Annotated in this window: 55 protein-coding genes (2 of these 55 running past the window's edge); 23 read left to right on the top strand and 32 right to left on the bottom strand. The window is 73.0% G+C overall.

Annotated features, from left to right (window positions below; all coding sequences use genetic code 11):
* Positions 1-691, top strand: partial view of a low specificity L-threonine aldolase gene (locus tag KV205_RS17695; protein WP_265865339.1) — the 3' portion only. It extends 479 nt beyond the left edge of the window; the window shows 691 of its 1170 coding nt (coding positions 480-1170); its start codon lies off the left edge, out of view; its stop codon occupies positions 689-691.
* A 665-nt stretch (positions 692-1356) separates the two neighbouring features.
* Entirely contained in the window at positions 1357-2451 is a 1095-nt protein-coding gene (locus tag KV205_RS17690) for a DUF5937 family protein (RefSeq protein ID WP_265865338.1), read from the top strand.
* 6 nt (positions 2452-2457) lie between these two features.
* Here the strand turns inward: KV205_RS17690 and KV205_RS17685 are convergent, their stop codons facing one another.
* The 3 genes from KV205_RS17685 to KV205_RS17675 are packed head-to-tail and all read right to left on the bottom strand — an operon-like array spanning position 2458 to position 4987.
* Entirely contained in the window at positions 2458-3069 is a 612-nt protein-coding gene (locus KV205_RS17685; protein ID WP_265865337.1) for an AAA family ATPase, read from the bottom strand.
* Between the two features lies 1 nt (position 3070).
* Complete coding sequence (locus KV205_RS17680; RefSeq protein ID WP_265865336.1) at positions 3071-3757, bottom strand: response regulator transcription factor; 687 nt, start codon at positions 3755-3757, stop codon at positions 3071-3073.
* Positions 3758-3778: 21 nt separating this feature from the next.
* Positions 3779-4987, bottom strand: a complete 1209-nt coding sequence (locus KV205_RS17675; RefSeq protein WP_265865335.1) for a sensor histidine kinase — start codon at positions 4985-4987, stop codon at positions 3779-3781.
* 172 nt (positions 4988-5159) lie between these two features.
* Here KV205_RS17675 and KV205_RS17670 point away from each other — a divergent pair, with 172 nt between their 5' ends.
* Both KV205_RS17670 and KV205_RS17665 read left to right on the top strand, forming a co-directional pair.
* Positions 5160-6245 carry an SAM-dependent methyltransferase gene (locus tag KV205_RS17670; RefSeq protein ID WP_265865396.1) on the top strand — a complete coding sequence of 362 codons (1086 nt, stop codon included), beginning with the start codon at positions 5160-5162 and terminating at the stop codon, positions 6243-6245.
* A gap of 4 nt (positions 6246-6249) precedes the next feature.
* The gene (locus KV205_RS17665) at positions 6250-7392 is read left to right on the top strand and encodes an NADH-quinone oxidoreductase subunit D (RefSeq protein ID WP_265865334.1); all 1143 of its coding nucleotides are present in this window, start codon (positions 6250-6252) and stop codon (positions 7390-7392) included.
* Between the two features lie 76 nt (positions 7393-7468).
* On the opposite strand, the gene KV205_RS17660 is transcribed toward KV205_RS17665, so the two are convergent.
* The 4 genes from KV205_RS17660 to KV205_RS17645 all read right to left on the bottom strand — a co-directional run bounded on the left by KV205_RS17660 (position 7469) and on the right by KV205_RS17645 (position 11019).
* Positions 7469-8479: a hypothetical protein gene (locus KV205_RS17660; protein WP_265865333.1), complete on the bottom strand. Its 1011-nt coding sequence runs from the start codon at positions 8477-8479 to the stop codon at positions 7469-7471.
* Between the two features lie 131 nt (positions 8480-8610).
* Entirely contained in the window at positions 8611-9609 is a 999-nt protein-coding gene (locus KV205_RS17655; RefSeq protein ID WP_265865332.1) for an ABC transporter substrate-binding protein, read from the bottom strand.
* Entirely contained in the window at positions 9606-10325 is a 720-nt protein-coding gene (locus KV205_RS17650; RefSeq protein ID WP_265865331.1) for an ABC transporter permease, read from the bottom strand. The genes KV205_RS17655 and KV205_RS17650 overlap by 4 nt, the downstream gene beginning before the upstream one ends.
* Position 10326: 1 nt before the next feature.
* Positions 10327-11019: an ABC transporter permease gene (locus KV205_RS17645; RefSeq protein WP_265865330.1), complete on the bottom strand. Its 693-nt coding sequence runs from the start codon at positions 11017-11019 to the stop codon at positions 10327-10329.
* A 164-nt stretch (positions 11020-11183) separates the two neighbouring features.
* Between KV205_RS17645 and KV205_RS17640 the strand changes: the two genes are divergently transcribed.
* Positions 11184-12200 carry an ABC transporter ATP-binding protein gene (locus KV205_RS17640; protein WP_265865329.1) on the top strand — a complete coding sequence of 339 codons (1017 nt, stop codon included), beginning with the start codon at positions 11184-11186 and terminating at the stop codon, positions 12198-12200.
* On the opposite strand, the gene KV205_RS17635 is transcribed toward KV205_RS17640, so the two are convergent.
* A complete protein-coding gene (locus KV205_RS17635) occupies positions 12187-13299 on the bottom strand; it encodes an esterase family protein (RefSeq protein ID WP_265865328.1) in 1113 nt (370 codons plus the stop codon). The two genes, KV205_RS17640 and KV205_RS17635, sit on opposite strands and share 14 nt — an antisense overlap.
* A 180-nt stretch (positions 13300-13479) precedes the next feature.
* On the opposite strand from KV205_RS17635, the gene KV205_RS17630 reads away from it, so the two are divergent.
* From KV205_RS17630 to KV205_RS17605, 6 genes are all read left to right on the top strand, one after another.
* Positions 13480-15324 carry a phosphatidylglycerol lysyltransferase domain-containing protein gene (locus tag KV205_RS17630; protein ID WP_265865327.1) on the top strand — a complete coding sequence of 615 codons (1845 nt, stop codon included), beginning with the start codon at positions 13480-13482 and terminating at the stop codon, positions 15322-15324.
* Positions 15325-15390: 66 nt separating this feature from the next.
* Complete coding sequence (gene folP / locus KV205_RS17625) at positions 15391-16254, top strand: dihydropteroate synthase (RefSeq protein WP_265865326.1); 864 nt, start codon at positions 15391-15393, stop codon at positions 16252-16254.
* Positions 16255-16346: 92 nt separating this feature from the next.
* Entirely contained in the window at positions 16347-16745 is a 399-nt protein-coding gene (locus KV205_RS17620) for a nuclear transport factor 2 family protein (protein WP_374214685.1), read from the top strand.
* 157 nt (positions 16746-16902) lie between these two features.
* The gene (folB, locus tag KV205_RS17615; RefSeq protein WP_265865324.1) at positions 16903-17262 is read left to right on the top strand and encodes a dihydroneopterin aldolase; all 360 of its coding nucleotides are present in this window, start codon (positions 16903-16905) and stop codon (positions 17260-17262) included.
* Complete coding sequence (gene folK / locus KV205_RS17610; protein ID WP_265865323.1) at positions 17259-17858, top strand: 2-amino-4-hydroxy-6-hydroxymethyldihydropteridine diphosphokinase; 600 nt, start codon at positions 17259-17261, stop codon at positions 17856-17858. The genes folB and folK overlap by 4 nt, the downstream gene beginning before the upstream one ends.
* Positions 17859-17900: 42 nt before the next feature.
* Positions 17901-18389: a DUF3180 domain-containing protein gene (locus KV205_RS17605; protein WP_265865322.1), complete on the top strand. Its 489-nt coding sequence runs from the start codon at positions 17901-17903 to the stop codon at positions 18387-18389.
* On the opposite strand, the gene KV205_RS17600 is transcribed toward KV205_RS17605, so the two are convergent.
* From KV205_RS17600 to dacB, 8 genes are all read right to left on the bottom strand, one after another.
* Positions 18386-18871, bottom strand: coding sequence for a hypothetical protein (locus tag KV205_RS17600; RefSeq protein WP_274710572.1), 486 nt, complete (start codon positions 18869-18871; stop codon positions 18386-18388). The genes KV205_RS17605 and KV205_RS17600 overlap by 4 nt on opposite strands.
* Before the next feature lie 94 nt (positions 18872-18965).
* On the bottom strand, positions 18966-19934 hold the full coding sequence (locus tag KV205_RS17595; protein ID WP_265865320.1) for a hypothetical protein: 969 nt from the start codon (positions 19932-19934) through the stop codon (positions 18966-18968).
* A 94-nt stretch (positions 19935-20028) separates the two neighbouring features.
* On the bottom strand, positions 20029-20634 hold the full coding sequence (gene folE / locus KV205_RS17590) for a GTP cyclohydrolase I FolE (protein ID WP_265865319.1): 606 nt from the start codon (positions 20632-20634) through the stop codon (positions 20029-20031).
* A 114-nt stretch (positions 20635-20748) separates the two neighbouring features.
* On the bottom strand, positions 20749-22773 hold the full coding sequence (ftsH, locus tag KV205_RS17585) for an ATP-dependent zinc metalloprotease FtsH (protein ID WP_265865318.1): 2025 nt from the start codon (positions 22771-22773) through the stop codon (positions 20749-20751).
* Positions 22774-22948: 175 nt separating this feature from the next.
* The gene (gene hpt / locus KV205_RS17580) at positions 22949-23488 is read right to left on the bottom strand and encodes a hypoxanthine phosphoribosyltransferase (protein WP_265865395.1); all 540 of its coding nucleotides are present in this window, start codon (positions 23486-23488) and stop codon (positions 22949-22951) included.
* Positions 23489-23538: 50 nt separating this feature from the next.
* Positions 23539-24558, bottom strand: a complete 1020-nt coding sequence (gene tilS / locus KV205_RS17575; protein ID WP_265865317.1) for a tRNA lysidine(34) synthetase TilS — start codon at positions 24556-24558, stop codon at positions 23539-23541.
* A 238-nt stretch (positions 24559-24796) separates the two neighbouring features.
* Positions 24797-25936 (bottom strand): zinc-dependent metalloprotease, encoded by a 1140-nt coding sequence (locus KV205_RS17570; protein ID WP_265865316.1) that lies wholly within the window; start codon positions 25934-25936, stop codon positions 24797-24799.
* A 101-nt stretch (positions 25937-26037) separates the two neighbouring features.
* Positions 26038-27501 carry a D-alanyl-D-alanine carboxypeptidase/D-alanyl-D-alanine-endopeptidase gene (dacB, locus tag KV205_RS17565; protein WP_265865315.1) on the bottom strand — a complete coding sequence of 488 codons (1464 nt, stop codon included), beginning with the start codon at positions 27499-27501 and terminating at the stop codon, positions 26038-26040.
* Positions 27502-27606: 105 nt separating this feature from the next.
* On the opposite strand from dacB, the gene KV205_RS17560 reads away from it, so the two are divergent.
* On the top strand, positions 27607-28098 hold the full coding sequence (locus tag KV205_RS17560; protein ID WP_265865314.1) for an inorganic diphosphatase: 492 nt from the start codon (positions 27607-27609) through the stop codon (positions 28096-28098).
* A gap of 121 nt (positions 28099-28219) precedes the next feature.
* Positions 28220-29914 (top strand): threonine/serine exporter ThrE family protein, encoded by a 1695-nt coding sequence (locus tag KV205_RS17555; protein ID WP_265865313.1) that lies wholly within the window; start codon positions 28220-28222, stop codon positions 29912-29914.
* 52 nt (positions 29915-29966) lie between these two features.
* Here the strand turns inward: KV205_RS17555 and KV205_RS17550 are convergent, their stop codons facing one another.
* Positions 29967-30680 (bottom strand): DedA family protein, encoded by a 714-nt coding sequence (locus KV205_RS17550; RefSeq protein ID WP_265865312.1) that lies wholly within the window; start codon positions 30678-30680, stop codon positions 29967-29969.
* Positions 30681-30842: 162 nt separating this feature from the next.
* Between KV205_RS17550 and KV205_RS17545 the strand changes: the two genes are divergently transcribed.
* From KV205_RS17545 to KV205_RS17535, 3 genes are all read left to right on the top strand, one after another.
* Complete coding sequence (locus tag KV205_RS17545) at positions 30843-31211, top strand: YbjQ family protein (protein WP_265865311.1); 369 nt, start codon at positions 30843-30845, stop codon at positions 31209-31211.
* Between the two features lie 113 nt (positions 31212-31324).
* Positions 31325-32620, top strand: a complete 1296-nt coding sequence (locus KV205_RS17540) for an ion channel protein (protein ID WP_265865310.1) — start codon at positions 31325-31327, stop codon at positions 32618-32620.
* Between the two features lie 58 nt (positions 32621-32678).
* Complete coding sequence (locus KV205_RS17535; protein WP_265865309.1) at positions 32679-34100, top strand: glutamate decarboxylase; 1422 nt, start codon at positions 32679-32681, stop codon at positions 34098-34100.
* Between the two features lie 34 nt (positions 34101-34134).
* Here KV205_RS17535 and KV205_RS17530 read toward each other — a convergent pair whose 3' ends face one another.
* From KV205_RS17530 to KV205_RS17505, 6 genes are all read right to left on the bottom strand, one after another.
* Positions 34135-34899: an ABC transporter permease gene (locus KV205_RS17530; RefSeq protein ID WP_265865308.1), complete on the bottom strand. Its 765-nt coding sequence runs from the start codon at positions 34897-34899 to the stop codon at positions 34135-34137.
* Positions 34896-35876 carry an ATP-binding cassette domain-containing protein gene (locus KV205_RS17525; protein ID WP_265865307.1) on the bottom strand — a complete coding sequence of 327 codons (981 nt, stop codon included), beginning with the start codon at positions 35874-35876 and terminating at the stop codon, positions 34896-34898. Before KV205_RS17525 ends, KV205_RS17530 begins: the two co-directional genes overlap by 4 nt.
* Positions 35877-35974: 98 nt before the next feature.
* On the bottom strand, positions 35975-36586 hold the full coding sequence (locus KV205_RS17520) for a PadR family transcriptional regulator (protein ID WP_265865306.1): 612 nt from the start codon (positions 36584-36586) through the stop codon (positions 35975-35977).
* 53 nt (positions 36587-36639) lie between these two features.
* A complete protein-coding gene (locus KV205_RS17515; protein ID WP_265865305.1) occupies positions 36640-37179 on the bottom strand; it encodes a DinB family protein in 540 nt (179 codons plus the stop codon).
* Between the two features lie 127 nt (positions 37180-37306).
* Positions 37307-38791, bottom strand: a complete 1485-nt coding sequence (locus KV205_RS17510; RefSeq protein ID WP_265865304.1) for an aldehyde dehydrogenase family protein — start codon at positions 38789-38791, stop codon at positions 37307-37309.
* 94 nt (positions 38792-38885) lie between these two features.
* Positions 38886-39758, bottom strand: coding sequence for a helix-turn-helix transcriptional regulator (locus tag KV205_RS17505; RefSeq protein ID WP_265865303.1), 873 nt, complete (start codon positions 39756-39758; stop codon positions 38886-38888).
* 326 nt (positions 39759-40084) lie between these two features.
* On the opposite strand from KV205_RS17505, the gene KV205_RS17500 reads away from it, so the two are divergent.
* Positions 40085-40600: an ATP-binding protein gene (locus KV205_RS17500; protein ID WP_265865302.1), complete on the top strand. Its 516-nt coding sequence runs from the start codon at positions 40085-40087 to the stop codon at positions 40598-40600.
* Between the two features lie 69 nt (positions 40601-40669).
* Here KV205_RS17500 and KV205_RS17495 read toward each other — a convergent pair whose 3' ends face one another.
* From KV205_RS17495 to KV205_RS17470, 6 genes are all read right to left on the bottom strand, one after another.
* Positions 40670-40882, bottom strand: a complete 213-nt coding sequence (locus KV205_RS17495; protein WP_265865394.1) for a DUF397 domain-containing protein — start codon at positions 40880-40882, stop codon at positions 40670-40672.
* 188 nt (positions 40883-41070) lie between these two features.
* Entirely contained in the window at positions 41071-41856 is a 786-nt protein-coding gene (locus KV205_RS17490; protein ID WP_265865301.1) for a hypothetical protein, read from the bottom strand.
* On the bottom strand, positions 41853-42416 hold the full coding sequence (locus KV205_RS17485; RefSeq protein WP_265865300.1) for a SigE family RNA polymerase sigma factor: 564 nt from the start codon (positions 42414-42416) through the stop codon (positions 41853-41855). The genes KV205_RS17490 and KV205_RS17485 overlap by 4 nt, the downstream gene beginning before the upstream one ends.
* Before the next feature lie 119 nt (positions 42417-42535).
* Complete coding sequence (locus KV205_RS17480) at positions 42536-43078, bottom strand: hypothetical protein (protein WP_265865299.1); 543 nt, start codon at positions 43076-43078, stop codon at positions 42536-42538.
* 68 nt (positions 43079-43146) lie between these two features.
* Positions 43147-45243 carry an FUSC family protein gene (locus tag KV205_RS17475; protein WP_265865298.1) on the bottom strand — a complete coding sequence of 699 codons (2097 nt, stop codon included), beginning with the start codon at positions 45241-45243 and terminating at the stop codon, positions 43147-43149.
* Positions 45244-45289: 46 nt separating this feature from the next.
* A complete protein-coding gene (locus KV205_RS17470; RefSeq protein WP_265865297.1) occupies positions 45290-46432 on the bottom strand; it encodes a DUF2786 domain-containing protein in 1143 nt (380 codons plus the stop codon).
* A 212-nt stretch (positions 46433-46644) separates the two neighbouring features.
* Here KV205_RS17470 and KV205_RS17465 point away from each other — a divergent pair, with 212 nt between their 5' ends.
* The 4 genes from KV205_RS17465 to KV205_RS17450 all read left to right on the top strand — a co-directional run bounded on the left by KV205_RS17465 (position 46645) and on the right by KV205_RS17450 (position 50759).
* Entirely contained in the window at positions 46645-47427 is a 783-nt protein-coding gene (locus KV205_RS17465; RefSeq protein WP_265865296.1) for an ABC transporter ATP-binding protein, read from the top strand.
* Entirely contained in the window at positions 47421-49397 is a 1977-nt protein-coding gene (locus KV205_RS17460) for an ABC transporter permease (protein ID WP_265865295.1), read from the top strand. Before KV205_RS17465 ends, KV205_RS17460 begins: the two co-directional genes overlap by 7 nt.
* A gap of 176 nt (positions 49398-49573) precedes the next feature.
* A complete protein-coding gene (locus KV205_RS17455; protein WP_265865294.1) occupies positions 49574-50188 on the top strand; it encodes a hypothetical protein in 615 nt (204 codons plus the stop codon).
* A 49-nt stretch (positions 50189-50237) separates the two neighbouring features.
* Entirely contained in the window at positions 50238-50759 is a 522-nt protein-coding gene (locus tag KV205_RS17450) for a DUF1877 family protein (RefSeq protein ID WP_265865293.1), read from the top strand.
* A gap of 70 nt (positions 50760-50829) precedes the next feature.
* Here the strand turns inward: KV205_RS17450 and KV205_RS17445 are convergent, their stop codons facing one another.
* Both KV205_RS17445 and KV205_RS17440 read right to left on the bottom strand, forming a co-directional pair.
* Complete coding sequence (locus KV205_RS17445) at positions 50830-51321, bottom strand: DUF4265 domain-containing protein (protein WP_265865292.1); 492 nt, start codon at positions 51319-51321, stop codon at positions 50830-50832.
* Positions 51322-51444: 123 nt separating this feature from the next.
* A complete protein-coding gene (locus KV205_RS17440; RefSeq protein ID WP_265865291.1) occupies positions 51445-52383 on the bottom strand; it encodes an NADP-dependent oxidoreductase in 939 nt (312 codons plus the stop codon).
* A 176-nt stretch (positions 52384-52559) separates the two neighbouring features.
* Between KV205_RS17440 and KV205_RS17435 the strand changes: the two genes are divergently transcribed.
* Positions 52560-53825 (top strand): LuxR C-terminal-related transcriptional regulator, encoded by a 1266-nt coding sequence (locus tag KV205_RS17435; protein WP_265865290.1) that lies wholly within the window; start codon positions 52560-52562, stop codon positions 53823-53825.
* A 56-nt stretch (positions 53826-53881) separates the two neighbouring features.
* On the top strand, positions 53882-55636 hold the full coding sequence (locus KV205_RS17430; protein WP_265865289.1) for a bifunctional 3'-5' exonuclease/DNA polymerase: 1755 nt from the start codon (positions 53882-53884) through the stop codon (positions 55634-55636).
* A gap of 90 nt (positions 55637-55726) precedes the next feature.
* Here the strand turns inward: KV205_RS17430 and KV205_RS17425 are convergent, their stop codons facing one another.
* A protein-coding gene (locus KV205_RS17425; RefSeq protein WP_265865288.1) for a hypothetical protein crosses the window boundary here: on the bottom strand, positions 55727-56001 show its end. Its footprint extends 1006 nt past the window's final position; the window shows 275 of its 1281 coding nt (coding positions 1007-1281); the start codon falls outside the window, past its right edge — the gene reads right to left on this strand; the stop codon is at positions 55727-55729.

The following is a 56001-nucleotide window of genomic DNA, read 5'->3' as shown; positions in this document are numbered from 1 at the left end:
GATGCTGGAGCTGCCGCTGCGGGACGCCGGCTTCGTGCTGCCCAGCTGGGACGAGCTGGTCGCCGTCGTCGACGCGGCGCGCGAGCGGGACGCGGTCGTCCACTTCGACGGCGCGCGGCTGTGGGACTGCCCGACGCACTTCGGGCGCCCGCTCGCGGAGATCGCCGGGCTCGCCGACAGCGTGTACGTGTCCTTCTACAAGTCCCTCGGCGGCCTGTCCGGCGCCGCCCTCGCCGGACCCGACGAGCTGATCGAGGAGGCGCGGATCTGGCGGCACCGGTACGGGGGCCAGGTCTTCCAGCAGTACCCGGCCGCGCTTTCCGCGCTGCGGGGCCTGTCCGAGGAGCTGCCCCGCCTGCCCTCGTACGTCGCCCACGCGCGCGTGGTGGCCGCCGCCGTCCGCGACGCCCTCGCGGAGCCGGGCGGCCCCGGCTGGTTCCGGGTCCACCCGGAGGCCCCGCACACCCACCAGTTCCAGGTCTGGCTCCCGTACGACGCCGACGCCCTCACCGCCGCGGCCCTCGCCCAGGCGGAGGAGACGGGCACGACCCTCTTCCGCCGCTGGTTCCCCGCCCCCGCGGGCGGCCCGCCGGGGGTCGCGGCGACGGAACTGACGGTGGGCGGGCCGGGCCTCGCGTGGACGGCGGCCGATGTGCGCGCGGCGGTACGCGACTTCCTGGCGCGGCTGTAGCGGCGCGACTTGCGGGGCCTGGGCCTCTTGGGCCTGGGCGCCCAGCCCGAGGGCGAGGCGCGGGCGGGCCCAACGAACGGCGCCCCGTGCCGGGGCCTGCGCTTCCCCGCCTTGTGCCGGCACCGCGAGGGCACCGCGCGGGCATCGCCCCCGCCTCACTCCGTGTGGGCATTCGTCCCGCTGGGGCGTGGGGGTCCCCCCGGCGAAGCCAGGGGGAGGGTGGGCACACGGGACGGCGCCTATGCGGGCGCGTTCCGCACCCGGGCCTGGACCCGCACCACGAGCACGGCGCCCTCGTGCTGGGCGTTCAGGCGCGGAAGCCTAGGCCCGGCAACGGGCGCCGTCCGTTGTGCCCACCCTCCCCCTAGGGCTTCGCCCTGGGGGGACCCCCAGCCCCTGCGGAACGTATGCCCACAACGGCGGGGCGGCCGGAGCACCCCCCACGCCACCACCGCACCACCGCCCGCACCACCGCAAGCTCACCCGCTCCCGGCACCGGCGGCGCGGGGCTCCCGTGCTGCGCGGCGCGGTACGTGTCCAGGGCGTGTTGCTGAAGAGCGTTCATGGAGTCACCGTGCGGCCGGGGACGACCGCGGCGCGCGCCGATTGACGCGGGTCGTCAAACGGCGCGACAGCACCCGCCGTGGACCCCGCACCATAGGGGGGTGAGCGTGAGCATCGACATCACCGGACTGCCGCCCGAGCGGATCACCTTCTGCCCGTCGCCCCTGGCCGAACTCGCCAACGCACTGCACGCGCTGGCCGAGCCGGCCCACCACGCCCGGCTGCACGCGTGGACGACGGCGACCTCGGCCGCGCTGAAGCCGGAGCTGGCGGACCGGCTCCTGGAGGCCGACTTCATGTGGCGGTCGACGCGCTCCGACTTCCTGATGCCGGCGCAGCCCCGGGAGACCCTGGCGGAGGAGCTGGACGACCTCGACCGGATGGACGACGAGACCTTCGTGGGCGCGGCCCTGGAGATCTCGTGCAGCACCAACCACTACCCGAAGGGCCTGCCGTCGCCCCTCACCGACGCGTGGTCGCGGCGCCGGGCGCTGGATCTGGCGGCGGCGCGCGGCCCGCGCCAGGCCGCGTTCGTGGAGCGGATGCTCGCGGATCCGACCGCCACGCGCGCGTGGATCCGGCGCCTGATGGAGGACTGCGAGGACGCGTTCTTCGGCGACACCTGGCGCCGGGTCCGCGTCCAGCTCGCCGCCGACGCCCGGCACAAGACGGAGCTGCTCCGCCGCAAGGGCCTCGCGGAGGCGCTGACGGCGGCGTCGCCGGCGCTGAGCGTGGAGGAGGACGAGCACGGCGGCCGCCGGATCGTCGTGGACAAGCTGGTGCACGGCCGCACCGAGGCCCACGGCAGCGCGGTGACGCTGCTGCCGAGCGTCTTCGGCTGGCCGCACCTGTTCGCGCTGTACGCGCCCGGCTGGCAGCCGGTGATCCAGTACCCGGTGGCCACCCAGGAGATCGGCGGCACCGAGTCCGTGGAGACGGTGCGGCTGCGCCTGGAGGCGCTGGCGCACCCCATGCGGATGAGCCTGTGCCGGAACCTGTCGCGCAGTGCGTACTCGACGAGCGAGCTGGCGGACGCGTACGGCATCACGGCCCCGGAGGTGTCCCGGCACCTCTCGCTCCTGAAGAAGGCGGGGCTGCTGACCACGCAGCGGCGCGGCCGGTACGTGCTGCACCAGCTGGACTTCTCGGCGGTCGCCCGCCTGGGCAGCGACTTCCTGGAGTCCGTACTCCGCTGACCGCAGCTAGTCGAAGCGGATGTGGGCCAGACCCACCCGCATCCGCCGCAGCCGGTGCCGCACCCGCCCGTCCCTGTTCGGCGCGATCGGCAGTCCGGCCAGCCCCGCCACCCGCTCGGCGACCTGCGGCACGGTCAGCTCGTCCGTACGGATGTGGTCGGCGAACTCCGGGCCGGCGAGCCGCTCCAGGCAGCCGTCCAGCTTCCGTACGGCGAAGCTCTCGCGCTTGAGCCCGCGCCCGAGGCCCCGCTCGCTGAGCCGCTTCAGAACCCGCTCCCGCTCCGCGAGCAGCGCGAAGTGCCGGACCCGGTCCGCGCCGTGAGCGTCCCGCAGCCGCCCGACGACCTCCGCGAAGTACGCGGGCTCGACGAGCGTCATGGGCACGATCACCGGCCCGTCGTGGTGGCGGCGCAGCGCCAGGTCGAGGACGTCGTATACGCCCTGCCGCCAGGCCGGCAGGTCCTGGAAGTCCCCGCGCAGCGCCTCCGGCAGCGTGCGGTGCAGGCCGAAGCCGATGTGCTCGGGGTCGCAGACAACGCTGCCGGGCAGCCGGCGGCGCAGCTCGTACGCCGTCTGCGTCTTGCCGCCGCCGAACGGCCCGTTGATCCACAGCAGCATGTCAGCGGCCCCCCGCACCCCCGGCACCCCCGGCCCGCACCAGCCCCGTCTCGTACGCGAGCACCACCACCTGCACCCGGTCGCGCAGGCCCAGCTTGGTGAGGATGCGGCCGACGTGGGTCTTGACGGTGGCCTCGGAGAGCACGAGGCGGGCGGCGATCTCGCCGTTGGACAGGCCCTGCGCGACGAGCAGCATGACCTCGCGCTCGCGGTCGGTGAGCTTGTCCAGGTCCTTGTGGCCGGTGTCCTGGCCGCTCGACGGCAGCATCGGCGAGAAGCGGTCGAGGAGCCGGCGGGTGGTGGACGGGGCGACGACGGCGTCGCCGCTGTGCACGGAGCGGATCGCGCCGAGCAGCTCGGCCGGCGGCACGTCCTTCAGCATGAAGCCGCTGGCGCCCGCCTTGAGCCCGGAGAAGGCGTACTCGTCGAGGTCGAAGGTGGTGAGGATCAGCACCTTCGGGGCGTCGGGCGCGGAGCAGATCCGGCGGGTGGTCTCCACGCCGTCCAGCTTCGGCATGCGCACGTCCATCAGGACGACGTCGACCTCGGTGCCGCGCAGCGCCTCCAGGGCCTCGACGCCGTCACCGGCCTCCGCCACGACCTCCATGTCCGGCTGGGCGGCGAGCACCATGCGGAAACCGGTGCGCAGCAGCACCTGGTCGTCGACGAGCATCACGCGGATGGACATGCAATGACTCCTTAAGAGTCGTCAGTGGGCGGGCTTGAGGGGGAGCAGGGCGCTGATGCGGAAGCCGCCGCCGGGGCGCGGGCCCGCGTCGAGCGTGCCGCCGACCATGCCGACGCGCTCGCGCATGCCGATCAGGCCGTGGCCGCGGCCGTCGGCGCCGCCGTCCTCGTACATCTCCTGCGGCGCCCCGCGCCCGTCGTCCTCGACGAGCAGGCCGAGGCCGTCGTCGAAGTAGACGAGCCGGACGCTGGCGCCGACGTCGGGGCCGCCGTGCTTACGGCTGTTGGTGAGGGCTTCCTGGACGATCCGGTACGCGGTGAGCTCGACGCCGCTGGGCAGCGGGCGCGGGGTGCCCTCGACCTTGAAGTCGACGGCGAGGCCGGCGCCGCGGACCTGCTCGACGAGGTCCTCGATCTGCTGGACGTCGGGCTGCGGCACGTACTCCCCGGCCTCCTGGTGCTCGCCGGTGCGCAGGATGCCGAGCAGCCGGCGCATCTCGGCGAGGGCCTGCCGGCCGGTGGAGGAGATGGTCTCCAGGGCCTGCTTGGCGGTCTCGGGCGAGGAGTCCATGACGTAGGCGGCGCCGTCGGCCTGCACCACCATCACGGAGACGTTGTGGGCGACGACGTCGTGCAGCTCGCGGGCGATCCGGGCGCGCTCGGCGGCGACGGCGACCTTGGCCTGCGCCTCGCGCTCCTTCTCCAGGCGGGAGGCACGTTCCTCCAGCTGCGCGAAGTAGGCGCGGCGGGTGCGCAGGGAGTCGCCGAGGACCCAGGCGAGGGCGAAGGGCACGGTCATGATGACCGTGAAGAAGATCTTGGCGGCGGAGGACTCCGCGCCGTCCTCCAGCGGCCAGCGCAGCTGGGAGAGGGTCGCGGCGCTCAGCCCGCCGGCCAGGGCGAGCCGGGAGGCCCAGCGCGGGCCGTCGTGCGCGGCGACGGTGTAGATGATCACGAGCATGGCGAAGTCGGCCATGAACGGCACGAGGCCGAAGGCGAGCTGCGCGAGGCCGAGCAGCACCGTGAGCACCAGCATCTTCTCCGGCATGCGCCGGCGCAGCGCCACGACCAGGGAGAGCAGCGCCGCGACGACGGCGTACACCGCGGGTGCCCCCTCGGCCCCCGTGGGCTTCGAGGCCACCCACAGCAGGGAGAACCCGAAGAGGACGACGGCCCAGAAGGTGTCGACGCCCGTCGGGTGTCTGCGGAGGAAGTCGTAGAGGCGCTGCACGTGACCCAGCGTAGGGAAAGCGGATAGGTGCAGGGGTCAACCGTGGGGGCGATCCTTCCGCTCCGGCCCCTACTCCCCAAGGTGGAGACTGGGGCACGTGACGGACGAGGTGACAGACGAGACGGGTGAATCGCAGCGGCGGTGGCCGGGGTGGCTCGGCTGGCGGGAGGCCATGGAACGGGCCCTGTACGGCCCCGGAGGCTTCTTCCTGCGGCCCGAGGGACCGGCCGGGCACTTCCGGACCTCGGTGCACGCCTCCCCGTTGTTCGCGGGCGCCGTGGCCCGCCTCCTCGTCCGGGTGGCGGAGGAGCTGGACACCGACGAGCCGGCGTTCGTGGACATGGGCGCGGGCCGCGGCGAGCTGCTCACCGGGGTCCTCGCCGCGCTGCCGGCCGATCTGCGCGGCGGGGTCCGGGCGTACGGGGTGGAGCGCGCGTCCCGCCCGGCCGGTCTGGACCCGCGGATCAGCTGGACCGACCGGATCCCGGAGGGCGAGCGCGGGCTTCTTTTCGCGAACGAGTGGCTGGACAACGTGCCGGTGGACGTGGCGCAGGCCGACGAGGACGGCACGGTGCGGTACGTGGAGGTCGACGCGGGCGGTACGGAGCGGCTGGGCGCGGTCGTGACCGGCGCCGACGCTCGGTGGCTGGCGCGCTGGTGGCCGCTGCGGGAGCCGGGCGAGCGGGCGGAGATCGGCCGGACCCGCGACGAGGCCTGGGCGGCGGCGGTCGGCGCGCTCGCGCCGGGCAGCACGGCGGTCGCGGTCGACTACGCGCACCTGGCCCCCGCCCGGCCGCCCTTCGGCACCCTCACCGGCTTCCGCGGCGGGCGCGAGGTCCCGCCGGTACCGGACGGCAGCCGGGACCTGACCGCGCATGTGGCCCTGGACGCGTGCGCGGCGGCGGTGCCGTACGCCATACCGCCCGGCTCCGGCACGGGCGCGGGCACGGGCACCACCGGCTCCGGCCTCGGCACCGGCTCCCGCTCCGGCCCCGGCCTCGGCCCCGCCACCGGCACCGGCACCGGCACCGGCACCGGCACCGGCACCAGGCTGCTCACCCAGCGCGAGGCGCTGCACGAGCTCGGGGTGATCGGGACCCGGCCGCCGCTCGCCCTCGCCACCACCGACCCCGCCGGCTACGTCCGCGCGCTGGCCGCGGCGGGCGAGGCCGCCGAGCTGACGGCCACCGGCGGCCTCGGCGACTTCCGGTGGCTGGTCCAGCGGGTCCCGGGTGCTTCGGGGCACGGGGGATACTGACCGCATGACGGAGACCACGGTCGGCATCGGCGGCGCGGCGGAGAGCACCGACATGGTGCTGAACATCGGGCCGCAGCATCCCTCCACGCACGGCGTGCTCCGGCTGCGCCTGGTCCTCGACGGCGAGGTGATCCGGGAGGCCGAGCCGGTCGTCGGGTACATGCACCGCGGCGCGGAGAAGCTGTTCGAGGCCCGGGACTACCGGCAGATCGTGATGCTGGCCAACCGGCACGACTGGCTGTCGGCGTTCTCCAACGAGCTCGGGGTCGTCATGGCCGTCGAGCGGATGCTCGGCATGGAGGTGCCGGAGCGGGCGGTGTGGACGCGGACGCTGCTCGCCGAGCTGAACCGGGTGCTCAACCATCTGATGTTCCTCGGCTCGTACCCGCTCGAACTGGGCGGCATCACGCCCGTCTTCCACGCCTTCCGCGAGCGCGAGGAGCTCCAGACCGTCATGGAGGAGGTCTCCGGCGGCCGGATGCACTACATGTTCAACCGGGTCGGCGGCCTGAAGGAGGACCTGCCGGCGGGCTGGCTCGGCCGGGCCCGGCAGGCGGTCGCGGACGTGCGCTCCCGGATGGACGTGTACGACAAGCTGGTCCTCGGCAACGAGATCTTCCGCGGCCGGACCCGCGGGGTCGGCGTGCTGCGGCCCGAGACGGTGCACGCGTACGGGGTGTCCGGGCCGATCGCCCGCGCCTCGGGGGTCGACTTCGACCTGCGCCGGGACGAGCCGTACCTCGCGTACGGGGAACTCCAGGACGTGCTGCGGGTGGTGACCCGGACCGAGGGCGACTGCCTGGCCCGCTTCGAGTGCCTGCTCGACCAGACCCACAACGCCCTCGAACTCGCCGACGCCTGTCTGGACCGGCTCGACGCGCTGCCGCAGGGGCCGATCAACCAGCGGCTGCCGAAGGTCCTGAAGGCGCCGGAGGGCCACACCTACGCCTGGACCGAGAACCCGCTCGGCATCAACGGCTACTACCTGGTCTCCAAGGGCGAGAAGACGCCGTACCGGCTGAAGCTGCGCTCGGCCTCGTACAACAACATCCAGGCGCTGGTGGAGCTGCTGCCGGGGACGCTGGTCGCGGACATGGTGGCGATCCTCGGCTCGCTGTTCTTCGTGGTCGGCGACATCGACAAGTAACCGCAGACTCATGCGGAAGGCGCCGGTGGAATCGTCCACCGGCGCCTTCTGCGCTCTCTTTACGGCGTTACGGCCGTTACGAGCTGACCGCGCCGCGCAGCTCCGCCACGTCCAGCTGCTCGGTCTCGTCGTGCGCGGTCAGGTCGATGACCTGACCGACCGCGCGCTGCTCCGGGGGGCGCGGCGTGGCGGCCGCGAGGACCTCCTCGCCGACGACGTCGGCCAGGTCCGTGTCCTGGACGGCCTCGATCGCGGCGGCGGCCTTCTTGGCGCCGATCGCGGGCTGCGTGCTCTGGGTGCCGAAGTAGTCGAAGTTGCCGGTGGGGCGGGCCGCCCGGCGCGCGGCGTACGGGACGATCGCGGCCGCGGCGGGCACATGGCGCATCGCCGGGGCCTTGGTGTGGTCGGCCTCGTCCTGCGCGGGCGCGGGCGCCGGTACGGGAGCGGGCGCGGGTACGGGAGCGGCTTCCGCCTGCACTGCCGGCTCCGGCTCGGGGTCGGCCTGCTCCCCCGCCTCCTCGTCGGTCCCTCCCGCGAGCTTGCGCAGCGCCTCGGCGGCACGGCGGTAGGCCTCGGGCGTCGGCGTGGAGCCGGCGGCGGGGAGTTCCTTGACGGCGCCGGCGGCCGCGGCGGAGGACTCCAGGGCGAGCATGCGGCGCCCCTCCAGGGCGCTGGCGCGCTCGGTCTCGGCCGTGGCGTAGCGGCGCAGCAGGTCGGCGTGCTCGGTGCGCAGACCGGCCAGCTCGACGCGCTTGGCGCGCAGCTTGGCGTCCAGGCGGGTGCGCAGTTCGCGCGACTCGTCCAGGTCGGACTCCAGCTCGGCGATCCGCTCCTCGTGCTTCCACTGGTCGGCGGTGCGGGCCCGGTCGAGCTCGGCGACCTGGCGGCCGGCCTCGCGGTCCCAACTGCGCATGAGGACGGCGCCGGTGACGGCGGCGGCCGCCGCGGCCGCGACGAGCAGCCGCAGCACCACGGGATCACCGAGCAGCCAGGCGCCCGCGGCACAGACGACCGAAGCCCCGGCGACCGCGGAGGGCGGCAGGAGCTTGTGCAGGGGCGGGGAATGGCGGTGGCGTCCACGTGGCATGGCCTGAAATTTACCGTGCGTAGGCGCTGTATGGGGGGTCGCCCCGGCAATCTCTTGGCGAGTTCTCGCCGTCGCCGCCCCGGCCCGTCGCCTTTACCCGACGGGCCGGGCCGACTCCGCTTCTCCCGGGCCTACTTCTTGAGCAGCCCCTTCGACTCCAGATAGTCCTTCGCGACGTCCTCGGGCTTCGCCCGCTCGGCGTCGACCCTGCGGTTGAGTTCGGCGAGATCCGCCGTGCTCAGGACCTGGGTGATCTTGAAGAGGGCGGCGGCTATCTCCGGCGATCCGGCGTCCTTGGCATTGACGACCGGCAGCACGTTGTCCGCGTTCTGCAGCTTCTTGTCGTCCTGCAGGAAGACGAGTCCGAAGGACTCCACGGTGGCGTCCGTGGTGGTGGTGAGGACGAGCTGGTCCACCCCGTCCTTGACGGCCTGCTTGGCCTGCGGGGTGCCGACTCCCTTGGGGTCGACGCCGGCGACGTCGATGCCGTAGGTCTTCTTCAGACCGGGCGCGCAGAAGGGGCGGATCTCGCATTCGTCGCCGGCGGCGATCTTCACCTTCAGCTTGGCGCGGCCGAGATCGGAAAGCGTGGTCAGCTTGTTCTTCTCCGCGAATTCCCGGCTCACGGCGAAGGCGTTCTGGTCGACGGCCGCGCCGAACGGCAGCACCTTCAGTCCGCGCGGCTCGGCGAGCTTCTTCAGGGCTTCGGTGGTGGCGGCGGGGTCCCCGGAGGCGACCGGCCGCTCCTCGGGGGCCTTCGGCCCGTTCGCCTTCGCGTTGAGGAATTCGGCGAGCGTGGCCGCGTATTCCGGTACGACGTCGATCTCGCCCTTCTCCAGGGACGGTTCGTACAGCTCGCGATTCTTCACGGTGGTGACGCTCGCCGAGTATCCGGCGTCGTCGAGCACCTGGGCGTAGAGCTCGGCGAGCACCTTGGCCTCGGTGAACGCGGCCGCGCCGACCACGACCGAGCCCTTCCCGCCGCCCGCGGCCGCGCTGCCGCCCTCCCCGCCGCCGGCCTTGGAGTTCTCCAGGCTGTCGCCGCCCCCGCACGCGGCGAGCGAGACGGCCAGCGCCATCGCGCCCAGTGCCGCCCCCGTGCTGCGCAAGGTCCTGCTCACAAAGATCATCCCTTCGGTCCTGCGGTCGGTCCTGCGGTCGGTCCTGCGGCCGGTCTGCCGACCGGTCGTCCGGCGCGGCCGAGCAAGCGGTCCGCCGCCACGAGCAGCCCCTCCACGAGAAGGGCGAGCAGGGCCACGAGCACGGCGCCCGCGACCACCTGCGGTGTGTTGTACGTGTTGAAGCCGGCGGTGATGACCCGGCCGAGGCCGCCCTGGCCGACCATGGCGGCGATGGTCGCGGTGGCGACCACCTGGACGGCGGCGGAGCGCAGCCCGGTCATCAGCATCGGCCGGGCGAGGGGCAGTTCGACCCCGCGGAACAGCTGCCCGCCGGACATGCCCATGCCGCGGGCGGCCTCGACAACGGCCCGGTCCACCTCCCGTACGCCCACATAGGCGTGGGTGAGCAGCGGGGGTGTCGCGAAGAGGACGAGGGCGACGACGGTCGGCACGTATCCGGCGTTGCGCAGCGGCGACACCATGAAGAGGGCGAGGACCGCGAAGACGGGGACCGCCCGGCCCGCGTTGGAGACGTTGACCGCGAGCGCGCCGCCCCGGCCGAGGTGGCCGAGCCAGAGGCCGAGGGGCAGGGCGACGGCGCAGGCGAGGAGCAGCGCCGTCCCGCTCACGTACAGGTGCTCGGCGAGCCGGTGGCCCACCCCGTTCTCCCCGGTCCAGTGGGCGCCGGTGGTGAGCCAGGTCCAGGTGTCCGCGAAGACGCCCATCTCACCCACCCCCCGCCGCGGCCCGGGCCCGGACCCGGGTCCAGGGGGTGAGCAGCCGCTGGAGGCCGAGCAGCAGCAGGTCGGCGGCGACCGCGAGGAGCACACACAGCACGGAGGCGGCGAGCACCTGGGCCTTGAAGAAGGTGGGCAGGGCGTCCTCGATGAGGTTGCCGAGGCCGCCGCGGCCGACGACCGAGCCGACGGTGGTGAGCGCGACGGTGGAGACCGTCGCCATCCGTATGCCGGCCATCAGGGCCGGGAGCGCGAGGGGCAGTTCGACCTCCCAGAGCAGCCGGCCCGACCCGTACCCCATGCCTCGCGCCGCCTCCCGGGTCTCGGCGGGCACGGCGGCGAGGCCGGCCAGGACGCCGCGGACCAGGATGGTCAGCGAGTAGAGCACGAGGCCGGTCACGACGAGCGCGGTGGACAGCCCGAGGAAGGGCAGGAGCAGCGAGAACATCGCGAGCGAGGGGATCGTGTAGAGCAGCGTGGTGAGACCGAGGACCGGACCCGCCCAGCGCGGCCGGGCGCGCACCAGGAGCGCCAGCGGGAAGGCGACGAGGAGGCCGAGCAGCACCGACGCCGTGGTGATTCCCACATGTTGGACGGTGGCGTCGGTCAACTCCTGGCTGCGGGTGCGCAGATACTCCCCGCAGATCCAGTCGTTCGTCACCAGGCAGTTCGCCGTGGCCATGCGCACCCCCTCCCCCACGCCTTCGGACATCCCTCACCTTCGAACATCCGTCTGGCGACCCTAACCTCCGGCACTGACAATCACCGGGCACACGGCCGAAGCGCCACGATGTGGAAATACTTCCTTCACACAACTCGGGCCGTGAGGGGTCAGAATGGGGAACCATGATCCGGTTCGAGCAGGTGACCAAGCGGTACGCGGACGGCACGACGGCCGTGGACGACCTGACCTTCGAGGTCGCCGAGGGCGAACTGGTCACGCTCGTCGGCCCGTCCGGCTGCGGCAAGACCACCACCATGAAGATGGTGAACCGGCTCGTCGAACCGAGCTCCGGCCGGATCCTGCTCGACGGCGAGGACGTCGCCGCCGTCGACCCGGTCCGGCTGCGCCGCACCATCGGCTACGTCATCCAGCAGGTCGGCCTCTTCCCGCACCGCACCGTCCTCGACAACACCGCCACCGTCCCGGCCCTGCTCGGCTGGAAGAAGGCGAAGGCGCGCGAGCGGGCCGCCGAACTCCTCGACCTGGTCGGCCTGGACCCCGGCACCTACGGCCACCGCTACCCCGAGCAGCTGTCCGGCGGGCAGCGCCAGCGGGTCGGGGTGGCCCGGGCGCTCGCCGCCGATCCGCCGGTGCTGCTCATGGACGAGCCCTTCGGCGCGGTCGACCCGGTGGTGCGCGAGCATCTGCAGAGCGAGTTCCTGCGGCTCCAGGCCACCGTCCGCAAGACGGTGCTCTTCGTCACCCACGACCTGGAGGAGGCGGTGCGGCTCGGCGACCGGATCGCCGTCTACGGGCAGGGCCGCATCGAGCAGTTCGACACCCCGGCCACCGTGCTCGCCGCACCCGCCACCCCGTACGTGGCCGACTTCGTCGGCGCGGACCGGAGCCTGAAGCGGCTCGCCGTCACCCCGGTCACCGAGGCCGACCTGGAGGCCCCGGCCGAGGGAGAAGGCACGGACGCGCACCCCGCCGTCCCCCTCGGCGCCTCCCTGAAGGACGCCCTCGCCGTCCTCCTCCAGCACGACGCCGGCCGGGTCGCCGTCCACGCGCCCGGCGCGCCCGACCGGGTGCTCGGCTCCCTCACCACGGCCGGGGTCCACCGCGCCCTGCGCCGTACCGCCGTATCCGTGCCGGAACCCGCACCCGAACCCGTACCGAAGCAGATCACCTCGCGCTGAGCCGGCCGGCCATCCACACCAGGCCCGGCGGGATCTCCCGGTTCCACGTGTTGAAGTTGTGGCCGCCGCTGTCGAGCATGATCGACGAGACCCGGGCCGGGGCCTTCACCTTGCGGATGAACTCCTTCGTCCCCTTCAGGTTGCCCTCGCCCTGCCGCGAGGAGGTCACCAGGAACGAGGTGTTCCGCGGCGGCGTGTGGTCCAGGCTCCACAGCAGGTCGGCCCGGTTCTTCGCCGCCTTGTCCCCGTGGAACAGGTCGCCGGTCGTCACGTCGTCCGCCGCCTTGTAGTACGCGGAGAAGCCGGCGCCCGCCGCGAACCGGTCCGGGTGGTGCAGCACGATCTTCAGCGCGCAGTAGCCGCCGGTCGAGTTGCCCATGAAGCCCCAGTTCCGGGCCTGCGTACCGACCCGGTAGGTCTGCGAGATCGCCTTCGGCAGGTCCTCGGCGAAGAAGGTCTCGGTCTGCGGGCCGCCCGGCACGTCCACGCACTCGGTGTCCCGGGGCGGCGCCACGGTCGGGCGCAGCATCACCAGGATCATCGGCTGCATCTTCTTGTCCTTGGCCTGCTGATAGGCCGTCCGGGGGTACTTCAGGCCCTTGAGCAGGTTCTCCGCCGTGCCCGGGTAGCCGGTGAGCACCACCGAGGCCGGGAACGTCGCCTTCGCGTACCGGCCCTGGAAGTACTCCGGCGGCAGGTACACGTACGCCGGGGAGTCGATCCCCGACTTCTCGCCCGCTATGACGACCTTCTGTATCTGTCCGCCGACCGAGGGCCGCCCGCCGCCCGGCACGTCGAGCGCCTGGGTGCCGACGACCTGCACGTCACGGGAGCCGGCCGAGTGGTCCACGACCACGCCGAGCTCCTGCTCCTGGCCGAACAGGTCCGCCCAGGAGCCGTAGAAGAGGAACGACTTGTTCGCGGCCAGACCCAGCGAGGCGAACAGCGCCAGCTGGGTGACGAGCAGCATGCCGATCCGCCCCACGACGGCCTTCCAGCCGCCGCGCGCCAGGCGTGGCCACAGCCAGACCGTGGCGGCGAAGAACACCACGGCGACGACGACCGCCAGCGCGAGGACTTTGTTGCTGGTGAGACCCATGTGACGTCTGAGCTTTCTTCCTGATTTTTCCCTGAGATTTCCCGTAGAGCGAGTGAACCCGCCCCATCGCTGCTCCGTCCTAGAAGGCGCAAAACCTCCGGCACGGCCCGCCCAAGCGCCGTGGCCCGCCGGACCAACGATCTCTCGCTGAGCGCGGAACCAGGGGAAGCACGGGAAGCGATGTCTGTCACGGTAGATGGGGACAAATCAGGATCGGTTCCGAATCGGGTGCGCCGGATCGTACGCGGCCCCCGACCGGAGAAGGTCCCGGCACTCGTCGGCACGGCCTGCACGCTCATCGGCCTGATCGACATCGCCGCGGGCGTCCTCCCGCGGTTCCGCGCCAGCAGGATGCACGCCGCCGCCGAGGTCCTGCCCGGCACCCTCGGGCCGCTCTCCGCCGCCCTCTCGCTCAGCGCCGGCGTCCTGCTGCTGCTCCTCGCCCACGGCCTCAAGCGCAACAAGCGCCGCGCCTGGCGCGCCGCCGTCGTCCTGCTGCCGCTCGGCGCCGCCGCCCAGCTCGCCTGGCGCCACTCCGTCACCGGCGCCGTGCTCTCCCTCGCGCTCGTCACCCTGCTCGCCGTGCACCGCGACCAGTTCGCCGCCCTGCCCGACCCGCGCAGCCGCTGGCGCGCCCTCGCCAACTTCGTCCTCATGGGCGCCGGCTCCCTCGCCCTCGGCCTGGCCATCGTCAGCGCCCACCCCCGCCGCGTCATCGGCAGCCCCAGCCTCACCGACCGCCTCGAACACGTCCTCTACGGCCTGTTCGGCATCGAAGGCCCCGTCGACTACGCCGGCAACACCGGCTGGACCGTCGGCTACTCCCTCGGCGCCCTCGGCATGCTCACCGCCCTCACCACCATCTACCTCGCCTTCCGCCCCGAGCACCCGGCCGCCCGGCTCACCGAGGACGACGAGACCCGGCTGCGCGCCCTCCTCGACAAGCACGGCGCCCGCGACTCCCTCGGCCACTTCGCGCTCCGCCGCGACAAGGGCGTCGTCTTCTCCCCCAGCGGCAAGGCCGCCGTCTGCTACCGCGTCGTCTCCGGCGTCATGCTCGCCAGCGGCGACCCCATCGGCGACGTCGAGGCCTGGCCCGGCGCCATCGAACGCTTCATGGACGAGGCCAAGGCCCACTCCTGGACCCCCGCCGTCATGGGCTGCTCCGAGACCGGCGGCCAGGTCTGGACCCGCGAGACCGGACTCGACGCCCTCGAACTCGGCGACGAGGCCGTCGTCGACGTCGCCGACTTCTCCCTCTCCGGCCGCGCCATGCGCAACGTCCGCCAGATGGTCAAGCGCATCGAACGCAACGGCTACACCACCAAGGTCCGCCGCGTCTCCGACCTCGGCGAGGCCGAGCTCGAACGCGTCCGCCGCGCCGCCGAGGACTGGCGCGGCACCGACACCGAACGCGGCTTCTCCATGGCCCTCGGCCGCATCGGCGGCCCCGGCGACGGAGAGGCGGTCATAGCGACCGCCCACAAAGAGGACGACGACACCGCCGGCAGCTCCCCCTACGGCGACCTGAAGGCGATCATCCACTTCGTCCCGTGGGGCACCGACGGCATGTCCCTGGAGCTCATGCGCCGCGACCGCAGCGCCGACCCCGGCATGAACGAACTCCTCATCGTCGCCGCCCTCCAGCAGTCCCCCCGCCTCGGCATCGAGCGCGTCTCCCTCAACTTCGCCATGTTCCGGGCCGCCCTCGCCCGCGGCGAGAAGATCGGCGCCGGACCCGTCCTGCGCATCTGGCGCGGGCTCCTCGTCTTCCTCTCCCGCTGGTTCCAGATCGAGTCCCTCTACAAGTTCAACGCCAAGTTCCAGCCCCGCTGGGAACCCCGCTTCGTCGTCTACCGCAAAAGCGGCGACCTCCCCCGCATCGGCTTCGCCGCCATGCAGGCCGAAGGCTTCGTGAACCTCTCCCTGCCCCGCCCCTTCACCCGCCGCAAGCCCGCCCCGGCCCCCCGCCCCTGCGCCCACATCGTCCCCTCGCAGGCCGAGCACGAGGTCCGCGCCGCCTGACCCGGAAGACCCCGCGGACCGTCGGGCCCCGGTCCTGATCCGCCGGACAGGACCTAGGCTGGAGACATGAGTACGACGATCGACCGGGGCACGGTGCGAGGCCTGCCGGAGTGGGACCGCTGCGCGGTCATGGGCGTGGTCAACGTGACCCCCGACTCCTTCTCCGACGGCGGCCGCTGGTTCGACACCACGGCCGCCGTCAAACACGGCCTCGACCTCGTCGCCGAAGGCGCCGACCTCGTCGACGTCGGCGGCGAGTCCACCCGCCCCGGCGCCACCCGCGTCGACGAGGACGAAGAACTCCGCCGCGTCGTCCCCGTCGTCCACGGCCTCGCCGCCGAAGGCGTCACCGTCTCCGTCGACACCATGCGCGCCCGCGTCGCCGCCGCCGCCATCGACGCCGGCGCCACCCTCGTCAACGACGTCAGCGGCGGCCTCGCCGACCCCGCCATGATCCCCACCGTCGCCGCCACCCACGCCCCCTTCGTCGTCATGCACTGGCGCGGCTTCAGCGCCGACATGAACAGCCTCGCCGTGTACGAGGACGTCGTCACCGAAGTCGTCACCGAACTCCGCACCCGCATGGAGGCCGTCGTCGACGGCGGCATCGCCCCCGAACGGATCGTCCTCGACCCCGGCCTCGGCTTCGCCAAGCTCGCCCCGCACGACCTGGCCCTCGTCGCCCACCTCCCCGAGCTCCGCGCCCTCGGCCGCCCCCTCCTCGTCGCCGCCTCCCGCAAGCGCTTCCTCGGCCACGTCCTCACCCGCGAACCCGGCGCCGCCCCGCCGCCCGCCCGCGAACGCGACGCCGCCACCGCCGCCGTCTCCGCCATAGCCGCCCACGAGGGCGCCTGGGCCGTCCGCGTCCACGAGGTCCGCGCCACCGCCGACGCCGTACGCGTCGCCAGAGCCGTCGAAGGAGCCCGGTGACCCACGCCCGCGACCGCGGACCCGACCGCGGACCCGCCCGCGAAGCCGACCGGGCCGCCGTCGAGGCCGCCAACACCGCCTTCTACGAGGCGATGGAACAGGGCGACTTCGACACCGTCACCGACCTCTGGCTCGACGACGGCGCCACCGCCATCTCCTGCGTCCACCCCGGCTGGCCCGTCCTCACCGGCCGCGGCGAGGTGCTCCGCTCGTACGCCCTGATCATGGCGAACACCGACTACATCCAGTTCTTCCTCACCGACATCGAGATCTCCCTCGCCGACGACGTGGCCATCGTCACGTGCACCGAGAACATCCTCAGCGGCGGACCCGCCGAGGACGGCGCCGAACTCGGACCCCTCGTCGGACAGCTCGTCGTCGCCACCAACGTCTTCCGCCGCACGTCGGACGGGTGGAAGGTGTGGTCCCACCACGGCTCCCCGGTCATCCCCGAGACCGACCCCGCCGACCCCGACGACACCACCGACTGAACCCCCGACCGAAGGACCGGCCGAAGGACCGACTGCACCGCCGGTCAGGAGCCCCCCGTCCGGCTGTCGGTCCCCGCGGGTAGATTCGATGCTGGACACCCGGCCGTCCGCACCCGGCTGCGTGGCCATCCGAACTACGACAGCAGGAGTGATTCGCGTGGATCGTGTCGCGCTGCGCGGCCTCAAGGCCCGAGGACACCACGGCGTCTTCCCCAAGGAGCGCGAGGAGGGCCAGACCTTCATCGTCGACCTCACCCTCGGCATCGACACCCGCGCCGCGGCCGCCGACGACGACCTCACGAAGACCGTCCACTACGGCGTCGTCGCCGAAGAGGTCGTCGACGTCGTCCAGGGCGAGCCCGTGGACCTCATCGAAACGCTCGCCGAGCGCATCGCCCAGCAGTGCCTCAAGCACGCCGGCGTCCAGGAGGTCGAGGTCGTCGTCCACAAGCCGGACGCGCCCATCACCGTCCCCTTCGACGACGTGACCGTCACCATCACCCGGAGCCGCGCATGAAGCCCCAGCACAGCGACCCCACCGTGCAGCCCGTCCCCGCCGCCGTCACCGCCGCCGTGGACGCCGCCGACGTCACCCTCTCCAACCCCAAATGGGCCGTCCTCGCCCTCGGCGCCAACCTCGGCAACCGCCTGGAGACCCTCCAGGGCGCCGTCGACGCCCTCGAAGACACCCCCGGCCTCCGCGTCAAGGCCGTCTCCCCCGTCTACGAGACCGAGCCCTGGGGCGTCGAGCCCGGCTCCCAGCCCTCGTACTTCAACGCCGTCGTCCTCGTCCGGACCACCCTCCCGCCGTCCTCGCTCCTGGAGCGCGCCCACGCCGTCGAGGAAGCCTTCCACCGGGTCCGCGAGGAGCGCTGGGGCGCCCGCACCATCGACGTCGACATCATCACGTACGCCGACGTCGTCCGCGAGGACCCCGTCCTCACCCTCCCGCACCCCCGCGCCCACCAGCGCGCCTTCGTCCTCGCCCCCTGGCACGACGTGGACCCCGACGCCCAGCTCCCCGGACACGGCGCCGTCGCCGACCTCCTCGCCGCCGTCGGCACCGAAGGCGTCGTGCCGCGCCCCGACCTGGAACTCCGACTCCCCGAGTAGTCGTTACGCTCCTCGAAGACACCCACGGACGAAGGACACCCGGTGAAACAACTGCGGCTCAAGGTGCTCGCCGGACTGTTCCTCGGCGCCGGCATCCTGTCCTGGGGCGCCGCCCGCCTGTGGGACTCGCTCGGCACGCTCCCCAGCGTGCCGCTCGCGGCCCCCATCGTCCTCGCCGCCATCGCCGTCGTCCTCACCGCCACGGCCCTCTCGCTGCGCGCCCGCCTCAAGGCCCAGCGCGAGCGCCGCCCCGGCGCCAAGGGCGTCGAACCCCTGATGGCTGCCCGCGCCGTCGTCTTCGGCCAGGCCAGCGCCCTGGTCGCCGCCCTGGTCGCCGGCATGTACGGCGGCACGGGCGTCTTCCTCCTCGGCTCCCTCGACGTCCCCGCCCGCCGCGACCAGGCCATCTACGCCGCCTTCGCCGTCCTGGCGGCCATCGGCGTCATCGCCGCCGCCCTCTTCCTGGAACGCGTCTGCAAACTCCCGGAGGACGACGACCACAACGGCCAGGGCCACGCTCCGGTGAGCTAGCCGGTGTGACGAGTGGGATCCACGTTCCACACCACGGGCAGATCGCTGCCGCAGAAGACGCACACGAAGTCGTCTTCGCGCACGATGCTGTGCTCCTGACAGTCGGGGCACCGCCGGAACACCACTTCGTGAGTGAAGCCGGAAGGCCGCCGAAGCTCCACGGCGTCCAGGGCACGGGCGACCTCCGCCCATGAGCTGACGTCCGGGCAGTACCCGGTGGACTGGTTGCTGACCATGCTCACGGTCCACCGGGCCGCCTCGCGCATGAAGCCGATCTCGCCTGCGCTCAGAACCATGCCCCCGCCGGCACAGGCCACGTGCTCGCTCCGCCGCGGCGCCAGCCGAAGCACACCGTCCATACCGACCACGAAGGTGAACGGTTCGGCCAGCTCCGCCGCCGATCGCCCCACGACCCAGCCACCGAAATCGGCAGCCGAACCGATCCGACACCCGCCGTCATCAGGCCCGACCGCAGCCTTCAGCCCGACCGGTCCGACATATCGATAACCCCGCCCCCACGCGCTCACGGCAGCCAACCTAGACCACCCCTCCGACTCGCGCCCGAGCCCGCCCGGGCTACCACGGCTCGCGTACAAGGTGCCCGTTCACCAGGAAGGTGGGGTGCGGGGAAAGCCGGTAGCTGTAGAAGGTGAAGGGCTTGGCACCGAGGGCGGGACGGGGGCGGACCTCGTGGACCTGGACCCAGGTGGACTCGGGCGGGTCGAGGCGGTGGTGCTCGGGGGCGAAGGTGCCGCGGCTCTGCCAGCGGTCGGAGACACAGAGCTGAGAGACCACCCTGTGGGTCGCGGGCGTGAACCGTGCCCCGATGACGGGAGCGATCTCTGCCAGGAACGGGACATTGGCACTGACGATCATCCGCGCGGGCCAGTGCTTGATCCGGCAGCCGTCGCCCTCGATGTACCCGTCGAGGAACCCGCTGAACGTGTCGATATCTCGGAGAACCGCCCGCGGGAAGCGCTGCCGCATGTGGTGGGCGTCCCCGCCCACGTAGTGCCTCAGGGCGTCGGAGAGGTACGAGGAGACGACCCGGACCCGGAAACCCGCCAGGTCCCGCCTGAGATAGCCGGACGGGCGGGTTACCGCCTCCAGGCGCGCAGGAAGCCCCGTGCAGGCCGTCAAGGCAGCCGCGTACCGGGTCGCGAAACCCTCCTCGTTCACGACCAGCGACACATAGTTCTTGCCGACCGTGCCATCAGCACAGGTGGCCCCGACGAAGTACCCGAACTCGTAGCCCGGCCTGATCATGAACCGCTCCCGGCGCAGCTTCCGCGCCGGCGTCCAAGCGACCGTCGCACCCGCCGAGTCCAGTGCCTGCACCCAGCCATCGGGCGTGCTCAGCAGCAGATCCGGGCTCGCGGTGAACGTCATGTGGTCTGTGACCACGTCGACGGCCTCGCGGCCCTTCACCGCTGTCACGCCCATAACCGTGGTCTGCACCGCCCGGTCGCCGTCCAGCGTCCACATCGCGCTGCCCGGCACCACGCCCTTCGCCCGGATACAGCCACCGACGAGGTTCACCAACATATTGCTGGACAACCCGTACCCCATACCGATCCCCCTTGATCAGCGATCAACTCCACTGATCGGGACGGTATGGAGCAGGAAGGACAGTCCGCTACTAACGGGCCAATATCAGGGACATAGCCTCGGCACGTGTAGTAGCGTCACGAAGTTGACCACGTACCGCCGAAGTGGTCGTCTTCGCCCCGGGCTTACGGACTCCACGCAGCGCCATGCACATGTGCTCGGCCTCGATCACGACGATCGCGCCCCGCGCGTCGAGGATCTTCATCAGCGAGTCGGCGATCTGCGTCGTCAGACGCTCTTGCACCTGCGGACGGCGGGCGAAGACATCGACCAGGCGCGCCAGCTTCGAGAGGCCGGTAATTTTGCCCGTTTCAGCCGGGATATAACCAATGTGAGCTACGCCATGGAATGGCAACAAATGATGTTCACACTGACTAGTCAGTTCAATGTCCTTGACCAGAACCATCTCGTCGTGACCCAGGTCGAACGTCGTCGTCAGGACGTCCTCGGGCGTCTGCCACAGCCCCGCGAAGAGCTCCTTGTACGCCCGCGCCACGCGCGCGGGAGTCTCCCGCAAGCCCTCTCGGTCGGGATTCTCGCCGACCGCGATCAGCAGCTCCCGCACGGCGTTCTCGGCGCGCTTCTCGTCGAACTCGCCGATCGGGCCCTCGCCGTCCAGCGTCACCGGGTCGGTCATCTGTGCCTCGTTCCGTCTGTCCTCTGACATGGCGCGAAATAGGCCGCGCCCCCACAGGCTAGAACCTGCGGGGGCGCGGCTTCCATTCCGGGGCCCACCGGGCCCGTCCCAGGCCTACGGCTCCGGGGTGTCCTCCGGGGCGAGGTCGATCGACTTGGTGGTGTCGACCGGGGTCGTCGCCGACGAGGAGCCGTTGGCGCTGTTGGTCAGGGCCAGCTCCTTCGGGGAGAGGACCGGGGGGCGGGTGGAGGGGGTGCGGCGGGCGGAGCCCGTCCAGGCCGGGCGGGCCGGGCGCTTGACGATGGGGGCGAAGATCTCGGCGATCTCCTCCTTGCCCAGGGTCTCCTTCTCCAGGAGCGCCAGGACCAGGTTGTCGAGGACGTCGCGGTTCTCGACGAGGATCTCCCACGCCTCGTTGTGCGCGGTCTCGATGAGCTTCTTGACCTCTTCGTCGACCAACGCGGCGACCTCTTCCGAGTAGTCGCGCTGGTGCGCCATCTCACGGCCGAGGAAGGGCTCGGTGTTGTCGCCGCCGAACTTGATGGCGCCGAGCCGCTCGGTCATGCCGTACTGGGTGACCATCGCGCGGGCCGTGGCGGTGGCCTTCTCGATGTCGTTCGCGGCGCCGGTGGTCGGGTCGTGGAAGACCAGTTCCTCGGCGGCGCGCCCGCCCAGCATGTAGGCGAGCTGGTCGAGCATCTCGTTGCGGGTGGTCGAGTACTTGTCCTCGTCGGGGAGGACCATGGTGTAGCCCAGGGCCCGGCCGCGGGACAGGATGGTGATCTTGTGGACCGGGTCGGAGTTGGGCGAGGCCGCCGCGACGAGGGCGTGGCCGCCCTCGTGGTACGCGGTGATCTTCTTCTCCTTGTCCGACATGATCCGGGTCCGCTTCTGCGGGCCGGCGACGACGCGGTCGATGGCCTCGTCGAGCGCCTTGTTGTCGATCAGCTTCTGGTCCGAGCGGGCGGTGAGGAGCGCCGCCTCGTTGAGGACGTTGGAGAGGTCGGCACCGGTGAAGCCGGGGGTGCGGCGGGCGACGGCGCCGAGGTCGACGTCCGGGGCGACCGGCTTGCCCTTCTGGTGGACCTTGAGGATCTCCAGGCGGCCCTGCATGTCGGGGCGGTCGACGGCGATCTGCCGGTCGAAGCGGCCCGGGCGCAGGAGGGCGGGGTCGAGGATGTCGGGCCGGTTGGTGGCGGCGATCAGGATGACGCCGCCCTTGACGTCGAAGCCGTCCATCTCGACGAGCAGCTGGTTGAGGGTCTGCTCGCGCTCGTCGTGGCCGCCGCCGAGGCCGGCGCCGCGGTGGCGGCCGACCGCGTCGATCTCGTCGACGAAGACGATGGCGGGGGCGTTGGCCTTGGCCTGCTCGAAGAGGTCGCGGACGCGGCTGGCGCCGACGCCGACGAACATCTCGACGAAGTCGGAGCCGGAGATCGAGTAGAACGGCACGCCGGCCTCGCCTGCGACGGCGCGGGCGAGGAGGGTCTTGCCGGTTCCGGGCGGGCCGTACAGCAGCACGCCCTTGGGGATCTTGGCGCCGACGGCCTGGAACTTGGCCGGCTCCTGGAGGAATTCCTTGATCTCGTGGAGTTCCTCGACCGCCTCGTCCGAGCCCGCCACGTCGGCGAAGGTCGTCTTGGGGGTGTCCTTGGTGATCAGCTTGGCCTTGGACTTCCCGAAGTTCATGACGCGGGAGCCGCCGCCCTGCATCTGGTTCATCAGGAAGAGGAAGACGACCACGATGAGGACGAAGGGGAGCAGGGAGAGGAGGACCGAGACGAAGGGGGACTGCTTCGTCGGGGAGACGGTGTAGCCGCCCTCGATCTGTCCGGCCTCGAACTTCTCCTGCAGCTTGTCGGCCAGGTCGGCGCCCTGGGTGCCGATGTAGTTGGCCTGGACCTTGCCGCTCTTGTCGATCTTCTGGCCGTCGACGAGTTCGATCTTGACGATCTGCTCGTCACCGGTGGTGATCTTTGCGGATTTGACCTGGTTCTTGTCGATCGCCTGGACGACCTTGCCGGTGTCCACCGTCTTGTAGCCCTCGGACGAGCCGACGACCTGCATCAGCACGACCACGGCGAGGACGGCCAGCACGATCCACATGACCGGCCCACGGAAGTATCGCTTCACGTCCATCCATACGGGGCGCACTTGCCGCCCCGTCCCTCCTGCCCGTAGGTGAATGCTGCTGAGTAGCTGCGGTGTGAAAAAGCTGTTCTTCGGACGGTACCCCAGCATCGGTGCCCGCGGCCGTCTTCCCTTGCTTCAACGGAGGGAAGACGGCGCGGGTTCCCCTGGAGCGGTGGGGTCCTCAGCCGCCGTAGACGTGCGGGGCGAGGGTGCCGACGAAGGGGAGATTGCGGTACTTCTCGGCGTAGTCGAGGCCGTAGCCGACGACGAACTCGTTGGGGATGTCGAAGCCGATCCACTTGACGTCGATGGCGACCTTGGCGGCGTCCGGCTTGCGCAGGAGGGTGCAGACCTCCAGGGAGGCCGGCTCGCGGGAGCCGAGGTTGGACAGGAGCCAGGACAGGGTCAGGCCCGAGTCGATGATGTCCTCGACGATCAGGACGTGGCGGCCCTTGATGTCGGTGTCGAGGTCCTTGAGGATGCGGACCACGCCGGAGGACTGGGTGCCGGCTCCGTAGGAGGAGACGGCCATCCAGTCCATGGTGACGGGGGTGGACAGGGCGCGTGCCAGGTCCGCCATCACCATCACGGCGCCCTTGAGCACGCCGACGATGAGCAGGTCCTTGCCCGCGTACTCCGCGTCGATCTTCGCGGCCAGCTCGGCGAGCTTCGCGTCGATCTCTTCCTTGGTGATGAGGACCGACTGGAGGTCGGCGCCCATGTCCTTCTCGTTCACCCGGGTCACTTTCGTTGCAGCTTGCGACTTTGCGGTCAGCCTTGCCGGATGACAAGTCTGCCACCCTGCCGCAGCGCCTCGACGCGGCCGGGCAGGTTGATGGCGCCCTGGCCGCGCCATCCGGTGATCAGCCGGTCGACTTCCTCGATGTGGCGGGCGAAGAGGGAGCCGGCGGGGGCGCCGCTCGCGATGACGGCGCGGCGCAGGACGCGGCGGCGGACGGCGGGGGGCAGTCCGAAGAGTTTGGCGCACTCGAGGCGGCCGGTCTCGTCGCGTACGGAGGTCTCGGCGTCGGCGGCCCAGGAGTCGAGGGCGTCGGCGTCGTCGCGGGAGAGCTGGGCCGTCCGGGCGAGGGCTTCGACGACGCCCTTGCCGAGGGCCTTCTCGAGGGCGGGGAGGCCTTCGTGGCGGAGCCGGGAGCGGGTGTAGGCGGGGTCGGCGTTGTGGGGGTCGTCCCAGACGGCGAGTTCCTGGGCGATGCAGGCCTTGCGGACGGTCTGCCGGTCGAGTTCCAGGAAGGGGCGGCGGTAGCGGCCCGCGGTGCCGGAGACGGCGGCCATGCCGGAGAGGGAGCGGATGCCGGAGCCGCGGGCGAGGCCGAGGAGGACGGTTTCGGCCTGGTCGTCGCGGGTGTGGCCGAGGAGGACGGCGGTGGCGCCGTGGCGTTCGGCGGCGGCGTCGAGGGCGGCGTAGCGGGCGTCGCGGGCGGCGGCTTCGGGTCCGCCGTCGCGGCCGACGGTGACGGTGACGGCGTCGACGGGGTCGAGGCCGAGGGCGGTCATGCGGTCGGCGACCTCGTGGGCGCGCTGGGTGGAGCCGTGCTGGAGGCCGTGGTCGACGGTGACGCCGCCGGCGCGGAGGGGGAGTTTGCGTGCTTCGAAGGCGAGCGCGGAGGCGAGTGCCATGGAGTCGGCGCCGCCGGAGCAGGCGACGAGCACGAGCGGGTGCGCGTCACCGGGCGGGGAGGAGTGCTGTGCGGAGTGCTCGGTGAGGACGTCGTGGAGTACGCGGCGGACCGCCAGGCGTATCGCCGCGACCGCAGGATGGGGACCCATGTCCGGTGCCCTTCGTGGAGAGTGTGGGGTGCCTCGGTCGGAGTCTTAACGGTCGGAAAGGGGGGTTCGGTCACTCAGAGTGCGTCGATGGTGACAGAACCTGGCCGTCAGCCGAGCATTGCACGCCTTACCCGCCGTCTAGGGTCCCTCGGACGGGTGATGGGTGGGGCGCTGTTCCGCCATCCGACGCATCCGTCTCACGAGTCTGCTCTCACGAGTCTGCTCTCACGATCCGCTCTTACGAGTCTGCCTTACGGTGCACCCTCGCCACCCAGTCGGCGGGGCGGGCGATCTCGGTCTTGGTGGGCAGGGTGTTGGGCGAGGTCCAGACGCGGTTGAAGCCGTCCATGCCGACCTGGTCGACGACGGCGCGGACGAAGCGTTCGCCGTCGCGGTACTGGCGCAGTTTGGCGTCGAGGCCGAGGAGCTTGCGCAGGGCGAGGTCGAGGCGGGAGGCGCCGCGGGCGCGGCGCTGCTGGAACTTCTCGCGGATCTCGGTGACGGAGGGCACGACGTCGGGGCCGACGCCGTCCATGACGTAGTCGGCGTGGCCTTCGAGGAGGGACATGACGGCGGTGAGGCGGCCGAGGATCTCGCGCTGTTCGGGGGTCTGGACGAGTTCGACGAGGGAGGGGGAAGGTTCGCCCTGTTCGCCTTCGGGGCGGCCGCCGGCGAGGGCCTGGGCGGCTTCGCGGAGGCGTTCGACGACGGTGGAGGGGTCGACGTCGGTGGCGGCGAGGAATGACTGGATCTCGCCCTGGAGGTGGTCGCGGAGCCAGGGGACGCCGGTGAACTGGGTGCGGTGGGTCTCCTCGTGGAGGCAGACCCAGAGCCGGAAGTCGTGGGGGCTGACGTCCAGCTCGCGCTCGACGTGGACGATGTTGGGCGCGACGAGGAGGAGGCGGCCGCCGCCGTCGGTGCCGGCGGGGAGTTCGCGGGTGGCGGGGGCGAAGGTCTCGTACTGGCCGAGGATCCGGGAGGCGAGGAAGGACAGCAGCATGCCGAGCTCGACGCCGGTGACCTTGCCGCCGACGGCGCTGAGGACGGTGCCGCCGGGGGTGGTGGAGCGGCGTTCCTTCATCTTGTCGAGGAGCGGGGAGAGCAGTTCGCGGAAGCCGGCGACGTTGGCCTTGATCCAGCCGGCCCGGTCGACGACGAGGACGGGGGTGTCGTCGGGGGTGTGGCCCTCGGGGATCATCCGGGTGTAGCCGCGGACGTGGTCCTCGGCGGCGCGGGCGTGCCGGCGGAGTTCGGCGACGACCTCGCGGGCCTCTTCGCGGGTGACCTCCGGGCCCGGGCGCACCAGTCGGGTCGCCGTCGTGACGGCGAGATTCCAGTCGACCATCCCCGATGTGCCTGCACCACCGATGCTCGTCATGCGTCAACCGTACGTTCTCGGCGCCCGTTCGGTGAGGGTTCGGGCGAGTATTCGCCGGGGTCAGCGGGGTCGCGCGGCGCGTCGGCCCGCCATGCCGTCCCCTAGGGGGCGCCGGTCTGGGCGAGGGCGGCGGAGAGGCGGTCGAGGGCGGTCTGGGCGGCGGCCGCGGAGTCGGTGCGGCCGGCCAGGAAGGCGAAGGCGAGGAGGCGCCCGTCGGGGGTGACGACGGTGCCGGCGAGGGTGTTGACGCCGGTGAGGGTGCCGGTCTTGGCGCGGACCAGGCCGGCGCCGGAGGCGGCGGGGCCGGTGCCGAAGCGGCCGGCGAGGGTGCCGGTGAAGCCGCTGACGGGCAGTCCGGTGAGGACGGGGCGCAGGGCGGGCCGGGCGGGGTCGGCCGCGCGGGTGAGGAGGCCGGTGAGGAGGGCGGCGGAGACCCGGTCGTTGCGGTCGAGGCCGCTGCCGTCGGCGAACCTGGCGCCGGCGAGCGGCAGCCCGAGCCGGGCCAGCTCGTCGTGGACGGCCTTGCCGGCGCCGGCGAAGCTGGCGGGCTGCTTGCGGGCGAGCGCGGTCTGCCGGGCGAGGGCCTCGGCGAGGTCGTTGTCGCTGCTGGTGAGGGTGCGTTCGACGAGGTCGGCGAGGGGTGCGGAGTCGGTACGGGCCAGCTGGGCGGCCTTCGGCCCGGTGGCGGCACGACCGGGTGCGGGGTCGCCGTCGATGCGTACGCCGGCCTTGCGGAGCAGTCCGGCGAAGGCGGTGGCGGTGTCGCCGGCGGGGTCGGCGGTGCGCGGGGCGGGGCCGGTGGCGGGGCCGCCGGTGCGGCCCTCGTCGGTCATCAGGGCGGTGACGGGGGCGAGGTTGTCGTTGGGGCCGATCGGGTGGAGCAGCGGGCCCTTGTAGAGGCTGGTGTCGTACGTGACGCGGATGGCGGGCGCGGTGCCGGCGCGGGCCTTGAGGGCGCGGGCGGTGGCGTCGGCGAGGGCCTTCAGGCGGGTCCGGTCGAGGGTGGGGTCGCCGCCGCCGACGAGGGTGACGGTGCGCCCGTCGGGGGCGGCCACGGTGGTGGTGGCGATGCGGTGGTCGGGGCCGAGCGCGGACAGGGCGGCGGCGGCGGTGGCGATCTTGATGGTGGAGGCGGGGGTCATCGGCGTGGTGGCGCCCTCGCCGTACAGCTGCTTTCCGGTGGCGGCGTCGACGACGGAGGCGGTGCGCAGGGTGCCGAGGCCGGGGTCGCCGAGCAGCGGTACGAGGACGGGGGCGAGGTCGTCGCCCGTCCGGGTGGATCCGGTGCGGCCGGCGGCGGCCGGTCCGTCCGGGGCGCCGAGGGCGCGGAGCACGCCGGCGGCGCTGGGGGCGGGGGCCGGGCGGCGGGGGGCGGCGGGCGGCGGACCGGCGGCATGGCCGGCGTGATGTGCGCCACCTCGGGCGTCCGCGAGGGCCGCCCTGGCGCGCTCGGCCTTACGCTGACCGGAGTCCCACGGGCCGGCGGCGGTGACCGCTCCGGCGGCCAGGGCCAGACCGAGCACGGCGGAGCCCGCCACGAGCTGCCAGGTTCTCGCCTCCGGCATGTGATGACCAGCCCCTTTCGCGATCAAGAGCGTGCGTGAGAGACACTTAACCATCGCGCGTCGTCGCGAGCATTGACATGTGTTGATTCAGGAGGAGATCCACCCGTGGAGTTCGACGTTCTCATCGAGATCCCCAAGGGGTCGCGGAACAAGTACGAGGTCGACCACGAGACCGGTCGGATCCGCCTGGACCGCCGCCTCTTCACCTCGACCGCCTACCCGACGGACTACGGCTACGTCGAGAACACCCTCGGCGAGGACGGCGACCCGCTGGACGCGCTCGTCATCCTGGACGAGCCCACGTTCCCGGGCTGCCTCATCAAGTGCCGCGCCATCGGCATGTTCCGCATGACGGACGAGGCCGGCGGCGACGACAAGCTGCTGTGCGTCCCGGCGACGGACCCGCGCATGGAGCACCTGCGCGACATCCACCACGTGCCGGAGTTCGACCGCCTGGAGATCCAGCACTTCTTCGAGGTCTACAAGGACCTGGAGCCGGGCAAGTCCGTCGAGGGCGCCGACTGGGTCGGCCGCGCCGAGGCCGAGGCCGAGGTCGAGAAGTCGTACAAGCGCTTCGAGGAGCAGGGCGGCCACTGAGCCGGCTTGATCCGATCTTGTGCGAGGGCGGTGCACCTGCTGAGGTGCGCCGCCTTTCGCGCGTTCATACTGGGCTTCAACCGGCCCGTATGGGGTCCGGTCGCGTGGGTACCAGGCCGGAATGAGGGCGGACAGAGTGGTGGCGAAGCCGGACGCGCCGGGCGCTCCGGACGAGGAGCCGGAGGACCGGAAGCCCGCGTCCGACGAGGCGCGCAGCGCTTTCGTGCCGCCGCCCGGGGTGGCGCCGCCGGAGCCGCCGGAGGAGGAGCATCCGACCTCGGAGTTCGCGCTGCCGGAGGGGCTCGCGGAAGGTCTCGCGGCGGAGCCGTCGCCGGAGAAGGAAGGTTCCGCCTTCGCTCCGCCCTCGGGCTACTCGGCCCAGCAGGCCGCGCCGGCGTTCACGCCCGCGTACGGCATACCGATGGTCAGGCTGTCGCAGGACGCGCCCTGGCAGGACCGGATGCGCACGATGCTGCGGCTGCCGGTCGGCGAGCGGCCGGTGCCGGAGGCGGCGCGCAAGGAGGACGAGGCGGGGCCGCCGGTGCCGCGCGTGCTCGACCTGACCCTGCGCATCGGCGAGCTGCTGCTCGCGGGCGGGGAGGGCGCGGAGGACGTCGAGGCGGCGATGTTCGCGATCTGCCGGTCGTACGGTCTGGACCGCTGCGAGCCGACGGTGACGTTCACGCTGCTGTCGATCACGTACCAGCCGTCGCTGGTGGACGATCCGGTGACGGCGAACCGTACGGTACGGCGCCGGGGCACCGACTACACGCGGCTCGCGGCGGTGTACGTGCTGCTCGCCGACATCAACGACCCGGCGCACGACGTGTCGCCGGAGGAGGCGTACCGGCGGCTCGCGGAGATCCGCCGCAACCGGCACCCGTACCCCGGCTGGGTGCTCACCGCGGCGGCCGGGGTGCTGGCGGGCGCGGCCTCGGTGCTGCTCGGCGGCGGGGCGACGGTGTTCTTCGTGGCGGCGCTCGGCGCGATGCTGGGCGACCGGCTGGCGTGGCTGTGCGCGGGGCGGGGGCTGCCGGAGTTCTACCAGTTCCTGGTGGCGGCGATGCCGCCGGCCGCGATGGGGGTGGCGCTGACGCTGCTCCACGCGGATCTGCGGCCCTCGGCGGTGATCACCGGTGGCCTGTTCGCGCTGATCCCGGGGCGGGCGCTCGTGGCGGCCGTGCAGGACGGTCTGACCGGCTTCTACATCACGGCCTCGGCCCGGCTGCTCGAGGTCGGCTACTTCTTCGTGGCGATCGTGGTGGGTGTGCTTTCGGTGCTGTACCTGGCGGTGCAGTTCGGCGCCGAGCTCAACCCGGAGGGGGCGCTGAAGGCGGTCGAGCGGCCGGCGGTGCAGATCGCGGCGTCGATGGTGCTGTGCGCGACCTTCGCGATCCTGCTGCAGCAGTCGCGGGCGACGGTGCTGTTCGCGACGCTGAACGGCGGGGTGGCGTGGGTGATCTACGCGTCGATCGCGGTGACGGCGGGCGGCTCGGCGGTGATGGCGACGGCGGTCGCGGCCGGTCTGGTGGGCCTCTTCGGGCAGCTGATCGCCCGCTACCACCACACCTCGTCGCTGCCGTACGTGACGGCGGCGATCGGCCCGCTGCTGCCGGGTTCCGCGACCTACTTCGGTGTCCTCGCGATCGCCCAGCACAACCTGGACACGGGCTTCGCGTCCCTGGCCAAGGCGGCGGCCCTGGCCCTGGCGATCGCGATCGGCGTGAACCTCGGCGGCGAGCTGGCCCGCCTCTTCATGCAGGCCCCGCGCACGGCGGCGGCCCGCCGCGCGGCGAAGCGTACGAGAGGCTTCTAGCGAGCGCGACGGGCCGCCTGCGCCCCGAAGGGCTTGTGGTCCGGTTCTCCCCCTACCGCTTGGCGTGGCGGCCGCGCTCGGCCGCCGGGGGGTTCGGGGTGCCGGGGGCGTCGTGGTCGGTGTCGGGGCCGGGGGCCGGGTTCTTCTTGGCCTGGGCGCGGGCCCGCAGGATCTCGATGACGACCGGGATCACGGAGATCAGCACGATCCCGACGAGGATCAGCTCGATGTGCTTGTGCACGAAGTCGACCTTGCCGAGCGCGGAGCCGAGCAGCGTCACGCCGGCGCCCCACAGGAGGCCGCCGATGAGGTTGAAGGTGATGAAGGAGCGGTAGTTCATGCGGCTGACGCCGGCGATGATCGGCGTGAAGGTCCGCACGATCGGCACGAAGCGGGCCAGGATCAGCGACTTCGGGCCGTGCTTCTCGAAGAACTCGTGGGCCTTCTCGACGTTCTCCTGCTTGAAGAGCTTGGAGTCCGGGCGCTTGAAGAGCGCGGGGCCGACCTTGCGGCCGAAGAGGTAGCCCACCTGGTCGCCGATGACGGCCGCGGCGACCACCAGGGCGCACACCAGCCACAGCGGGGTGTCGAGCTTGCCGGTGGTGACCAGCAGGCCGGTGGTGAACAGCAGCGAGTCACCGGGCAGGAAGAAGCCGATGAGGAGTCCGGACTCGGCGAAGACGATGACGAGGACACCGATCAGACCGAAGGTCGCGATCAGGTGGTCCGGGTCCAGCCAGCTCGGTCCGAGGGCAAGCGTGTTCACGGGTTCCGGGCTCCTGCGGTCGGTGGGGGCATGGGAGGTGTCGTGCGGGACAGCTGCCCCAAGGTACCAACGCGCGGCGAACGCCCCGGGTTCCAGGCGGCCCCCTTCCGGATGCGGGCAGGGCAGCCCGGCAGCAGGCTGTGGCCCAGGAGGTGGATGCGCATGGGCATCGACGAGTACGGCGGCGGCCAGACCGCCCAGTCGGACGTGCTGGTGGTGACGACGAACGACGTCCCCGGCCACCAGGTCCAGCAGGTGATCGGCGAGGTCTTCGGGCTGACCGTCCGCTCGCGGCACATCGGCAGCCAGATCGGCGCGGGCCTGAAGTCGCTGGTCGGCGGGGAGCTGCGGGGGCTGACGAAGACCCTCGTGGAGACCCGTAACCAGGCCATGGAACGGCTGGTGGAGCAGGCGCGGGCGCGCGGCGCGAACGCGGTCCTGATGTTCCGCTTCGACGTGACGGAGGCCGCCGACGTCGGCACGGAGGTGTGCGCGTACGGCACCGCCGTGGTGATCGCGCCGATTCCCTGAGGCGCATGCCGGTACCGGCAGGCCCGTACCGGCATGCCCGTACCGGTGGTTCCGGGGCGGCGAGCCCCGAATGTCAGGATGTATGACGGCATTTGCCCACTTATGGTGAGCCGGTGACCACCCAAGCACCTGCCCCGCCCCCCGCCGGTCCGGAGATCGTCCGGAAGGTCCTGCTCCCCCTGTGCGTGCCCGCGCTCGTGGTCGGGGTCGGCTCGGCGCTGCTGTATCTGGGGATCAGCAAGCTGGCCGAGCGGCTCCAGGACCTGGTCTGGGACACCCTTCCGGACGCCCTCGGCATCGGCTCGTACTCCTCGCTGTGGATCATCGTGATGCTGACCGCGAGCGGCATCGCGGTCGGTCTCGTCGTCTGGAAGGTGTACGGGCACGCCGGCTCCGACCCGGCCGAGGTCGGGCTCGGCGGGGCGCCGATCAAGCCCGGGGTGGTGCCCGGTCTGCTGCTCGCCAGCACGCTCACACTGGCCGGCGGCGTCAGTCTCGGCCCGGAGAACCCGACGATCGTCTCCGCCATCGCGCTGACCTTCTGGCTGGGCCGGATGGTCCTGCCGGCGCTGCCGGGCGCGCTGTGGGTGTCGCTCGCCACCGCCGCCACGTTCGGCGCGCTCTTCGGCACCCCGGTGGCGGCCGCGCTGGTGATCTCCGAGGCGCTGGCGTCGAAGGCGGCGCCCGGGCTCGCCGGGGGCGGGCTGTGGGACAAGCTGTTCGCCCCGCTGGTGGCGGCCGGCGCCGGGGCGATGACCACCCAGCTGGTCGACCACCCCAGCTTCGACATGGGCCTGCCGCCGCTCACGAACCCCGGCTACGAAGACCTCCTCGCCGCCCTGGTCATCGCCACCCTCGCCGCGCTCTTCGGACTGCTCGCCTGCTACGCCTTCCCGTACGCCCACCGGGCCTTCCACCGGCTGAAGCACCCCATGCTGATGCTGCCGCTGGGCGGGCTGATCCTGGGTCTGCTCGGCGCGCTCGGGGGGCGGCTGACGCTGTTCAAGGGGCTCACGGAGACCAAGGAACTCGTCCAGTCCCTCGGGACCTATGGTTCGGGCGAGCTCGCCAAGATGGCCGTGGTGAAGCTGGTCGCCCTGCTCGTGGCCGCGTCCTGCGGCTTCATCGGCGGCCGGGTGTTCCCGATCGTGTTCATCGGCGCCGCGTTCGGCCTGTGCGCGCAGGCGCTCGTGACGGAGATCCATCCGGCGGTCGCCGTCTCGGCCGCCGTCCTCGGCATGGTGCTCGCGACCACCCACCAGGGGTGGGTGAGCCTCTTCATCGCCGCCGTCATCGCCGCCTCGCCGGCGATGATCCCGCTCCTCGTCCTCGCCTCCCTGCCCGCCTGGCTGGTCGTCACCGGGCGCCCCGAGCTCGAACTCGACGCACACGGCGACTCACTGCACTGAGCCGCCCCCGCCCGCCCCTGCCCGCCCCTGCCCCCGTACGTACAGGAAGGAACCCGCCGTGCCGCTGCACAAGGGACCCGACGACGGCGCCTCCGACGCCGCACCCGTACGCCGCCTCTCCCTCAACCCGTTCTATGGCGAGGCCGACCCGGTCGGCGGCATGACCGAGGCGCCACCGCGGCACAAGCTGCCGGACGGGCCGCTGGCGCCGATGAGCGCCTACCAGCTGGTTCACGACGAGCTGATGCTCGACGGCAACTCCCGGCTCAACCTCGCCACCTTCGTCACCACCTGGATGGAACCCCAGGCGGCGGTGCTCATGGGCGAGTGCCGCGACAAGAACATGATCGACAAGGACGAGTACCCGCGCACCGCCGAACTGGAGCGCCGCTGCGTCGCCATGCTCGCCGACCTGTGGAACGCCCCCGACCCCTCCGTCACCGTCGGCTGCTCCACCACCGGCTCCAGCGAGGCCTGCATGCTGGCCGGCATGGCGCTCAAGCGCCGCTGGGCGAAGAGGAACGCCGACCGCTATCCCGCCGCCCGGCCCAATCTGGTGATGGGCGTCAACGTGCAGGTCTGCTGGGAGAAGTTCTGCAACTTCTGGGAGGTCGAGGCCCGCCTGGTGCCCATGCGGGGCGACCGCTTCCACCTGGACGCGGCCACCGCCGCCGAGCTCTGCGACGAGAACACCATCGGCGTGGTCGCCGTCCTCGGCTCCACCTTCGACGGCTCCTACGAGCCGGTCGCCGAGATCTGCGCCGCGCTCGACGACCTCCAGGAGCGCACCGGGATCGACGTGCCGGTGCACGTGGACGGCGCCTCCGGCGCCATGGTCGCGCCCTTCCTCGACGAGGGCCTGGTGTGGGACTTCCGGCTCCCCCGGGTCTCCTCCATCAACACCTCGGGCCACAAGTACGGACTGGTCTACCCGGGCGTCGGCTGGGCGCTGTGGCGCTCCCCCGAGGAACTCCCCGAGGAGCTGGTCTTCCGGGTCAACTACCTGGGCGGCGACATGCCGACCTTCGCCCTCAACTTCTCCCGACCCGGCGCCCAGGTGGTCGCGCAGTACTACACCTTCCTGCGGCTCGGCCGGGCCGGCTACCGGGCCGTCCAGCAGACCAGTCGGGACGTGGCCACCGACCTCGCCCGGCGCATCGAGGCCCTGGGCGACTTCCGCCTCCTCACCCGTGGCGACCAGCTGCCCGTCTTCGCCTTCACCACCGCGCCGGACGTCACGTCCTTCGACGTCTTCGACGTCTCCCGCCGGCTCCGCGAAGCCGGCTGGCTGGTGCCCGCCTACACCTTCCCGGCCGAACGCGAGGACCTGTCGGTGCTGCGGATCGTCTGCCGCAACGGCTTCTCGGCGGACCTCGCGAACCTGCTCGTCGAGGATCTGGAGCGGCTGCTGCCCGAACTGCGCCGCCAGCCACACCCGTTCACCGACGACAAGCAGGCCGCTACCTCCTTCCACCACTGACCACCACTGAGAGAGGGCCGGTGCTGCCCCCGCGCTACCTGCCCAGCCGGCCGAACCTCCGTACCGCCAGCGGGAAGAAGACCACGACGAGCAGCACCGGCCACAGCACCGCGGCGCCCACCCAGCCCGGCTCGCCGCCCGGGTTCGCGAACAGTTCGCGGACCGCCGTCGCGGTCGCCGACATCGGGTTCCACTCCACGAACGCGCCCAGCCAGCCCGGCATCGACTCGGGCGCCGCGAAGGCGTTGGAGAGGAAGCCGACCGGCCAGACCAGGATCTGGACGGCCTGCACCAGCTCGGCCCGGCCCGCGACCAGGGCCAGGAAGATCCCGATCCAGAGCATCGCGAAGCGCAGCAGGAGCAGCAGCCCAAGGGCGCCCAGGAAGGCGCCGAAGCCGCCCTCCGCCCGCCAGCCGATCGCGTAGCCGACGCCGATCATCAGCAGCAGGCCCACGGTCGACTGGAGCATGTCGGCGGCCGCCCGGCCGACGAGGACCGCGCCGTCGGTCATCGGCATGGCGCGGAAGCGGTCGATCACGCCCTTGTCGAGGTCCTGGGTGACCGCCGTCATCGTGCCTTCGAGCCCGAACACCATGGTCAGGGTGAGCATGCCGGGCACCAGGAAGTCGACGTAGTCGCCGTCGACCGCCCGGCCGCCGCCGACCAGATAGCCGAACATGAGCAGCATCATCACCGGGAAGACCAGGCCGACCACGACCTGCACCGGCTGCCGCGCCCAGTGCGCCAGCTCCCGCCGGGTCATGGTCAGGCAGTCGCTCACCACGTACGCCGCGCTCATGCGGCCACCTCCGTCCGCTCGTCCGCCGGCCGTCCGCCGGTCAGGTGCAGGAACACCTCGTCCAGGGTCGGGCGGCGCAGCGCGATGTCCTCCGCCTCGATGCCCGCCTCCTCCAGGGCCCGTACGGTCAGGGCGAGCGAGGCCATCCGGTCCTCGACGGGCGCGCTGATCCGCCGCCGGTCGCGGTCCACGTCCGCCTCGGCGCGGGCGAACGGCAGCGCGTTCAGCGCCTCGTCGAGCCGCGCCCCGTCCCGTACGACCACGTCGATCCGGTCCCGGCCGACCCGGGTCTTCAGCTCGTCGGGCGTGCCGTCCGCGACCACCCGGCCGCTGTCGACGACCGAGATCCGGTCGGCGAGCTGGTCGGCCTCCTCCAGGTACTGCGTGGTCAGCAGCACCGTCGTACCTCCGCCGACCAGGGAGCGCACGGACTCCCACACCTCGCCGCGCCCGCGCGGGTCGAGGCCGGTGGTCGGCTCGTCCAGGAACAGCACCTCCGGCTCCGTGATGAGCGAGGCGGCCAGGTCGAGCCGCCGCCGCATGCCGCCGCTGTACTGCCGTACGGGCCTGCGGCCGGTGTCCGCGAGGCCGAACCGCTCCAGGAGCGCGTCCGCGCGGGCCGCCGCGCCGCGCGCGCCCAGGTGGTAGAGGCGCCCGAACATCTCCAGGTTCTGCCGGCCGGACAACTCCTCGTCGAGGGCCGCGTGCTGGCCGAGCAGGCCGATCCGCCGCCGCACCTCGCCCGCCTCGCGCCGTACGTCGTGCCCGGCCACCCGCACCAGGCCCTCGTCGTGGCGGAGCAGGGTGGCGAGCACCCGTACCGTCGTGGTCTTCCCGGCGCCGTTCGGCCCGAGCAGCCCGTGCACCGTGCCGCGCGCGACGGTCAGGTCGAGGCCGTCGAGCGCCTGCTTGTCGTCTCCGTACCGCTTCCGCACGCCTTCCATGAGGATCGCGTCGCCACCCACTGACACCGACATCCCTTTCCTCCCGATACCTGCGTAGTCAAATTTGACCACTGCCGCAGCGGAGAACCATATGCCCCCGCGAGGGGCTAGTCAAACTTGATTACGCAGAATTATGCGAAGGGGTTCTCCTGGCCCTCCGCGAGCACGCCCACGAACGGCTCGCCCTCGCCCGCGAACACATACGCCCCGCCCTCGATCCGCTCGATCAGACCGAGGGTCCACTCCCGGCCCGAGTCGGCCGAGTGCACCCAGAGGTGCATGATCTCGCCGATGTGCCCGAGCTGACCCGGCCCGCCCTCCGGCGTGTAGTAGTCCGTCACCGCGGCCCGCCACTCGTCCAGGCCGCGCACCCGGGCCCGCAGCAGCTCGACCGCCTCCGCGCGCGGCAGGTCCACGATGAAGCCGACCGCCGCCGACAGGACGTCCATCTGCTGGTCGTACGTGGACAGCGCCTCCCGGAGGAGCCGCAGGAACTCCTCGCGGCCCGCGTCCGTGATCTCGTACTCGACCCTCGGCGGCCCGCCGGCCGTGCTCGGCGCGATCTCGTCGGCGACGAGCAGTCCCTGCTTCGCCATCTGCTTCAGCGCGTGGTAGATCGAGCCCGGCTTGGCGTTGGACCACTCGTGCGCGCCCCAGTACTCCAGGTCGTTGCGCACCTGATAGCCGTGGGCGCGGCCGTGCTGCTTGACCGCGCCCAGAACGAGAAGGCGGATCGCCGACATCCCACGGACCTCCCTGGTCAATTTCGACCAGGGTAGGTCCTCGGTGTCTTCGGCTACACCTTGCTCTCCAGCTCGATCAGCTCGAAGGAGCCCTTGCCGTCGAGCGACTCGCGGATGATGTCCGCGTGCCCGGCGTGCCGGCCCGTCTCCTGGATCAGGTGGAGCAGCATCCAGCGGACCGAGACCCGGCCGTCCTTCGGGAACCACGGCTTGTCGGGCAGCGGGAAGGTGTCGTCCAGGCTGGGCACGGTCCGGACGAACTCCTCCGTCTCCTTCGCCACCCGCTCCAGGAAGGCCACCGTCCCGGCGACGGTCTCCCCGCCCACGAGCACGAAGCTCTCGTGCCAGGTCGACTCGTCCCGGCGCAGTTCGTTCGGCTGCTGCTGCGCCATCCGCAGCCAGTTGAGCTCGGCCTCCGCGACGTGCTTGATCAGGCCGGAGAGGCTGAGCTCGCTCGCGCTGGGGCGGCTCGCCGCCTGCTCGTCGGTGAGGCCGAAGGACGCCCGGACGATCGCGGCGCGCTGGGCCTCGATGAAGTTGAGGAGCGCGCCGCGCTCGTCGCCGGGCTTCTCCGCGGGGACCAGAGCAACCATGACTGCCGCCTTTCGTAGCGCCCGCCGTGCGGACGGCCTTCGTTCTCGACACGGACCACGTTAGGGAGGATCTAGGACAGATTCGGCCCTAGATCCCTCCTCCGCGTGACCCTCCGCGTGACGCGCGCTAGAACGGGAACCGGCTGCGTCCGTGCTGGATCGAGATCCACTTCCGGGTGGTGAAGGCCTCGACCATCGCCTCGCCGTTGAGCCGGCCGATGCCCGACTGCTTCTCGCCGCCGAAGGGGACGATCGGCTCGTCGTGCACGGTGCCGTCGTTGATGTGGATCATGCCGGTGTGGATCCGCTTGGCGACCCGGACGCCGCGCTCGACGTTGCCGGTGTGCACGGCGCCGCTCAGGCCGTACGGGGTGTCGTTGGCGATCCGTACGGCCTCGTCCTCGCCGTCGAACGGGATGACCAGGGCCACCGGGCCGAAGATCTCCTGGCTGAGGACCGGCGCGTCGGCGGCGATGCCGGTGAGCACGGTCGGGGAGACCAGGCTGCCGTCGACCGTGCCGCGCAGCAGCGCGGTCGCGCCGCCCGCCACGGTCTGCTCGACGACCGAGGCCACCGCTTCCGCCTGCTGGGCGTTGATGAGCGGGCCGATGTGGGTGGCCGGGTCGGCCGGGTCGCCGACCCGCAGGGTCTTCACCTTGGCGACGAACTTCTCGGTGAACTCCGCCTCCAGGGTGCGGTCCACCAGGATGCGGTTGGCGGCCATGCAGACCTGGCCCTGGTGCACGAAGCGGCTGAAGACGGCCGCGTCGACCGCGTAGTCGACGTCGGCGTCGTCGAGGACGATCAGGGCGCTGTTGCCGCCGAGTTCGAGCACCGCGTGCTTGAAGTGCTGGGCGCAGACGGTGGCCACGTGCTGGCCGGTGCGGTCGGAGCCGGTGAAGGAGATGACCTTCGGGACCGGGTGGGTGAGCAGCGCGTCGCCGATCTCGGCGATGTCGGTGACGACCACGTTGAGCAGACCGGCCGGCAGGCCCGCCTCCTCCAGCACCTTGGCGACCAGGGTGCCGCCGCAGATCGGGGTGTTCTGGTGCGGCTTGAGGACCACCGCGTTGCCGAGCGCGAGGGCGGGCGCGACGGACTTGATGGAGAGGAGGAAGGGGAAGTTGAAGGGCGAGATGACGCCGATGACGCCGACCGGCAGGCGGTAGACGCGGTTCTCCTTGCCGTCCACCGGCGAGGGCAGGATGCTGCCCTCGGGGCGGAGCGCGACCTGGATCGCCTCGCGCAGGAACTCCTTCGCCAGGTGCAGCTCGAAGCCCGCCTTGAGGCGGGTGCCGCCGAGCTCGGCGACGATCGCCTCGGCGATCTCCTCCTCGCGCTCCTCGACGATCCGCAGCGCCCGCTCGAAGACGAGCCGCCGGGTGTACGGGTTGGTCTCGGCCCACTCGGCCTGGGCGCGCTCGGCGGCGCGGTAGGCGTTGTCGACCTCGGCGGCGGTCGCGACGGTGATCGCGGCGAGCTTCTCCCCGGTGTACGGATTGAAGTCGATGATGTCCCAGGATCCGCTGCCGGGCTTCCACTCGCCGTCGATGTACTGGTGCGCCAGTTCGGTGAAGTAGTCCGAGTGGTCCGAGGACTGAGCAGACGCCATGGAACGAGACCCCTAACCCGCGGTGGCGGACTTCGGCACGGACGGCTGCAGAGTCACAGCCGTCTCACTGATGTCCCGTCATCGTACTGACGTATCAGCCGAGTTGAAGGAGTCCTCGGAGAAGATCACGGCTTTCGGCGGGATCGGGGCTGTCCTTCTGGAGGCGCTCCATGACCCGGCCGTACTGCCCGACCTCCTCGCGTTTGTCGAGGTAGAGGGCGCTGGTCAGCTGTTCCAGGTAGACGACGTCGGACAGGTCGGACTCGGGGAAGCTGAGCATGGTGAAGGCGCCGCTCTCGCCCGCGTGGCCGCCGTAGCTGAAGGGCATCACCTGGAGCGTCACGTTCGGGTGTTCGGAGATCTCGATGAGATGCCGCAACTGGCCCTGCATCACGGCCCGGTCGCCGTACGGGCGGCGCAGTGCGGCCTCGTCGAGGACGGCGTGCAGATGCGGGGCGTTCTCGGAGACGAGCACCTTCTGGCGCTCCAGGCGGAGCGCGACCCGGCGGTCGATCTCGGCGCACGGGGCGCCCGGCATGCCGCGGGAGACGACGGCGTGGGCGTACGCCTCGGTCTGCAACAGGCCGTGGACGAACTGCACTTCATAGATACGGATGAGGGAGGCGGCGCCTTCGAGGCCGATGTACGTCTGGAACCAGCCGGGCAGCACGTCGCCGAAGCTGTGCCACCAGCCGGCCACGTTGGCCTCGCGGGCCAGGCCGAGCAGCGAGCCGCGCTCGGCGTCGTCGCACACCCCGTAGAGCGTGAGCAGATCCTCGACGTCCCTGGCCTTGAAGCTCACCCTTCCCAACTCCATACGGCTGATCTTGGATTCGGACGCCCGGATCGAGTAACCGGCGGCTTCCCGGGTGATGCCACGCGATTCGCGCAGTCGCCTCAACTGGGAGCCAAGCAGTATGCGGCGCACCACACTTCCGCTCGCCCCGCTCGATTCGCCTGCCGTCACGGCTCCAGCCTCCCCTTCACGGTGCTGCTCTCGCTGTCGAGCCCCCGTCGAGCCCCGGATTCTGCCACTAAACGCTTCAGCGCGTACACATTCGATTACGGATAGAGGGCGGGTTCCGGGCAGCCCCGGCCGCGTCCGGGGACGACTTATGCACAGAATCGGCACGGGGACGGACAGGTCCGGCGCGTGCACGTGCATCTGCCCTTGCATCCCTTGGTCGCCTCCGGAACCATGGTGCTCGCGCAGCCGCGTACTCACGCGTGCTGCCGCACCGTTGTCGCACCGCCTTTGTCGCACCACCGCCGCGATTCCCGGGAGTGCCTCGCATGGGACCGAATGGATCGACCATGCTCGAGCCGTTACGGCAGGGGCTTCCGCCGATCGATCCCGCGACCGTGTCGAACTCGGCCTCCTGCGCCCTTCCGCCCCGCTACGAAGCGGTGCGCGGCGCCCGGAAGTTCACCAGTCAGACGCTCCACAACTGGGATCTCACCGACCGTTTCGACGACGTCGCCCTCGTCGTCTCCGAGCTCGTCACCAACGCGCTGCGCCACGCGGTGCCCGCGGGGACCGATCCGGCCATGACCTCGGCCGCCGAGGAAGGCCTGAATCCGCCCGTCCGCCTGCACCTGATGCGCTGGGCCTCGCGCCTGGTGTGCGCCGTGCGCGACCCCAGCCGGGAGAGCCCGGAGGCACGGAGCAGCGAGGAGGACTTCGCCGCCGAGTCGGGCCGCGGGCTGTTCCTGGTGGAGTCGTTCGCCGACGGCTGGGGCTGGCACCCGCTGGCCGGCACGCTGCAGGGCAAGGTGGTGTGGGCGCTGTTCCGGCTGGGTCCGGAGTGAGAGTCGTGACATGAGGGGAGGGCCCCGGTGGCGGTCGCCACCGGGGCCCTCCCTCGTCCGCGGACGTTCCTACACCAGGTGGTCGAACTCCCCGTCCTTGACGCCCGCGAGCAGCGCCTCGATCTCGGCGGGCGTGTAGACGAGCGCGGGTCCGTCGGGGTGCCGGGAATTGCGCACCGCGACATCGCCGCCGGGCAGCTTGGCGAACTCCACGCAGGACCCCTGGGAGTTGCTGTGCCGGCTCTTCTGCCACACGACACCACGAAGCTCCGTGGCCGCCATGCCGTTGTACGCGTGGTGCGCGTGATGCACTGGTAGCTCCCCGAGATGATTGGTGCAGGTGTCAACTTCCTCGGATCATAGCCGTGTTCATATGCGCCTGCATGAGCAGATGCACGTGCACGAGGGGTGGCGTAGTGACTACGCGACTCAGCGTGCTACCAGCGGGTAGCAGGTCAACGGCCCGCACGTCACGGCTCACTGACGGTACGTGAGGCACGGGAGGTACGGGAGGGAATGCCGGGAAGCTCCGCCAGGCGGCGCCCCGCCCGGTCGTAAAGGAGGACGTCGGCGAGGCCCTCCTGGTCACGCCGCGGGTCGGTCACCTCGCGCGGGTCGCGCAGATCGCGCGCCGCTGGTGCGGTGTACGCGTACCAGACGCCCCAGCCGGGGCGGCCCGGGAGCTCCAGGAGCGTCGCGAGGACCGTCGTGCCGCCGTCCGGGTCCCGCAGCTCGACCCGGCCCACCGAGCGGGTCCCGTAGTAGAGGCCCGAGTGGAAGACCCCCTCCCGGCCGCCCTCCCGCTGGTACGAGATCCCCGGCTCCGAGAGCGCGATGTTGCCGTCCGTCACGCTGCGGGTGTTGGCGTACCCGTCCGGCCCCGACCAGTGCTTGCCCTCGGCGGTCAGCCACACCGTCCACCCCTTGCCCGCGGCCACCCGCTCCCCCGGCCGCACCACGCGTATCGCAGGCGGGAGGGGTGCGGGAGGTACGGGAGTGGTAGCGGCGGCGGTGACCGGCGGGGCCGCGGCCACCTCCGGCCCGACGGGCAGCGCGAGCCCCGCCACGGCGGCGGCGCCGGACACCGCGAGCACCGCGAACGCGGCCAGGGCGACCGCCCGCCGCCGGCGCAGGGCCAGCCCCCGGCGCCGTACCTCCGCGAGCGGCACGGGCCCGGGCGTGATGTCGCACGCGGCCGCGGCGAAGGCGGCCCGCAGGTCGAGGTCGGGGTCGTCGTCCGGTTCGTCGGGGGTCATCGGGGGGCTCCGGTGGGGGGTAGGGCAAGGCCTGGATGGGAGCGGAGGGCGGCGAGGCCGCGGCGGGCGTGGGTCTTGACCGTGCCGATCGAGCAGTGGAGCACGGCGGCGATCTCCGGTTCGCTCAGGTCCTCCCAGTAGCGCAGCACCATCACCGCCCGCTGCCGGGGCGGCAGGTCGGCGAGGGCCGCGAGGAGCGTGGTGCGCTGCTCGACCGCCTCCGCGTGGCCCGCGACCGCGTGCCGCAGCGGCTCCGGGAGGACCGGGGTCAGCAGGTGGACCACGCGTTTGCGGCGGAGCCGGCTGAGGTTGTTGTTGACGAGCGCCCGCCGCACGTACAGGTCCATCTCCTCGCGCGGCACCCGGCGCCAGCGCCCGTACACCTTGGCGAGGGTCGTCTGCACCAGGTCCTCGGCCTCGTGGAAGTCGCCGGTGAGCAGCTGCGCGGTGCGCACCAGGCGGGGCCACGCGGCGACGGCGAACGCGGTGAAGCCGGCGTCGTCCTGGCCGGGTAAGTCCCGTGGTTCGTGCGGTGGCTCGTGCGACGACTCGTGCGACACGGTGGAGGACCTCGCGCTCGTCGGTGGTGCGGTGGGCAGGGCCCGCCCCGTGCCGGGCCCTGCCTTGCACCGCTCGGTGAGCGTCTGTTCGTGCGTCCGCGCGTGCGTCCGGTCGGTCGTCAGAATGGCGGAAGCTCCGCCAGCAGACGCCCGTTGCGGTCGTACAGCGCCACGCCGACACCGTCGGTCGAGCCCGCCCGGTGCGCGTACCAGACGCCCCAGCCCGGGCGGCCCGGCAGTTCGAGGAGGGTCGCGGAGGTCTTGCGGCCGTCCGCGTCGGTGAGGACGACCTGTCCGGCGCGCTTGGTTCCGTAGAACAGGCCGGAGTGGAAGGTCTGCGTGGGGTCGCCCTCGGACTGGTGGCTGACGCCCGGCCGGGAGGTGTCGACGTTGCCGTCCACGACGCTGCGGAAGTTCTCGGTGCCGTCCGGGCTCAGCCAGTGCTTGCCCTCGGCGGTCAGCCAGATCGTGAACCCGCCGCCCGCGTCCACGCGTTCGCCGGACGCGACGACCCGGACGGGGGAGGTGTGCTTCGCCGCCGCCAGGGACACGGCGGCGGGGGCCGGGGCGGCCACGGCGGTGGCGGGCGCGGCCACGGCGGCCGCCAGCACGGCCGCCGCCAACAGCCGGCCTGCCGTGCTCGTACTCGTGCGCGTACTCATCTTCGGGCTCCTGAAGTCGGTGAGGGTTGGCTCCTCGGGGTACTCCTCGGAGTGGCTCCTCACTTCCTTCAACTCCCGGACGGCGACTTCTGGATGACACGCGGCCGGGACGCATCCGCACCGCCCCCGCCGAGCGCCGCCGACAGCTCTTCGAGCGCGGCGAGGAGCAGCAGCGCGCCCTTGCGCAGCAGGAAGTGGTCGGGGGCGTCGGCCCGTTCCCATGCCTCGATCGTCTCGCGCAGCTCGGCCAAGGGCGGCGCCTTGCGGTCCCGTACGGACTTGGCGCCGCGTTCCGTCACCGTGCGCAGGGCCTCCGCGAGGGCCGCGGCCTCGGGTACGGGCGGGGCGCCGCGTTCCGGGAGGTGCGCCTCCAGGAGCATCGCGACCCGCCCGAACTGGGCGAGCGCGTCCTCAGCCTCGGCCGCCGCCGCGCGCGACAGGCCCCGGTGCCGTACCGGCTCGTGGGTGGCCCGCTCCACCCCCTCCTGCCAGGCGATCCGGGCGGCCCGGGTGCCGAGCAGGGCCTCGCGCACGTCCGGGGAGACCGGGCCGACCGGGTCGGCGAAGTGGCCGACGACGGTCGCCGCGTACCGCCCGTCCGCCTTCAGCCAGTCCGCGAGCCGGCCGCGAAGCCGGGGCGTCTCCCAGGCCGGGTAGACGGCGTACGACAGCATCGCGAGGAGGCCGCCGAGGAGGGTCAGGAGCACGCGTTCGCGGACGGTCTGGGTGACGCCCGCGCCCTCCATGCCGAGGAGGAAGACGACGTACGCGGCGACGAAGACCTGGCTCGCGGCGTAACCGGTGCGCATCAGCAGGTACATCCCGAAGGCGCACAGCACGGCGAGGCCGGCGAGCAGCCAGGTGCCGGGGTGGGCGGTCTGCACGATGCCGGTGGCCAGGGCCACGCCGACGAGGGTGCCGCCGAGGCGGGCGACGGAGCGGGCGTAGGTCTGGGTGAAGTCCGGGCGCATCACCATCACGGAGGCCATCGGCGCCCAGTAGCCGTGGCCGAAGGGGAGCCAGGTGCCGAGCAGATAGCCGGTGGTGGCCACGGCCGTGACACGGAGCGCGTGCCGCAGGATCGGCGAGTCGTGGCGCAGCTCGGCGCGCATCGCGCGGAGCGCGACCGGGAGGAGCTGGAGGAGGGTGGGGCGGCTGCGGGCGGCGGCCGCGGTCTCGGTGCGGGGTTCCGCCGTCTCGACGACGTCGTCGAGGAGCGCGGCGAGCCGGATGGCCGCGCGGCGGGGCGCGCCCTTGAGGATCGCGAGGGTGTCCGGGGTGTGCAGGGCGGCGTCCGCGTGGGCCGGCGGGTCGACCGGTTCGCCGTGCCGGATGGCGTGCGCGCAGGCGTCCAGGGTGTCCCCCGCCGCGCCGAGCAGCTCGCGCACCCGGTCCCGCTCCGGCCCCTCGGCGGATGCGCCGACCGCCGGGTCCGCGAGCGAGGCGAGCACCGGCCGGATCCGCTCGGCGAGCCCGCGCGCGCCGTGCAGTTCGGCGGGCCTGCGGCGGGCCTGGCGCGGGGTGACGGCGGCGGCGCTGCGGGCCGTCATGAGCGGTACGGGGTCGAAGGAGGCGGTCGGGTCGTGGCGCAGCCTGCGCGCGTAGTCCGCCTCGGCGGCGAGCGCGTCGGCGAGCGCGTCGCGCTGGGCGCCCCAGCGGCGCACCGGCATGAGCACGATCAGCGCGGCTTGGACGAGTCCGCCGACCGCGATCATCGCGGCGTGCCCGGCGGCGGTGGCCACGGAGGTGGGGAGGGTGACCGTGACCAGCATGATCGCCACGTTGGAGGACGCGATGATGCCCACGGTCGGGCCGGCGGCCCAGGAGAGCCCGGCGACGAACGTCCACAGCGCGAGCAGCGCGAGGAAGAGGACGAGATGGGCGCCGGTCAGATATCCGAGGAACGTCGACACGGCGAGGCTCGCCCCGGAGGCCAGCGCGAGGGTGGGCCGCGGCCGGTACGACCGCTGGAACGTCGCGATCGCCGCCTGGAACGCCCCGAACGCCGACGACGCCGCCACCACCGGCCCGAACGCCGCGAGCGACACCCCGACCACCAGCGCGAGCCCGAGCGCCCCCCGCCCCGCCACGGCGGGCTCCAACCGCCGCCGCTCGACGGAGAACCCCGACCGCGCGGTCTCCTTCAGCGCCCGGAGCCAGCTCATGGGGTGAGCGTAGCCGCGAGAAGGGACGAAAGGTGCATTTGGGTCCCTAGTGGATCTCGTCCCTGCCCCGCGCGCCCAGGCCCGCGCGGTCCGCCGCCGTCGTGCCGTGGTGCCAGCCGGCCTCGTCCCAGGCGGCGCGGACGCGGGTGGTGCGGGTCTCGGGGAAGAGTTCGTCGGTGCGGGCGGTGACGGCGAGGTCGCGGGAGGCGAGGGCGGGGAGGAGGGTCGGGGTCTCGGCGGCGACCCGGCGGGAGGTCGTGGCGAGGCGGGCGCCGAGGCGGTTGGCGTAGGCGAGGAGGAAGGACTGGCGGAAGGACTTGGTGCGCTTGCGGCCGCCGGCGCGCTGTTCGGCCTCCGCGCGGGTCATCGCCGCCGTGCCCTGCACGAGCAGGGAGGTGTAGAGGAGTTCGACCGGGTCGAGGTCCGCCTCGAAGCCGACGACCGTCGAGAAGCCGTACGCCTCGTTCCACACCGCCCGGCAGTGGTTCGCACCCGCCACCGCGTCCAGCAGGATCGCCTTCGCCTGCTCGTACGGCGGGTCCACGCCGATCCGCAGCGCGCCCGGGGTCTCCGGCGCCGGCGCGCCCGCCGCGAGGCTCGCCTCGTCGAGGCTGTGCCGGGCCATCAGCTCCTGCGCCTTCGCGGTCAGCGCCTCCGCCTCCTCCGCGTACGTCGTCCGCTCCGCCTTCGCGAGCAGCGCCCGGATCCGGGTCAGCAGCTTCGGCTCGCCCGCGACGGGCGGCGGCAGCGTCTCGCCGGGCACCGGCCCGACGGCGTCGAGGCGGGGCAGCCGGACGAGCAGCCGGTAGAGCTCCAGGACGGCGGTCGCGTACGAGAAGCGGTCCGCCCCCGGACGCACCGACCCCTCGTCGAGCGCGTCGAGCTGCGCCTGCCAGCGGTGCGGGAGGCGCTCGTAGCGCGCGGTCTCCGTCCGTACGAGCCCGGCGGCCAACCGCACGTGCTCGTCGCCGAGTTCGCGCCGCACCATCCGTACGGCATCGGCCGGCTGCCAGCCCCGCGCCCACAGCGAGCGGACGAACTCCTCGCCCCGCCGGACCAGTTCGGCGTCGGCGGTGCGGTCCGCCGTGAGCAGCGAGGCCGCCGTGTCGAGAGCGCGCTCGTCGTCCCCGTACAGCGCCTCGAAGGCGCGCTCGACCGTGCTCGTCACCTCCGTGTGCCCCTCCGACATCAATGTGCCTCCTTCCACGATCGGCCCACCCCGGCAACGATGGTCCCGGGCACCTCGCCCGCCACACCGTCACCACACCATTGTCAGCGCTCGGCCGTCCTCAGGGGCGCGGCGCGGTAGGGGCACGTGAGCGGTGGGGGTAGGGCCGGCCCTACCCCGGGACGCCCGCTGGTGGTCGTGATCGGAGGCCGGCCGGACGGTTCGCTGGAGGCATGACCTCGACCACGACCACCGTCCACCGGCCCGCTCCCCCCGCCACCCCCGCCGTACGGCTGCGCGGGCTCCGCCGGCTCCACCGGGACGTCCGCGCGCTCGACGGCGTCGACCTCGATCTGCCCGCCGGGAGCTTCACCGCCGTCATGGGCCCGTCCGGCTCCGGCAAGTCCACCCTGCTGCAGTGCGCGGCCGGGCTCGACCGGCCGACGGCCGGCACCGTGGAGATCGACGGCGTGCCGCTGACCGGGCTGAGCGAGCGGCGGCTGACGCTGCTGCGGCGGGACCGGATCGGTTTCGTCTTCCAGTCGTTCAATCTGCTGCCCTCGCTCACCGCCGCCCAGAACGTGGCCCTGCCGCTGCGCCTCGCGGGCCGCCGCCCGTCGCGCGCGCAGGTGCGCGAGGCCCTCGCCCGGGTCGGCCTCGCGGGCCGCGAGCGGCACCGCCCGGCCGAGCTCTCCGGCGGCCAGCAGCAGCGCGTGGCGCTCGCCCGCGCGCTCATCACCCGGCCTGCCGTCCTCTTCGGCGACGAACCGACCGGCGCCCTCGACTCCACCACCGGCCGCGCCGTGCTCGACCTGCTGCGCGAACTCGTCGACCGGGACGGCCTGACGCTCGTCATGGTCACCCACGACCCGGTGGCGGCGGCCCGCGCCGACCGCGTCCTCTTCCTCGTCGACGGACGGCTCGTCGGCGAGCAGCACGCGCCGACGGCGGAGACGGTCGCGGCCCGCATGGCGGGCCTGGAGGCGCACGTGGAGACGGCGGGTGCGGCGTGCTGACCGTCGTGCTCGCCGGGCTGCGCGGGCGTTGGGCGTCCTTCGTCGGCGGGTTCACCGCGCTCGCGCTCGGCGTGGGACTGGTGACCGTCATGGGGCTCGGGCTCTCCGCCACCGTGGGGGCGGACGAACGGGCGCCGGTCCGGTTCGCGGATTCGCCCGTGGTCGTCCAGGGGCAGGACCGGCTCGCGGTGGAGGTGCGGCGCGGCCCGGGAACGGCCGTCACGACCGCGCCGCTCGACCGTCCACAGCCTGTGGACGCCGAACTCCTGCGCGAGCTGCGCGCCCGCTGGACGGTGACGACGACAACGAGTGGCGCGCCGGACGCCGTCGGGGTCGACGGCCCGGCGGACCAGGTCCGGGCGCTGGTCACCCGGCTCACCGGGGACCGGAACCGGGTGCTCACCGGCCCCGACCGGCGCGCCGTCGACCCCGAGGCCGCCCGCGACGCCCGCGCGCTCGTCACCCTCAACGCCCTGCTCGGCACGGCCGGCGGTGTCACCGCCTTCGTCTCCGTCTTCGTCGTCGCCTCCACCTTCGCCTTCTCCGTCGCCCTGCGCCGCCGCGAGTACGGCCTGCTGCGCACCGCAGGCGCCACCCCCGGCCAGGTCCGGCGCCTGCTGCTCGCCGAGGCGACCGCCGTCGGAGTGCTCGCCTCCGCCGCCGGCTGTCTCCTCGGCGCGTGGGGCGCGCCCCGGCTCGCCCGGGCCCTGGTGGACGGCGGGATCGCCCCGCCCTGGTTCACCATCACCACCTCGGGGACCTCCTGGCCGTACCACGCGGCCTTCTGGACCGGCGTGACCGTCGCCGTGGCGGGCGCGCTCGCCGCCTCCCGGCGGGCCGGGCGGATCGGCCCGACCGCCGCGCTGCGCGAGGCGGACGTCGACGCCGACGCGCTGCCGCGCGGCCGGGCGCTGTGCGGCGCGGCCCTGCTGCTCGGCGGCCTCGCGCTGCTGACGTGGACGTACGCGACCGACCCCGCCGAGCTCCTCAAGCGCAAGACGTACACGACCCTGCCGATGCCCCTGATCACGGGCGTGGCGCTGCTCTCCCCGGCCCTCGTACGCCCGATGGCCCGCGCCGTACGGCTCCCGGAGCGCCTGTCCGGGGCGACCGGGATGCTCGTACGGGAGAACAGCGCGGCCGCCGTACGCCGTACCGCCGCCGTCGCCGCCCCGGTCCTGGTCACCGTCGCCCTGGCCGGCACGCTCCTCGGCACGGTGGGCGCGGCGCGGGCGGCGGAGTCCGCCCGGCAGCCGGCCGGGGCGCCGACCTCCCTTTTCGTACGGGACGGGGCCGAGGCCCTGGTCAAGTACGGGGCGCGGGCGGTGTCGGGCGGGGCGGCGGCCGGGGCGGTGCCGGGCGGTCTGGACGACCGGTCGATCGTGGTGACGGAGGAGTTCGAGCGGCACCGGGTCGGCGACACGGTGGAGATCTGGCGCGCGGACGGCTCCGGTCCGGTACGCCTCCGGGTCGCCGGCGTGCTGCCGCGCGGCGCGGGCGGCAACGAACCGCTCGTGACCCCGGCCAACGCCCCGGGCGTCCTGGACCAGGCGAGCACGGGCGCGAGCGCGGGCGCGGGCCCTGCCGGGGGCGGCTCGCAGACCCGGCTCGGTTTGGTCCTGGTCCTCGGCATCGCGCTGCTCTACACGGTGATCGCCCTCGCCAACACCCTCCTGATGGCCACCTCGGCCCGCGGCCCGGAACTCGCCTCCCTCCGCCTCGTCGGCGCCACCCGCGCACAGATCCTCCGGGTCGTGGCATACGAGTCGCTGCTCGCCACCGCCCTCGGCGCCGTCCTCGGCCTGGCCGTCTGCGCCCTCTGCCTGGGCACCCTGGGCGCGGGGCTCGCCGCCCTCGGCGCGCCGGTGCGCCCGGACCTCCCGTGGGCGGCCCTCGGGGCGGCGGGCGCCGTCTGCGCGACGGTCGCGGCGGCCGGGGCGGTGCTCCCCGCCTGGCGGCTCACCCGCTGAGGGGTGAGGCTGGTACTTCGGGACGGGATGGGAACCGGGGTCGGAGCCGGGTTCCCTCCCGTCCCGCCTGTCGTCGGCCCTGTCGTCAGCACGAGCGGCGAGGCGCGTCACCCACACGGGTTGTCATATGCCAAAGGCACTTCCAGCCCTCCTGGTCCGCCCCTAGCGTGCCGATCATGCTGAGCCTCCCCCACTTCGTTCCGACCCCCGTCTTCCGCCTCCTCGGCCTCGTACCGCCGCCCCACGCCCTCGTCTGGGTGCTCCCGACCGAGCCCGGCGTCGACAGCGTGCTGCTGGTGCGCCCCGTGCCCGGACGGGCCTTCGTGCTCGCCCTCGACGTACGGGGCCGGCGCGACCCCGCCCGGGCCCGGGCCTGGACGGCGGCCGTGGCGCGGCTGCGCGAGCGGTACGGCGCGCCCGCCCTCCTCGCCGTCTGCCCCGACCGGGCCACCGCCGCCTGGGCGGCCGGCCCGTTCGCCACCGGCCTCGGCAGCTGGCCCTCCCTGAGCCTGCGCCCCCTCGTCCTCGGCCCCACGGACACCCCGCCGGTCCTCACCGCGCCCGCCGCGTCCGCCGACCTCGCGACCGCCGTCCTCGCCGCCCTCGCCCACGCCCGCGGCTCCCGCGCGACCGCCGCCCTCGCCGCCGTCAACGAGGCCCTCCGCACCGCCGCCCCGGAGACCCGCGCCTACTGCACCTCGCTCCTGACGGCCGGCCTGGGCGACGGACCCGCGTCGGCGGCCTGGGGCCGTCTCACGGAGCTGCGCCGGGCTGTCAGTGGTGGCCGATAACGTCCCTCTCGTCGGATCAGGCGGGGCGGACGAGGCGAGGGGGGCCGACGTGCATCTGCATCTGCGGGCCGCGGCGGAGTCGGACATACGCGACGACCACGACTGGCTGGCCGCCTTCATGGGCGCGGCCTGGGACGTGATCGAGGTCGAGCACGCGGCGGGCGTCGCCGACGCGATCGAGAAGGACTACGGCCGGCTCGACGAGCTCTACCGGACGGAGACGGGGACGGAGACGGGGACGGGGACGGGGACGGAGCCGGCGGCCTCGGACGCCGAACTCCCGGTGTTCGGCGGGCGCCAGCCCGCCGGCGCGCCCACCGACCGCTATCCGGACCCGCCCCTGATCCTCCTCGAACCGGCCGGGGTCGCGCGCGCCGCCGCCTTCCTCGCCACCGTCTCCTTCGACGCCCTGTGGGCGCGGCTGGGCGGCCGGATCGTGAGCTCCATGGGGCCCGACTGGGACGACGCCACGGTCCGGGAGATGTACGAGACCCACCACCGGAGCCTGCGCGGCTTCTACGAGCGGGCCGCCGCCGCGGGCCACGCGGTGATCAAGGCCGGCTGGTTCTAGGACGGGCCGGGTCCGGCGAGGGCGAGCGAGGGCGCGTGCGGGTTCAGGCGGGAGTCGGGCGCGTGCGGACTCACGCCGCGTTCCACGCCTCCGTCGCGCACCCCAGCTCCCAGTGCCACCAGCCGTCCGCCTCCCCGCGTTCGAGGAGAGCCTTGATCTCGCCCAGCGGCGCGTCCGCCGGGACCGTGAGCGCCACCAGCGGGAACTCCGCGCTGTACGACTCGCCGCCGATCCCGTAGGGGGCGAACCGCTCGTGCACCGCGCCGGCGCTCGGGCCGAGCGGGCCGGAGCGGGCGGGCAGCACGCGGACGGTGACGTTGCCGGAGGCCGCCGCCCGGTCGGTGGCCCAGTGCACGCCCTCGCCGTCCGTCTTGTAGCGGACGACATCCCCCTCGGCCACGCCGTTCTGCAGGAACGGCACGTTGGCGACCCGTGCCGTGTCCTCGCCCACCGGCTCGGCCCACAGCCCCTCGGTGTCCATGGGGAGCCACCCCTCGCGGGGCTCGAAGCGGAACCAGATCTTGATGCGGCCGCCGGCGGCGGCGCCCGGAGTGACACTCACCCCGCGAGGTTAGCCCCGCCCCGCGCCCGCCGCCCCCGGAGGGGCGCCACCCCCCGGAGCCTGGCGCCCCCCGAAGCCCGGCCCCGGAGCCCGGCCCCGGAGCCCGGCCCCGGAGCGCGGTCCTCACGGCAGCAGCACCAGCTTCCCCCGTACGTGCCCCGCCTCGCTCAGCTCCTGCGCCCGCGCGGCCTCCTTCAGCGGCAGGGTCTCGGCGACGTCGACCCGCAGCCGTCCCTCGACGACCAGGCGGGCCTGCTCGGCCAGCTGCCGGCTCACGACGGACGGGTCCGTGCCGCCGGCGGAGAAGACGATGCCGTGCTCGGCGGCCACGTCGTTCGGGGCGGAGATGGTGACGATGCGGGACTTCTCGCCGCCCGTCAGCTCGATCGAGACCGGCAGGTTGTCGGTGCCGGCCGCGTCGAACACCGCGTCGACACCCTGCGGCGCGGCCGCCCGCACCCGGTCGGCGAGCCCCTCCCCGTACGCCACCGGGGTCACGCCGAGCTCGCGCAGGAAGCCGTGGTTGCGCTCGGACGCCGTGCCGATCACGGTCGCGCCGGCCGCCACGGCCAGCTGCGCGGCCACCGCCCCGACGGCCCCCGCGGCACCGTGCAGGAGCAGGGTCTCGCCGGCCCGGACGCCGAGCAGGCCGAGGACCCGGGCGGCGGTCTCGCCCGCGACCGGGAGGCTCGCCGCGAGCTCCCAGGAGAGGCCGGCGGGCTTGCGGGCCACGATGTCGGCAAGGGCGTACTGGGCGTAGGCGCCGGTCTTCGTCCACCCGAACACCTCGTCGCCGACGCGCAGTTCGCTCCCGTCGGGGCCCTTCGCCCCGGGTCCGACCGCGTCGACCGTGCCCGCGAACTCCAGGCCGGGGACGGCCGGGAAGGTGGTCGGGTAGAACTGCTCCACCCACCCGTAACGGCGCTTCCAGTCCAGCGGGTTGACCCCGACCGCCGCCACCTCGACCCGTACCTCGCCGGGGCCGGGCTCCGGGACGGCGACCCCGTCCTCGTACCGCAGCACCTCGGGGCCGCCGAACTCCTCGTACACGATCGCTTCCATGATTCCCCCCGTAACTGGGCGCTTGTACCGGGCATTTGGCCGGGCACTTGTGACGTGTGCTGCTGACGGGAACCAGCCTGCGCCCGGCAGCGCCCCGCCCCCGCCGTCCTTCCGGCCAGTCGTCCCCGTCCGAAAGGACAGCCGTCCGCGCGCCCGCGTCCGTACGCTTGACGCTCATGGAACTCACCGCGACCGGGGCCCTGTCGGCGGCCCGCGACATCATCGGCCGGCCGCTGGGCGCGGTGCTCCCCCGGCTGTCCGAGGTGCTCGCCGAGCTGATCCCGCACCGGGCGGCCGTCGAGCTGTCGACGCACTGCGCGCACTCGCCGTTCAAGCGGACGGGCGCGCCCGAGCTGCCGATCACCGCCGCCGAACTCGCGCCGCTGCTCGCCGCGGGCACGGCCGGCCGGCCCTGGCAGGGCCGTGCCGTCCTCGGCGGCGCGGAACGGGAGGTGGTGGCGGTACGGAGCGACGCCACCGCGCGCGGCTCGGTCCTGGTGCTCGTACGGGAGGAGGGCGCCGCCCCGGCCGAGGAGCCCGCCCTGACCGTGGCGCAGCTCCTGTGGGACCTGGTGACCGGCCATTTCGACCGGTTCGCGCGCGAGGCGCTGCCGGGGGCGCTCGCCCGTTCGCGGGCGGCGGCCGACACCCGGGCGCGGGTGACCGCCGAGCTGAGCACCGCGCAGGCCGCCGCGCTGTCCGGGGTGCTCGGGGTGCTGCGCAGCCGTTCGCTCGACGACGCGGCGGCGCGGGCGACCGCGACCGAGCTCGCGGTGTCGGCGCTGATCGAGCTGCGGGCCGCGTCCGACCGCGACCGTTCGATCGCCGAGGAACCGGCCTTCGAGGCCTTCGCCCGGCTCGCCGACGGGCTGCGCCCGATGCTGCGGCACAGCCCGGTACGGCTCGAACTCGGCCCGCCGGACGGCCCGGACGCCGCCCGCGGGCTGCCCGGCGACGTGGCGCACGGCGCGCGGGCGGTCGTACGGGCGCTGCTCCTGGTGGTCCTGGAGCAGCAGGCGGTGTCGCGGGTGCACGTCGGCTGGACGCTGACCGAGCACGAACTGCGCGCGACGGTACGGGACGACGGGCCCGGCCTCCTGGACGCCTGCCCGCTCGGCGCGGGCAGCATCACCGACCGCCTGGAGGCCCTCGGCGGCCGGCTCGACATGGACGCGGTGCCCGGCTGGGGCACGACGCTCACCGCGACCGTCCCGCTCACCGTGCCGGAGGCGCCGACGGCCGCGCTCGACCCGCTGAGCGGGCTCGGCGAACGGGAGGTGGAGGTCCTCACCCACCTCGCGCTCGGGCACCGGAACCGGCAGATCGCGCAGGAGCTGCACATCAGCGAGTCCACGGTGAAGTTCCACGTGGCGAACATCCTGAACAAGCTCGGGGTCGGTTCGCGGGGCGAGGCGGCGGCGCTGTTCCACCGCGCCGCATAAGCCGCACTGATAGGCAAACAGCCCGTTTGTCAGTGGCGGGTGCCAGACTCGCACCTGTGAACGAACCGGGTGGCGTGGACGAACCGGCTGGAGGTCCGGGGGGCGGCCGGTGGGCCCTCGCGCCCGAGCCGGACGGGGACGGGGCGCTGCTCGTCCCCCTCGGCGCCGACGGGCTGCCCGCCGGCGCCGTGCGGCGCGAGCCGGACCTGGTGGCGGCGGTCCGGTCCCGGCCCGAGGTCGCCCGCTGGGTGTGGCGGTCGACCGCCGAGGTGTATCCGCGGCTGCTCGCCGCCGGGGTGCGCGTCGAGCGGTGTTACGACATGGAGGACGCCGAGCAGCTGCTCCTCGGCCACGAGGGGCGGCTCGGCGAACCCCGCTCGGCCGCCGCGGCCTGGGCGCGCCTGCACCACGCGCCCGTACCGCCCGATCCACCGCTCCGGGCCGCGGAACCGACCGCACAGGACTCCCTCTTCGAGCCGGTGGCCACGTCGACCGCGCTGCCCTTCGACGCGCTCCTGGAGGTGTACGCGGAGCAGCAGCGCCGGCACGACCTGGCCGAGCACCCGGGCCGGATGCGGCTGCTGACCGCGGCCGAGTCGGCGGGCATGCTGATCGCCGCCGAGATGCACCGCGCCGGGCTGCCCTGGCGGGCGGACGTGCACCGGGAGCTGCTGCACGGGCTGCTCGGCGAGCGGTACGCGGGCGGGGGCGAGCCGCGCCGGCTCGCGGAGCTGGCGGACGAGGTGTCGGCGGCGTTCGGGCGCCGGGTCCGGCCCGATCTGCCGGCGGACGTGATACGGGCCTTCGCGCAGGCCGGGATCCGGGTGCGGTCGACCCGGCGCTGGGAGCTGGAGGAGCTCGACCATCCGGCGGTCGCGCCGCTCGTCGCGTACAAGAAGCTGTACCGGATCTGGACGGCGCACGGCTGGAGCTGGCTCGCGGACTGGGTGCGCGACGGGCGGTTCCGGCCCGAGTACCTGCCCGGGGGCACGGTCAGCGGCCGCTGGACCACCAACGGCGGCGGGGCGCTGCAGATCCCGAAGGTCGTCCGGCAGGCCGTGGTCGCCGACGAGGGCTGGCGGCTCGTGGTGGCCGACGCCGACCAGATGGAGCCCCGGGTGCTCGCCGCGATCTCCCGCGACCCGGGCCTGATGGAGGTCGCCGGACACCCCGACGACCTCTACACCCGGCTGTCCGACCGGGCCTTCTCCGGCGACCGCGACCACGCCAAGCTCGCGCTGCTCGGCGCGATCTACGGGCAGACCAGCGGCGACGGCCTGAAGAACCTGGCCGCCCTGCGCCGCCGCTTCCCGCGCGCGGTGGCCTATGTGGACGACGCGGCGAAGGCGGGCGAGGACGGGCGTCTCGTCCGCACCTGGCTGGGCCGCACCAGCCCGCGCGCGGCGGGGGCCGAGGAGGACGGCGAGGCGGGCATCCCGCAGGACGAGCTCCCGGGCGAGGCGGGGTCGGGAGCCGGGGCCGGGGCCGACGGTTACGTCCCGGGGTACGCGTCGAGCGACGCCCGGGCCCGCGGCCGCTTCACCCGTAACTTCGTCGTCCAGGGCAGCGCCGCCGACTGGGCCCTGCTGATGCTGGCCGCCCTGCGCCGCGCCACCGCCGGGATGCGGGCCGAGCTGGTCTTCTTCCAGCACGACGAGGTGATCGTGCACTGCCCGGCCGAGGAGGCCGAGGCGGTCACGGCGGCGATCCGCGCGGCGGGCGACGAGGCGGGCCGGATCGCGTTCGGGGACACACCGGTGCGGTTCCCGTTCACGACGGCGACGGTGGAACGCTACTCGGACGCGAAGTGACGTGAGGTGAGGGTCCGGGGTCCGGACCCTCACCTCACGCCTCACGCCTGACGGCTGATGGCTGACGGCTGACGGCTGACGGCTGACGGGCTACTTCGTCGGCAGCTTCTGCCACCTCGGGTCCAGGGCGATCGCCTTGAGCTGCTCCAGGGTCAGCGCGGGCTCCGGGCGCGTCGCCGGCTTCGCCTGGTCGCCGGTGTTGAACGCGGAGACCACGACCCGGAAGCCGTCCTTGGTCATCGTGTCGGCCGTCCACCACACGACGCCCGCCCCGCCCTTCTCGCCCGGCTGCTGGGTGAGCTTCACGACCCGGCCGTCCGGCAGCGTGGTGACGTCGCCGCTGCCGAAGAGCTGGCCGCGGACGT

This window comes from Streptomyces sp. SKN60 (assembly GCF_026236535.1).
In the GTDB taxonomy this organism is placed as follows: Bacteria; Actinomycetota; Actinomycetes; order Streptomycetales; family Streptomycetaceae; genus Streptomyces.
Note: the sequence above shows the minus strand (reverse complement) of the source record. Positions and strands in the feature narration are given on the sequence as shown.

Coding starts and splice junctions, on each gene's coding strand:
- KV205_RS17620 (WP_374214685.1), top strand. CDS start 16,347: ATGGAACAGGGCGACTTCGACACCGTCACCGACCTCTGGCTCGACGAC.
- KV205_RS17495 (WP_265865394.1), bottom strand. CDS start 40,882: ATGGCGGCCACGGAGCTTCGTGGTGTCGTGTGGCAGAAGAGCCGGCAC.
- KV205_RS17515 (WP_265865305.1), bottom strand. CDS start 37,179: ATGGTTGCTCTGGTCCCCGCGGAGAAGCCCGGCGACGAGCGCGGCGCG.
- ftsH (WP_265865318.1), bottom strand. CDS start 22,773: ATGGACGTGAAGCGATACTTCCGTGGGCCGGTCATGTGGATCGTGCTG.
- KV205_RS17635 (WP_265865328.1), bottom strand. CDS start 13,299: ATGGGTCTCACCAGCAACAAAGTCCTCGCGCTGGCGGTCGTCGTCGCC.
- KV205_RS17525 (WP_265865307.1), bottom strand. CDS start 35,876: ATGTCGGTGTCAGTGGGTGGCGACGCGATCCTCATGGAAGGCGTGCGG.
- KV205_RS17650 (WP_265865331.1), bottom strand. CDS start 10,325: ATGGGCGTCTTCGCGGACACCTGGACCTGGCTCACCACCGGCGCCCAC.
- KV205_RS17455 (WP_265865294.1), top strand. CDS start 49,574: ATGCTGAGCCTCCCCCACTTCGTTCCGACCCCCGTCTTCCGCCTCCTC.
- KV205_RS17480 (WP_265865299.1), bottom strand. CDS start 43,078: ATGAGTACGCGCACGAGTACGAGCACGGCAGGCCGGCTGTTGGCGGCG.
- KV205_RS17665 (WP_265865334.1), top strand. CDS start 6,250: ATGACGGAGACCACGGTCGGCATCGGCGGCGCGGCGGAGAGCACCGAC.
- KV205_RS17490 (WP_265865301.1), bottom strand. CDS start 41,856: ATGACCCCCGACGAACCGGACGACGACCCCGACCTCGACCTGCGGGCC.
- KV205_RS17500 (WP_265865302.1), top strand. CDS start 40,085: ATGGGACCGAATGGATCGACCATGCTCGAGCCGTTACGGCAGGGGCTT.
- KV205_RS17545 (WP_265865311.1), top strand. CDS start 30,843: ATGGGCATCGACGAGTACGGCGGCGGCCAGACCGCCCAGTCGGACGTG.
- KV205_RS17475 (WP_265865298.1), bottom strand. CDS start 45,243: ATGAGCTGGCTCCGGGCGCTGAAGGAGACCGCGCGGTCGGGGTTCTCC.
- KV205_RS17470 (WP_265865297.1), bottom strand. CDS start 46,432: ATGTCGGAGGGGCACACGGAGGTGACGAGCACGGTCGAGCGCGCCTTC.
- KV205_RS17655 (WP_265865332.1), bottom strand. CDS start 9,609: ATGATCTTTGTGAGCAGGACCTTGCGCAGCACGGGGGCGGCACTGGGC.
- KV205_RS17630 (WP_265865327.1), top strand. CDS start 13,480: ATGTCTGTCACGGTAGATGGGGACAAATCAGGATCGGTTCCGAATCGG.
- KV205_RS17680 (WP_265865336.1), bottom strand. CDS start 3,757: ATGTCCATCCGCGTGATGCTCGTCGACGACCAGGTGCTGCTGCGCACC.
- KV205_RS17670 (WP_265865396.1), top strand. CDS start 5,160: ATGGAACGGGCCCTGTACGGCCCCGGAGGCTTCTTCCTGCGGCCCGAG.
- KV205_RS17520 (WP_265865306.1), bottom strand. CDS start 36,586: ATGTCGGCGATCCGCCTTCTCGTTCTGGGCGCGGTCAAGCAGCACGGC.
- KV205_RS17685 (WP_265865337.1), bottom strand. CDS start 3,069: ATGCTGCTGTGGATCAACGGGCCGTTCGGCGGCGGCAAGACGCAGACG.
- KV205_RS17645 (WP_265865330.1), bottom strand. CDS start 11,019: ATGGCCACGGCGAACTGCCTGGTGACGAACGACTGGATCTGCGGGGAG.
- folE (WP_265865319.1), bottom strand. CDS start 20,634: ATGACCGACCCGGTGACGCTGGACGGCGAGGGCCCGATCGGCGAGTTC.
- folP (WP_265865326.1), top strand. CDS start 15,391: ATGAGTACGACGATCGACCGGGGCACGGTGCGAGGCCTGCCGGAGTGG.
- hpt (WP_265865395.1), bottom strand. CDS start 23,488: ATGGGCGCCGACCTCCAGTCGGTCCTCATCACCAAGGAAGAGATCGAC.
- KV205_RS17510 (WP_265865304.1), bottom strand. CDS start 38,791: ATGGCGTCTGCTCAGTCCTCGGACCACTCGGACTACTTCACCGAACTG.
- KV205_RS17640 (WP_265865329.1), top strand. CDS start 11,184: ATGATCCGGTTCGAGCAGGTGACCAAGCGGTACGCGGACGGCACGACG.
- KV205_RS17570 (WP_265865316.1), bottom strand. CDS start 25,936: ATGACGAGCATCGGTGGTGCAGGCACATCGGGGATGGTCGACTGGAAT.
- KV205_RS17555 (WP_265865313.1), top strand. CDS start 28,220: ATGAGGGCGGACAGAGTGGTGGCGAAGCCGGACGCGCCGGGCGCTCCG.
- dacB (WP_265865315.1), bottom strand. CDS start 27,501: ATGCCGGAGGCGAGAACCTGGCAGCTCGTGGCGGGCTCCGCCGTGCTC.
- KV205_RS17435 (WP_265865290.1), top strand. CDS start 52,560: ATGGAACTCACCGCGACCGGGGCCCTGTCGGCGGCCCGCGACATCATC.
- folK (WP_265865323.1), top strand. CDS start 17,259: ATGAAGCCCCAGCACAGCGACCCCACCGTGCAGCCCGTCCCCGCCGCC.
- KV205_RS17465 (WP_265865296.1), top strand. CDS start 46,645: ATGACCTCGACCACGACCACCGTCCACCGGCCCGCTCCCCCCGCCACC.
- tilS (WP_265865317.1), bottom strand. CDS start 24,558: ATGGGTCCCCATCCTGCGGTCGCGGCGATACGCCTGGCGGTCCGCCGC.
- KV205_RS17595 (WP_265865320.1), bottom strand. CDS start 19,934: ATGTTGGTGAACCTCGTCGGTGGCTGTATCCGGGCGAAGGGCGTGGTG.
- KV205_RS17530 (WP_265865308.1), bottom strand. CDS start 34,899: ATGAGCGCGGCGTACGTGGTGAGCGACTGCCTGACCATGACCCGGCGG.
- KV205_RS17440 (WP_265865291.1), bottom strand. CDS start 52,383: ATGGAAGCGATCGTGTACGAGGAGTTCGGCGGCCCCGAGGTGCTGCGG.
- KV205_RS17660 (WP_265865333.1), bottom strand. CDS start 8,479: ATGCCACGTGGACGCCACCGCCATTCCCCGCCCCTGCACAAGCTCCTG.